This is a genomic window from Weissella sp. MSCH1 (genome assembly GCF_045799135.1).
Classification (GTDB): Bacteria; Bacillota; Bacilli; order Lactobacillales; family Lactobacillaceae; genus Weissella.
Map to the genome: position 1 here is coordinate 230,687 of NZ_JBJMBA010000046.1, position 49,545 is coordinate 280,231.

Sequence of the window (49,545 nt, forward strand, 5' to 3'; positions counted from 1 at the left end):
AGAAATAATCCCACCATCAACCAGACCAATCATCGCGATGAACAAACCAATTCCACCAGCAATCGCCGCCTTCAAATCTGCCGGAATGGCATTAATGATGGTTTCGCGAATTCGGAGTACCGTCAAAATCCAGAAAATAACACCAGCCACAAACACCCCAGCCAATGCTGTTTGCCATCTAACGCCCATTCCGATTACCACACTGTAAGCAAAGAAGGCGTTCACACCCAAACCAGGTGCAATGGCGAAAGGATAGCGCGCAACTGCGCCCATAAAGATCGTTGCAATCGCCGCAATCAATCCAGTTGCCGTGAAGACAGCCCCTTTATCCATCCCCGCTGCACCCAAAACAGATGGGTTAACGAACAAGATGTAGGCCATCGAGACAAATGTCGTTAGGCCGGCCACAAATTCCGTCCGTAACGATGTCCCTAACTCAGACAACTTGAAGTAGCGTTCAATCATGAAGCATAACTCCTTTTTTATATGCAATTTTTCCTAAAAAACAACTTAACTATTATCGCACGTTAAACGGTTCAATACAAAGGTTTCATTAACATTAATAAAAAAGAGGCCAAAAACGGCCTCTAAACACGAACATTATCTCGATTTTTCCGAACAATTAATTTTTAAATTGATCCGTTGGAATTAATGCAAAGATAAATCCAACAATATTAAAGATGATGGCCAAGATTGCCCAAACAACCAGATGCTTCACCCCAGTATCGCGAACTCGGCGCACAATCAATGCCAAATCCGGCAAGATAATTGCCAAACCGAATAGCACCACGATAATCCCGATTGGTGACGTCAGCCATTGATTGTTTTGGGCACCAACCCCAGCAATCGCGCTTAGCACACCAATAATAATGGCGTTAATAATCGTTGGAATCCAGTAATCTGATCGGGTTGAACGCCCTGAAAAATTAACGTAATTTTGCCAAAATGCCTTATATGATGTCATGATAAAATCCTCCTAATTATTTACCCTCAAACAATGTAACGTAATTGTAACATTACACGGCAGAAATCGGGTACTGAAAAGTCCTCATTAGCATATATTTGTATGTGGCATCTTGCTACAATGATATTAGAGGGTTATGACTATGTATAACGAAAATGGACAAAAACGTCCTTTAACAAGCTGGGAAACGGCCCGTTTTTTTATCGTCGGGTTACTATTTAATGCGGTCGGCAACGGCTTAACCGTGGCCACAAACATGGGGTCAGCGCCATGGACCGCCTCCGCAGCCAATCTATCAAACGCCACAGGTTGGTCAATCAGCTTATTTTTATTCTCTTATGGTTTTATCGCGGCTATTTTAAGTTGTCTACTCCTAAAATCCATCGATTGGCCTCGTGTGCTTGGTAACCTCACCTTTCTCTTGGCCTTTAGTGTCATTATTGGTCTGGTCTCATCATTCTTTACAGCGCACGGGGTTGGACAACTCCCAATGCTCTGGCGACTAATTATCGACATCATTGCCATTATTTTCGTTGGGTGTGGCGTTTCAATCACTCAGCGTTTGCAGTTTATTTTGCATCCCCTCGATGATCTAACAAACCTAACTCGGTTCATGTTCTTTAAAGGGAACGCAGGGGTTGCACAAATCGTAAACTTCGCCATTCCCATGGTAATTTCCTTTGCCATGTGGGCCATTACCGGTAGCATCGTTGCCGTCAACATCGGAACCTTGGTCTCGTTTTTCTTCCAAGGCCTTGTTATTTCTATTGCCGACCAGCGCGTCATCGGGCATCTCGATCACAAACTATCATTGGCTAACCAGTGATTCACTTACAAATAATCGTTGACACTATGGCATTTGGCCTTATGATTAGTATCAACAAATCAAACCGACGATTTGTTTGACGACAAATTGCCGGTTTTTCTGACCCATCAGCTATGGAGAAAAATCTATGACGCAACGATTTCGACTAAACACAAGCTTACAAGATTTCACATTAAACGTCTTAAACGGGAATAGCTTAGGTATTATTATCGCGCTCATTCCCGCTGCTTTAACCAGTCAATTACTGACTTTCTTCGGTCAACATCCCTGGGTGACAACCGTGACGATGATGACCAACGTTGCCCAAAGCATGTTGCCTATTATCGCGGCCTTCGCCGTTGGCGCCTTCTTACGACTCGGCACCCTGGAATCCGCCGCGATTGCGTTAGCCAGCATTGTTTCCGGTGGCGTGGTTCACAGCAACAGCAACGGTCTCTATACTCTAGCTGGTTCCGGCGCAATTCTAAACGTCATGTTGGTGACCTATCTATCAGCGGGCTTAGTCCTATTACTCCAAGATAAACTGGGCCAGTTAAAATTAATTTTTTTGCCCACCATCGTGCTTTTAGTTGGCGGAAGTATTGGCCTCGTCACCTTACCTTGGATGCTAACGATTCAAGGGTTTATCGGATCACTGGTTGCCAGTGCGACACATTTTTCACCCCTTCCCATGGGCATCATCTTAGGGATGGCTTTCGCTGCCTTAATCGTGTCGCCCCTATCATCGGTTGGCATTGCCACGGCGATCAATCTTGCAGGCGTCGGGGCTGGTGCCGCCAATGCAGGGATTGTTGCTGGTGCATTAACATTAGCTTGGATGAGCGCTACAGTTAATCCAATTGGTGGCACCATCGCCCATGTGATTGGCTCACCCAAAATCCAAATGGCCAATCTCTTAAAGAAGCCATTGCTATTCGTTCCGGTCATCCTAGCTGCTGGCATTACTGGTGGCGTCGCAACACTGGCGCACATCCAAGGCACGCCCTTCTCCGCTGGTTTCGGGGCTTCCGGTTTAATCGGACCACTAACCGCTTGGCAAGTTTCTGGCCATGATGGTTTAATTTGGCGCATTAGCTTAGCCTACTTGATAGCGCCCGTATTAACCGCCTGGCTAATGACTGTCATTTTTGTTAAAAAAACACACCTGATTACGCCAGCAACCGATTTAAAAATTCCGCTCTAACGCACCACAGTTAAAAACCGCAAATACGCTGATTCAAAGTCGCGTATTTGCGGTTTTTAAACGTGTTCCAAAAAGCTGCTCCCAATGATCACGTTGTTTACGCCAAAATCGGTTTGCGCCTTGGTGCCAAGGCCCATGGCAGATACATCACCACCCACAGCACACCCAATAACATGATAATCACGCTAATATACAACGCCCCATGACCAAACATATGCTGCAATGGTTCAAGTGGCGAACCCGGTGCTGCTGTATTTAAAAAGAAAAAATTCGTCTGCAGACGCGCATTGACCCACAAAACAAACGGCACCGCGCCACATAAGAAGACCACTGATCGCCACAAATCACGCCAATTTGGCACCATTTCACCACTCACCATCAACATTAACGGATACGTAATCAACAACGCGTGAATTACAAAACTTTGTAACGCCCATTGATTTAAGAGTGGATAATACGCCCAATCCGGGAAAATTTCTGCCGCTACGGCACCCCAAATTGTCAAACTGTACAAAATGGTCTGGGTTGTTTTATTTGGCCTGATAGCATCAATTGCAACCATCATCAACCCAAACCCACATAAATGAAATGGCAACAGATTAGGGTCCCATCGTCCGGTTGTGGCTAAATAAATATCCTTAAATAATTCCATCGTCCAAATCGCCAACGCAATCCCCCAACGTTGATGGCGCCGGCCGGCCAACGGCAAGCGTTGATAGCGATGCACCAAATAATAAATGCCAATCGCCAGTACGCCTAATACCGCGAGATGTGTTCCCGAAAATTGGCCAAATCCAATACCAGCTGGTACATCTGGCTGGTACGTCAAATAATAGTTAAACATCCATAATCCCCCATGAATAAGTATGAGAATTGAATAATACCGTTCCTGCTTAATTTACGCTATCATTAATAGATAACAATTGAGATTCGGGGAAGAAAACATGAAGACCTATGCAATCGTTGGCAATCAGTTCGAAGGCCTTTACACCAAGCCTTGGTCTGAGGTGCAACGCTATACACACACCAAACCAGCACCAAAGTATAAGGGATTTGCCACGCGTGCCGAGGCACAAGCGTGGTTTGATGATCAAACCGGGGCGTCGGGCAATACGGCGCGCCAATACGTAACCGCCTACGATGGTCAGTTCAACGCCGAGCCAAGCCGTTACTACATCTTTACCGATGGTGGCAGTCGAAATACCGGTAACGTAGCGGGTGGTCACGTCCGTCCAACCGACAAGGCAGCCTGGGCCATCGCAATTTATCGTGGTGATGATATGCAAACGCCGGTCTTTACTGATAGCGGTGCCTTTTTCGGGCGAACAAACAATGAGATGGAAATTCTTGGTTTGATTAACGCCTTGCTTCAAATGGCCAAGGTCAGCGAGCCAGTAACTATTGTGAGTGATTCAAAGTACGTTTTAGATACGGTAACCGACTGGATGTACAACTGGCAATCAAACGGTTGGCGTAAAGCTAGCGGTGAAATCGCAAACCTAACTGCTTGGCAACAAGTCTACGAATTGGTTCAGCAAGTGCAAGACCGCTTGGCATTTATTTGGGTTAAGGGGCACGCGACAAGTGCGGGAAATATCCGCGTTGATCAGTTGCTGAATGACGCCATGGATCAGCTGAAAAAGTAATCAAAAACAACCTGTCTGACTAAAAGCAGACAGGTTGTTTTTGATTTAAAACGCTGGAAACCCTTGCTATTACTGTTTTGTGATTTTATTCACTATCATCTTTAGAAAATCTAAACCTTTTGTAGTGAATGTTTTCACAATAAGAAATAACGCCCTCTAAAAGGTTGCTAACGTTCGCTGCGCAAGTTCGGTCTCATCCCCATATGCCATCACCAACACTGGTAACTGTAACGTCATTTTGAGATCTTCTGCCACCACATCCTGCTCGTTACCCAGCGATACGCCAACGCCAGTTAATGCGTACAATGCACCATATAGGCGGGCCATACGCTGCATTCGTAAGAGTAACGCATCCTTAGTTTCAGGCACCTCAAACACCCCATGTTCGCGGCAACCGCCGTCTTCATAAACCGCACAGATGACTGAATCTGGTGCCACATTAAACGTTAAAACTGCCATATATGCCCCCAATCTTAACTTTCATATGCGAACAAAATGTAAATCTTTCTAACATCATCTTAACATTTATGTATAACCAGTTTGTGAAGTTCACAAACTCAGCCTATGAAACTTATGGTACGAATTAACACTGTATACAAAAATACGTTTCAATATGCATATTCTTGCATATTGAAACGTATAGTCGCCTTATTGTTTTCTTAATATTTTATCGAGGGTCAACAAAACACCATCATTATTATTATCGTCTAGGGCTGCAGGGTAGCGCTCTAGCAATGAGTCATCACCATTTTTCATTGCATATGGGTGCGCTGCCAAAGCTAACATTTCCGCATCATTTAGTCCGTCACCAAACGCGACCAACGATTGATCAGCGGTCACGCCGTAATAATCTGCCAGCACTTTAATACCATTTGCTTTATTCACATCTGGTGCCACGATATCAACTGACCCATAACCAGACGTTGTCACGTGGGCGGCTGACCCCAATGCTTGTTGCGCAGCTTGAATAAAGTGATTCGTCTGATGCTCTGCATAGCCAATCGTTACTTTTAAAATCGGTTCATCAATTTCTGCTAGGCTATCAATCATCGTAACATGTGCAAACATCATCAACACTAGTGATTGATGGGCTAAATTTAACCGACCTTGATCACGCAACATATATACGCCGTGACGCCCGGTAAACAAGGCACCTTGCCGAGGATCGAAGGGCAGGTCGGTCACAACTTGCATCATGGTTGCGACCTCTGGCACTTCAAGCCCCGACACCTTCAACGTTTGACCATCCGCAGTCTTAACAATCGCACCGTTATCAGCCACTAAATCATAACGCCCCGCAAAGCGTTTAAAATGTTTATCAATTTGCTCTTCATCGCGACCACTAGCCACGATAAATCTCGCATCCTGTGCCGCTAATATTTGTAAAATGCGATCAAAATGGTCCTCATTAAAACGCTTCACGTCCGTTAAAAAAGTACCATCTAAATCAGTCGCGACCAAGCTAATTTCTGCCATTGTCATTTACTCCCCAATCCAGTTCACTGTTTTACCTTTAATTGTACTTAATTTGGGCCTAGTTTTCCGCAAATAACCCCTAAATTTAGACACGTAACATGTTAGAATATATCTAGTGTACTTTATATCACACATGTACTTATACAATTGAATACGAGGATTTTGTCATGAAATGGTTTAAGAAAATCCGATATTTGTATTTAGCAATTTGGGCAATTATTGCGGTCGTCGCAGTGCTCTTTTTGCCAAACATGTCGGATTTGGCGCAAACAAAGGGGCAAATCTCCTTACCTGCGTCATCACAGACTTCGAAGTCTGCTGACCTAAGTAACATCTACAACGGGGGAAGCGATCAAACTTACGATTTGACCGCAGTTTATACGTCATCAGATGGGAAGAAAATCAGCAAGGCAGAGAAAAAGGATCTTAAGGATACCCTTAAGAACTTGGAATTACGTGAGGAGCAATACGGCATCACTAATCTGACGTCATTTGCGACAAGCAAGTCCGTTGCTAACCGTCTGAACTCAAAGGATGGTATGACAACGCTGGTTCAAATCAGTGTCGACAAGTCACAAGGTAACGTCAAGGAAGTGGCCAACTCACTGACTGATGCGCTATCAACTGACGGGTTGAAGCTTCGTTTGACTGGTGAAGATTTGATCACGTATGACTTCGCAAGTACAACTCAGACTGGTGTGAAGCGTACTGAAATCATTGCCATTATCTTTATTTTGGTTGTGTTGATTTTGGTATTCCGCTCACCAATCGTGCCAATCGCCTCATTATTGACGGTCGGCATTAGCTACTTGGTCTCATTGAGCGTTGTCGGAAATTTGGTGCAAAGCTTCAATTTCCCATTTTCAACGTTCACCCAAGTCTTCTTGGTTGTGGTGCTATTTGGAATTGGAACCGACTACAATATCCTGATGTACTCACGTTTCCGTGAGCAATTGGGTATCGATGACGATCCAGTTACCGCCGCTTTAGCTGCTCGCAAGACAGCTGGCCGTACGATTTTCTACAGTGGTACAGCCGTATTGATTGGATTCGCCGCCCTTGGTTTGGCCAACTTCCAACTTTACAAGGCAACTAGCGCCGTCGCTCTTGGTGTGTTGGTCATGTTATTCGTGATGAGCACATTGAATCCAGCCATCATGTCGTTACTTGGTAAGACTTTGTTCTGGCCAAGTAAGAAGTTCAACGAACCTGAGACCAGCAAGCTTTGGACGAAGTTTTCATCGTTTGCGGTTGGAAAGCCAATTCTAACGATTTTGGCTGTCTTGTTGGTGACAGTGCCATTGGCAGTGACAAACAACAAGCCATTGAACTTTAACGACTTGTGGGAAGTTTCTGACGTGTATGACTCAAAGTCAGCCGTCCAAACGATTGAAGATCACTATCCAGCCGGCTACGCATCACCTGCAACGGTGTACATTCACTCAAAGAAGGCGATGAACAACAACGAAGCTTTGGCGATTATTGATAACCTAACTGGTCAAATCAATAACTTGAATGGGGTGGCCAGCGTTGCCGGACCAACCCGTCCAACGGCTGAAAAAATCACGTCACTTTACACGGCATCACAAAGTGCTACCTTGTCAGACAAGCTAGACGATGCCAAGACTGGGACGAAGACCATCAGCAAGTCTTTGACAGATGCTTCAAGTCAACTTAACAGCACTGATCAATTAGCATCAGCCGCTGCGCCATTGACTTCAAGTACCAACGATTTGGCGAATGGCGCTTCAGAATTGCAGGGGGCTTTGTCAACTTTGACAAGCGGTATGCAATCAGGTCAATCTAGCGCTGCGGAATTGTCATCTAACTTGTCAAACGCGGTTGCAGTTGTGAACGGCTTGGCAACGACGATTGATACATTAAATGCGTCAGTCCCAACTTTGACGGCTAACTTACGTCAAACAGCTGACACATTGGGCGCTGCGCAATCAGCTTTGGCCACTGCCAACCAAGGCTTCACGTCAATTCGTGACACCTTGAATGGTGATGCCTCTGTTAACCAAAACGGTAACGTGCAATCAGCCATTCAAACAGCTGGCTCAAACATTGATTCACTAACGGCTAGTTCACAATCATTGGCCAACGCCAGTGCGATGAACAACGATATGGTCACATCAGCTGAATCAATGAGCAGTAGCTTGTCACAAATTGCTGACAGCGTTCACCAATTGCAAGCTGCTTTGACTCAAATGCAAGCTGGTGCCGCCACACTAAGCTCAAGCTTGGACAGCGGTTCATCTGCTGCCGGTGAGGTATCAACCAAGTCAGGTGCTTTGACATCTGGTTTGTCATCATTGCAATCAGGTCAACAACAATTGAGCCAAGGCATTAGCGACTTGCAAAGCCAATCAAAGGAATTGCAAAGTGGTTTGTCTGAAGGTTCAGATGGTTTGAACAAAATCGGTAAGGGGTTGGGCACAGCCACAACTTACTTGTCTGATTTGAGTAACACCGGAACATCAGTCTTCTATGTACCAGCTGACGTCTTGAAGGGTAAGACGTTCAAGAGTGCTTTGACGAGTTACATGTCAGCTGATCACAAGACGTTGCAATTACAAGTGATTATGAATGAAAACCCATTCTCACGTAGTGCAATGCCAGTTTCAAAGAACATCCAAAAGGTAGCTACCAACGCGCTTCGCGGCACGAAGTTAGCTGGCTCAGAGGTTGCGATTGCTGGTACGGCTGCTCGTAACGATGATTTGAAGAAGATTTCTGAAGCTGACTTCATCCGTACTGCTGCCATCATGTTGGCCGGTATCTTGTTAGTGTTGATTATCATCACCCGTTCACTCATCAAGCCAATCTTGATTGTGCTTGGTCTATTACTTTCATACGGTGCCGCTTTGCACCTTGGTCAACTATTGATTGCCCAAGTAATGGACACGAATGAATTGTCATGGAATGTGCCATTCTTTAGCTTCATCATGTTAGTTGCCTTGGGCGTTGATTACTCAATCTTCCTCATGATGCGCTATCGTGAAGATGAAGGAAACGCTTCAACGCGAATGGTTACAGCGGCCGGTGTTATCGGTGCAGTGGTACTATCAGCCGCATTGATTTTGGCTGGTACGTTCGCAGCCTTGATTCCATCAGGGGTCTTGTCGTTAATCGAAGTTGCTACGGTCGTTATCATCGGCTTGGCATTCTTGAGTTTGATCGTCATGCCATTGTTCTTGCCTGCCGGGGTTGCCTTGGCAAACAAGCTATTGGTTAAGGCCGTTGAAAACGAGAGTTAATCAGGTTTAAACATAAAAAACGCATTCGCGCTAAGCGGATGCGTTTTTTTTTGCATATTAGTTTGTTATTGCTGCAAGGTATCTAGCGCAAGATATCAATTAAGTTCTTATTCGCTGCTTGCTTAGCTGGTAACAGGCCAAACACAATTCCCACGGCTGTGGAAACACCAAATGCTAACGAGACCGAAGCAGGGGTGACAATCGCTCTGAACGGCATCGCCATCGATGCAACAGCTGCCACACTAGTACCAATAACTAGGCCAATGACACCACCCGAAACCGTTAAAATAATCGCTTCTAACAGGAATTGCATCATGATATTTTTAGGCGTGGCCCCTAGCGCCAAGCGCACACCAATTTCTTGTGTTCGTTCAGAAACTGAAATGTACATCATATTCATCACGCCAATCCCAGCAATGAACAATGAAATACCCGCAATTGCGGCCACAAAATAGGTGATTCCTGAAATCGATTTGCTAATTCCCTTCAGCAACTTGCCCATATCGATATATTCATAGCGACCATCACGATGATGACTCCCTGATTTTTTCAGTTGATGCAAGGCCTGTTTAGCACCCAGACTTACCTGAGCACCAGGCTTAAAAGTTAGCTTAATACCATTACCTTGCTTCCCAGTACTCGAGTTAAGATACAGGGTCTTCGGCAACCGCGCATCAGCAGTTTTATTATGATAAACCCCAATAACCGTATACGTTGTTTGCTGGACCGTAACCGAAGTCCCAACGGCATTCGCTGCCGTCGTATACATCTTGGTTGCCAACTTATCCGACATCAACATGACCGGATTCTTCACTTCAAAATCATAAGTCGTCAAATTTTGACCCGCAACAATTGATTGTTTAACGGGCTTGTTCACCAAATCCGCCGTCATTGCTTGCTGACTGTCATTAATAATTGCAGTCATGCCAATTTTCTTCGTTTGTTGCAAAATTTCAACCTTCGCAACCCCCTTGAGATTAGCACCCGTCAACATAGTGACATCCCGATCATCAAAGCCCGGTTCATTTAAAAACATATCACGTGAATTATAGTAAATCTCCGCTGTTTGTTGCCCAGTTTGGGTCGTATCTAAATCCCGTAGCATCTGCTTTTTAACCCCCGCACCTAACGACATAATCGTGACGACTGACGCAATGCCTATGATAATTCCGATAGTGGTTAAAAAACTTCGCTTCGGATTAGCAATCAAAGCATGCCAGGATGCCTTCACTAACTCAGAAAATCTCATGATGACACCTCCGAATCTGAAATAATGCGACCATCTAGGATTTCAACCGTCCGCTTCGTTGCTGCGGCCACATTAGGATCGTGTGTTACTAAGATAATCGTTGTACCTTGGTCATTCAACTCTTTAAATAGTTGCATGATTTCAGCTGAGGTCCGACTATCTAAAGCACCCGTCGGCTCATCTGCAATCAGAAAACTTGGATTGGCAACCAGCGCACGTGCAATTGACACACGCTGTTGTTGCCCACCAGATAAAGCGGTGGGAAGCTTATCACCCGCGCCAGGCAGCCCAACCCGCGTTAATTGTTCATCAATCCGATCCTGCACTTGGCGTCGTTTTTCACCAGCATAAAGCAAGGGGAGGGCAATATTATCGCTCACCGACATCGTCCGAATCAGCTTAAAATTTTGAAAAATAAACCCCACGCTGGCATTACGGAAAGGCGTTAATTCAGCTCGTTTCAATGTTTGAATTTGTGTGTCATTAAATTGATACTCACCTTCAAATTGATCATCTAAAAAGCCAATAATGTTAATTAACGTCGACTTACCTGATCCTGATTGACCAATAATTGACACATATTCACCAGCATCAATCGACAAATTAATGTCATGCAAAACATGAAAGTGATTGTCACCTTGACGATACGACTTATTGATATTTTTTAAATTAATCACTAATCGTCACCTGTGCCGCATCTTTTAACTTATTATCCGGGTTCAGAATAATGCGTTCCTTAGCTTGTAGGCCGGCCGTGACAACTAAATAGCCATCTCGCTTTTCAGTTGTCACTGGCGTCTTACGGGCCTTACCCGCAACATAGCGATACACATGGCCGTGTTTAACGGCCGTCGTTGGCACCCGAATACCATCTTGCGGCACTGTGATCGTCAGTGATTGGCCATTCATAAATTGGGCCGCATCCAAGTTATCCGTTGTAAATGCATATCGCGCCATATTTTTACTGCTTTCTTTCGCCGGATTGGTCGACAAAAAATTAAGGGTAGTTTTCGCTTCTTGCTTTGTTGCTAAAGCCTTAATGGCGACATCGCGGTGATCTTTGACCTTGTCGTAGTCATACTCACTCACCAAACCAGTTGCTTGTAGACCCGAACCTGTAATGGCCAATTGTACTTTACCGCTCTGATCATAACTTACTGAAATCCGTCCATCGTAAGGGGCTGTCACCTGACCATACTGACTATTTTGCCCGCGTTGTAATGCTTGCTGACTCGTTTGCACATCCGCCTGTGCATCAGCTAAATTGCTTTTTGCATCACGCAATTGCGAGTCCAAATCCGCCCGTGACGGATCATCTGCAGGCAACTGTTGCAGTTGCTGCGTCAATTGATTAATTGTATTTTGCGCACTTGTCGCTACCCGATTGCCCTTATCAACTGTCGCTTCTTGCTCAGCCAAATCCATTGACTTATCCAAGAAAGTCGTTAGCAACACCTGACCAGCGGTGACGGTATCACCATTTGCAACGTTCAATTGTTGCACTTTCCCCTCAGGAATCGTCAATTGTTGCTGAGCAACTGGTGCCACCTTACCAGCCACCGTAAAGGTTGACTGTTTCACCGTTCCCACCTGATAGGTTGGTGTCCCGGCTTCTTTTGTTGCCTGATGATCAGTCACATACAAGACTGTTCCACCGATGACTGCGGCCCCTAATGGTACCAACACCATCCCTAATTTAACGCGCTTACGCATATCACATATCCCCCAAAAATATTTCTTATCACCTAAACACAATATCATACATCGTATAATATGCGAAGGTTTTCTGTCATATTTTTGAAACTTTTGTGTTCTTAATGTCAAAAACAATCACTTTAGATGTTATTTGTAACAAAAAACGTAGATACGATAGGGGGTTAAACTTTCGAAATACATTTAAAAACCGCCATGCAATTTTGCATAGCGGTTCATACGTAAATTTAACCGATGATAACTTCCTCGGTCGGATATTGAAAACTGGTTGGCTTTTCGCGAATATTCATCACAGAAAACATCACCGTATACAAGCCGACACGACCAATGAACATCACCATCATAATCACAATTTTCCCCAACGTGGTTAGATGGGGCGTTAATCCTAGTGAAAAACCAGTTGTTGAAAAGGCTGAAATAACCTCAAAAACAATATATTCTAAGCCTTCGCCCTTCGGAATCGTTTCGGTAATACTCAAGAAGAGCGACACGCCAATCACAAACACAATAGATATCACTGCCAGCATCATGGCCTTAATGACCACTTTTTGACTGAAACGCCGCCCACCAAAATTGACTTGTTCCTGGCCACGTAATGCTGCCATTGATTGCAACCATAAAATTCCCAGCGTCGTTGTTTTAATACCACCAGAAGTTGATCCTGGCGTTCCACCAACAAACATGAGCAACATGATAATCATCAGACCAGCTGCCGTCAAATCGCGTAATGGCACAACTTCCAGTCCCGCAGTTCTCGGTACAACAGCTAAGAACAAAGTGTCCATGATGCGATGCCAAAGTGACGTTGACCCAGCTAACGGCGTGAGCACTTTTTCCGTGAATAGGAAGAAAACAAACGCCAAACCGGTTAACCAGGCTGACACGTGCAAGGCCACACGAGTATGCAAACTCAAGCGACGTTGCTTGCGATAAAGTAATAAATCACGCCAAACCAAGAACCCAAGTGACCCAGCCGAAATCAGCAACATCCAAACAACCAGAATATACGGATCGTTCCGTAAAAAGAAGACCGGTTCGTCAAAGAACGTAAAACCCGCATTTCCAAATGCTGAAATTGACGACGCGATACTTAGGAAGATACCGTGGCTGGCGCCGAAGCGGGGAATGAAGTCCGGCATCATCAGAACCGCACCGATTAATTGAATAACCGCTGATAGTGAGAAGACATACGACAACACACTTTTCACATCGGCTAAACTGCCTAGGTTTAATGCTTGTTGGGCCATGAGTCGTGCTTTTAAATCCAGGCGTTGGCCTGTAATAGCAAACAACAGCACCGCAAACGTCATAAAGCCAAGGGCGCCAATTTCAATCATCACCAAAAGGACAATATGGCCAAACAATGACCACGTCGACGCTGTATCTAACACCGTCAAACCTGTAATCGCTGTTGCCGAAACGGCGGTGAACAAGGCGTCCATATAATGAACCGTTACCCCCGCTTTCTGCGATATTGGTAACATCAAAATGCCCGCGCCAGCGAAAATAATGACTAAAAATCCGAGGGTCAAAATTTGTGGCGGGGTCATTTTGCTAAGTAATTTTCTCATAAGTTAAGTATCCCCCAACTTTCTTTATTATACAGGAGTTGCGGCTTAGTTTTGCACAGAATTTTGTGGATAAAAATGGTAAAAATAAACTGTTTTACCCACATCCTGTGGAAAACTTGTGGATAAAAGCCTGATTTGTGCAACGAAACCCACTATCCACGGGGGAAAACTCAGTGTGGATAACTTGTGTGTAAATTCTTGCTACATGCAAAACGCCCATATAAGGGCATTTTCAACCGAACGTTAAGTTTAACCTTAATCAACAACGGGTTTTTATAGCTAACAGAACGTTATTTCTCGTTATCGTTCGCTTTTAGGCGGTTTATATCCCATTAAAAGGGGCCTTCATTCACAAAAATGCATTTAATCACGAATGTTACAAACTTACAGGTTATCAATTTTTGTATCTTTAGTTTTCAACCGATTCCGGGGTGTGCAAAACTTTTTTTAGTCCGTAGCGATCTGTGGATTTTTTGACATGTTTTTGTGACTAAATGCCGATATTGCAACGTTTTAACAGTTTTACACACTAAAATACCCATTCTGTGGATAAATGTGGATAACTTTCCCCAGAAATCGCTCTAAACTTTGATATAATAAGGTTTGTTAGATATCCACAACCTGTTTTTAACATGTGGATAAGCCAAAAGTTGCGATTTGTTTAAGCAGTTATCCACACCTGTTTAAAACTTCGAAGAAATCACTAATTTGATTAAGGAAAGGTAAAGACCATGAACGTAAAAATCATTGGCGTTGGCAAGCTAAAGGAAAAATATTTGAAAGATGGTATTGCAGAATACGCCAAGCGTTTGCAAAAGTTTGCAAAATTTGAAGTAATCGAGGTCCCTGATGAGAAGGCACCTGAACAACTTTCGCAAGCTCAAATGGATCAGGTAATGGCCAAGGAAGGAGAACGTATTCTTAGCAAGATTAAAGATAAGGAATATGTTTTTGCCCTCGCCATTAAGGGGCAGGAACGCAGTAGTGAAGAACTTGCTGCTGAAATTGATAAATTAGCACTGCGTGGCGATTCAGATTTAACCTTTGTCATCGGTGGTTCGCTTGGCCTAGCACCAGAAGTCATCGCTCGTGCTAATACACAAATTAGTTTTGGACGCTTTACTTTGCCACACCAATTGATGCGCTTGGTTCTGACTGAACAAATTTACCGTGCCTTCATGATCAATCAGGGATCGCCATATCACAAATAAAGCGTTTAATCGTTATTTGTATTGATATTATATTTTGATTCGGCGACTTATATCGTTTAACCAAAATAAATCTTACAAAATGACATTAAATTTTATGAAAGTTTCACGTGAAACATGATTTATTATGTATTGAAAACGCTTTCAAAAAGTATTTTAACTAAAGCGTGTGGGAAAACTACAATTCCCGCACGCTTTTTATTTTGTGACCCTGTTTCACAGGCAACCCAAAAACTGAAAAAAATATATTGGCCTTTTTCGTGCCATCTCGCCAGAAAAGACTAGAATGATGTTATAAGGTTTTTAACCAGAGAGGGGGCGTTACTATGCAGTACTTATTAATGGGTATTATCGCGGGTAGTCTAACACCGTTTCAAACGGCCGTTAATTCCAAGCTATGGCAATATGTCATTTCACCATTTCTATCATCATTAATTTCATTTCTCATCGGAACCATCTTCTTAACCATTGTCATTTTGGCTAGTGGTGGGCAACTACTCTTAACCAGTCACCAAGTTGCAACCATTCCTTGGTGGGCTTACCTCGGCGGGGTTTTGGGAATGATTGGTTTAACCACCAACATTCTGTTATTCCCCATCTTAGGCAGTGTTCAAACCGTCATTATGCCCATCATGGGACAAATCCTCATGAGTATGGTCATTGATAATTTTGGTCTCTTTGGCGCTGATCACCACGCCTTATCAGCCATGCGATTGGTCGGGGTGGTGCTCCTAATTATTGGTGTGTTAATCGTTGTGGTCTTACCCGGTTATCTGAGTCGCGATAAGCTGACAGACAACGAGCATGCACCCGTTAAGTTACGCTGGTTATGGCAATTAACCGGCGTCATCGTCGGTGCCATGCTGGCTGTACAAGCTGCCATTAACGGCCGGTTCGGTGGCATGTTAGCCTCACCATTACATGCTGCTTGGGTATCATTTGTCATCGGATCAATCCTGCTATTCATTGTTAGTTTAGCCCAACGGAGCTTGCCTAACGTAGCCAACTTGGCCCGCAATAAGACGCCTTGGTGGATTTGGTTGGGCGGTTTTCTAGGTGCCATCTATATTTTCTCAAACGCCTTCTTGGTCCCTAAGATTGGGACCGGTACGGTTGTGGTTTTGGCTCTATTAGGTCAGGTTATTGGTAGTCTGAGCATTGATCAATTCGGCCTACTTGGTGCCTTTAAAAACAAGATTACCCCAATCAAAATCATTGGCTTAGTCATTATGATTGCGGGGGTTGTCCTCATTGAAATGATGTAACTTGAATCGCTACTAGCTCAACCACAGCACATAGGTTTAGCTGGTAGCTTTTTTGATATAATTAACACACTATTAGAAAATAAGAGGATTATGACATGACCAACATCCAAACTGACCTGCTCATTATTGGCGGGAGTGACGCTGGTATCTCGGCAGCTTTACGTGCCCGTGAGCTCAACAAGGACATCCGAATTACGATGGTCCTTGCCGACGAATTCCCGAACCTTTCAATCTGTGGTATTCCATACGCGGTCAGCCAGGAAGTTTCTGCTTGGCAAAATTTGGCACATCGAACGGTCAAAGACTTAGAGGCGTACCAAATTGATTTTTACATGAACACTTGGGCAACTGCCATTAATCCAACCGCCCACACGGTCACTGCCACACGTGGTGAGGAAGCAGTCACTTTTGCTTACCAACACTTAATGGTAGGGACAGGCGCAGTCCCCAAAGAATTGCCACTTACTGGCGCAGGCGATGGTATCCACGTCCTACACACCATGGGCGATTTCTTTGACATCGAAGCCCAATTGGTGCAACACCAGCCAAAACGGGCAGCCATCATCGGTGCGGGGTACGTGGGCATCGAAATGGCGGAAGCTCTCACACACCGTGATGTCGCTGTTTCGTTATTTCAACGGGGGCCTGAAGTACTATCGACCATCGACGCTGATCTTGCAACACCCATTAATGACGCATTGACGCAAAACGGCGTGCAGGTTTTCACCAACGCTACCGTTACCGAAATTGCCCAAACACCAACTGGTTACCGTTTAATTGGTGGGGCTACCGACGAAACTTTTGATTTTGTCCTGGTTGTTGTCGGTGTGCGGCCAAACAGTACATTGCTTGAGGAAGCCGGTGCTGAAGTCACAACTAATCATGCCGTGATTGTGAACGACCGCATGCAAACTAACTTACCCGATATTTACGCGGCAGGTGATTTAGTCCAAACGAAACACCGCCTCCTTGGTGATACCTATTTGCCGCTTGGAACGACGGCCCACAAGCAAGGGCGCGTTGCCGGTGCGAATATCGTGGGACGTCAAACCCACTTTGCCGGGATTCTTGGATCACAAGTATTGCGCGCCTTCGATGTGATTGCTGCCCGAACTGGTTTGTTACCTACTGAAGCTACACAGGCCGGTTACACCCCAATCACAACAACTGCGGTGGTGGATGATCACAAGGGGTACTATCCCGGTGCTGAAAAAATTACAATTCGCATCACCGCTGATCGCCAAACACATCGCCAGTTAGGTGCGCAATTGGTTGGTAAATACGGTAGTGAAGTTGCCAAACGAGCCGACATTTTTGCGACTGCCATTTATAACGACATGACCGTGGAAACCTTCAGCGACCTCGATTTAACTTACTCACCAGTCGTTGGTGCACCATGGGACGCGGTCCAAGCTGCCGTCCAACAACTTGAAGCCCAATTAGATTCCTAATCACAATAAAACGCGTGAGATTAATGCCTATCTCACGCGTTTTATTGTTATGATGCCTTTTTCTGATGATTCTTATTATCAACATGACTACCAATTAACGCCGACGCGCCGGTCATGAAGCCTGCTAAAATAGCCAAAATAATGAAGCTAGGAATTGTTAACCCATTTTTAAATACCATGATTCCAATCAACCATGCCAAATAAATGATGCCGGTTAATAATCCGCGCTTAATTGGCAGTAAATATAAAAACGCCGCTAGTACGACGGCTACCATCCCCCACGGATAGTCAGCCCAAATCGGTCCGCCCGTCATCAGTGCCCACAGCACCGGCCACACAATCACAGCTCCCAGCAATATTAATAATTCTTGCGTCCCTGTCATTTTTCTACTCATCGTTATCGCCACCCTTCTAACAAAATTGTAGCAAATTGGTTCAGCCTTGCAAAAGTATCATTGTCAAACTGACGTTGCGTGACGTTATTTGTTAATGACGTATAAAAAGACGCTAAACCACAACTAAAGGTGGCTTAGCGTCCCAATTTTATTTTGTATTCATTTTATCTTCCAAGCGACTCATCCACCAACCTAACCATGTGCCAAGTGCCAATAGCACAACGGAAATCGTGATATGGATAATGGTGAAGTCCTTAAAGTCGGTTGGCACAATCATAACCGTCGACGCCAGGACAATTCCAAAAATTGCGTGGAATAATTTCGCATATGCAATCTTGAAAATATAGGCCATAAACTTTGACAGCAGGGCGATAATCAACACTAAGCCAATCAAAATGGGAACCAAGACACTCAAATCGCCATGTTTAATCCCGTCACTCATCCCCTTATATAAGCCCAGATAAATTAAGAAATTCGATGGGCTCAGGCCGGGTACAATTAGTCCCAGTCCAATCAAAGCACCCGCTAGGACCCACGCCCCGAAACTTGCTTCAATTTTTGAAAACAAAGGCGCACCAAACAACAAAAATGCCAACATCGCAGCAAAGGAAACAACCATAATCACCACATCAACCGGCGTTCGGCCTTCTTTGGCTGCATCACGCCACAATGACGGCAGGGTGCCGACAATCGCGCCGACGAAAAACCAGAGCGCCACACTTTCATGTTTCCCAAGTACGAAGCTAATTGCAAAGGACAACAAGAAAATGCCAAGCAAGGCACCAATGCCCACGGGCATGAAGTATAGCACATTCTCTTTGAATCGCTTAAACGGATTCGCTAAGAACGTAATGATGCGCTCATATAACCCAAACACTGCAGCCAGTGCGCCACCGCTAATGCCGGGCAAGATAAAGCCCGAGCCAATTAAGGCGCCTTTAACAGCACGGAAGATCCAATCTCCTGGTTGTTTTCGCATGGTTAATCCTCGTCTATTCTTCAGAAAAATTCGCTTTAATACTGCCATTTTACCGGAGTCACTAAAACAGGACAACAGCCTCTAAGGTTTCGACAACAAATAGTAATCATGTTGCGAACATGCTACCATTGAAGACACTACAGAGGATTGAGGTGAGCCATTATGATGACTTATACACGTAAAGCACGTCTATCTGATTTAGACGCAATACTAAAAATTACCGACCAAGCCGTGGCATTCTTGGCAAGTCAAGATTCACCGCAATGGCAAGGAAATGATGGACCAACTCGTGCAGAATTTGAAACAGCGATTAACGCTGGTGTCGCATATGTCTTAATCTATGACGAACAAGTTGCCGGTGTTGCCAAGTTAATTCCTGGACCGGAAGTAGCTTATGACAATATCGATGGTCAGTGGGACGGCAATGCCACTACCTATATGACCATCCACCGCGTAACTGTCGATGGCGAAATTCGCGGCCAAGGTTTGGCTCAGCAGCTGCTCCATGATTTAATTGTGATTGCTCGTGAACAAAATTTCACGGATATCCGCATTGATACCCATGAGGTGAACACAATTATGCAACACGTCATTACCAAACTAGGCTTCACCTATCAGGGAATGATTATGTTGCCAATTGCCAATGGTGACCGTAAAGCTTATCAACTGCTTCTCGACTAACCCTTTTCATACTGTATTCCTCGGAAGGTGTGCTATTATTTTTGCAAAGAAACCGAGGTGATTCATAATGAAAAATGTGTTGGTACTAGGCGCTACCGGAAACGTTGCGCAATATTTTATTGATAGTTTTGCTAATGTGGCGCCTGATGATATGCAATTAACATTGTGGGCCCGTAATTCACGCCGCTTGCCCCGTTCTCAGCATGAGGCTTATCAAGTCTATGAAGGGGACATGTACGATGCGACAACATTGGTACCAGCCATCGCTGATGCTGATATCATCGTTAGCTTCATCGGTTCATCACCAATGCCAACGTATGCCCAATCGCTAATCGATGCCATTAACATGAGTGGTCGTACAATCGACCGTGTCATTTGGCTCGGCGCCGGCGGCATGATGGGCGAAACGATTGGCGGTGAAGGTCGTATTGCCCGTTCGATGCCCGGCTACTTCAATCAACAACTGCGTGGTGGTGAAATGTTGATGGGGGCTGACTTTGACACAACCATTGTCAGTCCTGTGATGTTCCACGGTGGACCAGCCGGCAAGCCAATTATTTTTGATAGTCATGAAACGACACCTGCGCAAACTGTTTCACGTGAAACGATTGCGCTAGTCTACTTAGAAGCCTTGTTACAAGACAAGTGGCGTAATCAAATGATTACAGTTGGTGATCGTAAATAGAAAAACTCCCGTCAAACGAAGACGATATGCTTCGTTTGACGGGAGTTTATTTTTTAAATGTCTTGTTTATGCTTCGTCCAAAATGAGTAACCACCAACCATGACAATAAAGAAGATGATTGTCGCAATCACAGATACCTGCGTCGCCTTATCCAACACCAAGATAACCAACACGGCTAAGAAAAAGGCAATCGTTAAGTAACTGGTTGCTGGGAACCATGGCATCTTGTATGGATTTTCGATTGATGCCTCGGTTGCCTTGTACTTGATGTGTGCAACCATAATCAAAATCCAAACAAAGATAAAACTAATTGTTGCCACACCAGTAATTAGCGTAAAGATTTGTGATGGGAAGAAGTAGTTTAACAACACGACGGCCAAGAAAATCAATGACGATGCCAACATACCAGTGACTGGCACCATGTTCTTTGAAATCTTCGCCAACGACTTTGGCGCTTGCTTGTTCTTCGCCAATACATACAACGTGCGTGACGTTGAGAAAATCGCTGAGTTTGCGGCTGACAACGCTGAGGTTAGCACCACAAAGTTCACAATATCAGCGGCAAACTTAATGCCCATCCCTGCAAACACTTGCACGAAAGGTGATTGGGCCGTATTGATATCATTCCAAGGATAGATTGCCATAATAATCGCAACCGCACCAACGTAGAACAACCCGATTCGAACAGGTACTGAGTTAATGGCCTTTGGTAGATCACGCTCTGGGTCTTCCGTTTCACCAGCCGTTAGTCCCACCATTTCAATACCCGTGAAGGCAAAGATAACCATCGGAAAGGCCATTAAGAAGCCGCCAAAGCCGGTTGCGAAGAAACCACCGTGGTCCACCAAATTGGCGAATGAAGCTGTGTGCCCACCAGTATGGAACCCAGTCGCAATCAAGCCTAATCCAGCAACAATCAAAGCTAAGATGGCGATCACCTTAATGGATGCGAAGCCTGACTCCAATTCACCAAACCAGCGCACATTCACCAAATTCAACCCGACTAGTAGTAACACCACAATCAATGGTGTGACCCACTGCGGAATGAAGGGGAACCAATAGCGAAGATAAATACCGGTCGCTGTTAAATCAGCCATCGCCAAACTTGCCCAACTCAACCAGTAGGCCCAGCCGATGGCAAATTCCCACTTGTCACCTAAATATTCGCGGACAAAATCAATAAATGAGCGCATTTTCGTATTCGATAATAACAACTCACCAACCGCGCGCATCATGAGATAAGCAAAAATACCAGTTATGGCATATGCCAAAATAAGTGATGGCCCGGCTGCCTTGATGGCTGACCCAGAACCCAAGAACAATCCTGTTCCAATTGCACCACCGATGGCAATCATCTGAATGTGCCGCGACTTCAACCCACGTGATAACTCACGTTGCTCGTTTCCGTTTTCCATATTAAAAACCTCACTGCATGGGGTACAAAAAAAGTCCCCATGCCAAATTAAATTTGACATAGGGACGTTAAATAACGCGGTTCCACCCTAATTCTTGGTTAATCATCCTAACCAAGCAACTTAATTACGGGTAATTTTTGTTTCTCCAAAAGTTCCACGTTCGATAACAATGTACTTGTTTGCACCAACCACAAGCTCTCTAAAACATTGCATAATCGAACACCTCTTTCTTCACCGAGACGCCAATTAGTAACTTAACTATAAAGACTTCTAAAAAATTAGTCAAGCGTTGTGACCTACTTGGTCTTTTCAACCAGTGATTCAAAATGCTTCACATCAACACTCTCACCAACAACCGTTAGCACGTCCCCGATTTGAATCATTTCACTAGACTCTGGTGCCACATTAACCTGACCTCGCGACTTAATTGCAATCACGTTAAGGCCATAATTTTTGCGAATATTTAATTCTGAAATGGTTTTATTCGCAAATTTCAAATTCGCAATCTTAATTTCACCCAAGGAGTGCTTATCACCCAAATCAATATAATTAATCAAATTAGGCGTCATGATTTGTTCCGCTAATCGTTGGGCCATTTCATGTTCAGGCCGCACCACCTGATCCGCACCAACCTTTGCCAATACGCGGGCGTGCAAATTATTTTCGGCCTTAGCAACCACATGTCGTACACCCATATCCTTCAACAAAATCGTTGTCAAAATTGACGCTTGCTGATTGTGACCGATTGCCACAATGACGTGATCAAAGCTTGGTAAATCCAAATCTCGCAAAGCATCCTCATCTTGTGCATCGGCAATCACAGCGTGTGTCGCCTTATCCATGTAATTTTCAACCAAGGCAGGGTTACTATCGATAACCAATACATCCTGACCAGCCGCAATGAGCGATTCTAATAGCGAGCTACCAAACCGGCCCAAGCCAATCACGGCAAATGTTTGCTTCATTATGTTGTCTCCATTTTTTATTAATCTTTATATCATGCATTAGACACCCTAACCCAGGGCGTTTTGATCATCGTGCAGTCCTAAACTACCAACGTGACCTTTCGACTTTATTTTACCACTTCATCACAAACTACCTAAAAATCGGAAGTAAACTTGCATTAAGTCCGATTAAATGCCTACAATAGCATATGTTAAATTCTGCACTTTGTGTGAACTTATAAGAATGTAGAGAGAATTAGAGTTGGTAATTAAATTTGGGAGATTGTTACCACTCATGAGTACTATTTCGCGCGTTGCCGCGCTTTTTTCAACAGCTGCATTGGGTAGCATGCTGTTAACAACATCTGTTTCAAGCGTTACAACGATTGTCGCTGCCGCTGAAACAAATCAAACACAACAAACTAACGCTCTGACGTTAGCTGATGGCACCTATGATACGACCGTTGCCGTCTACAAGACTGGCACGCAAGAAGATTCAGCTATGATGTCATACGTCGAGAGCAAGGGATCAATGACCATCAAAAACGGATCAGTGACCCTTGATATTGCCATGAAGGGTCAGTCACAGATGGATATGATGACCGGCTTTACAGTTGCCGGCCACGCAGCCACAAAGTCTGGTACCCATTGGACCGTGACTTTACCCGTCAGCGAATGGGCAGCCCCATTTGCAACCAGCATGGTGATTGACGTGCCAGCTATTTCTTGGCATGAAGAGCCTTCTGCTGATTTAATGGTGACACCCATCGTCCCGGACAAGCCGGCTGATACGAATGATACCGATAGCGATGCCATTCTGTCAGCCGACGTACCAATGACCGCTAGCGATAACATGGATCGTTTTTTTAACCCCACTGCTGAGCTAGCTGTCAAAGGGGAGACAACTGACGTCACCCTGTCATTCAAGGATAGTGTTAGCAATATGCTTAACACGATTACTGACGTGACTTTTGATGGCGTTACACAGCCTCTAAATGGTAAAAAGGCCATCACATTCAACATTCCCACGAAGGACTTAAAGCCCGCCAACGGTAAGTCAGTCACATTAGCATCTTTCACTAGTGTACCAATGAGTCCGACGAAAGGATATAAATCAGATTTAACTTTTGATTTAACTAACGTACTACCAGCTAAAGACTTAACAACTGGGTCTTACAAATTAGCCGTTTCAGCTGACGGTGGGATGGATAAATGGTTTGATACAAATTTCCAGACTGACCTCGGCTGGTTGACATCAAAAGTGACCGTTGCCTACCAAGAGTCTAAGCAAGGGATGCTCAGCATGATTCCAACGGTGACATTTGATAACATCACCAAGCCGGTCAATGGCGAACGCTTCGTCACTTTTGAAATTCCAACCAAGGATTTGTCACCAGATGACACAAACGTTGCTAAAATTGCGTCGTTTACGAGCGTGCCAATGAGTCCAAGTAAGGGTTATCAATCAAACTTGTCATTTGATATGACACCGGCCCTTGGGTCCTCTTCTGAAACACAACCAGAGGCGCCTGCTCAACCGGAGCAACCAACGGATCCAGAGACACCATCCGTGCCAACTACGCCGGAAACACCAAGTAACCCTGCGACGCCACAACCCGGTCAACAACAATTAGCAAATGGTACCTATACCGTCCCATTCGCTAACTACAAGACCGGTACAAACAATGCGTCAGCAATGAATAACTACTTGAAGACGCCGGCCACCGTGACCGTTAACGGCAAATTAGCCCACATTGATATCGCAACCAGCAGCCAGGCTATCATGGATATGATGTCAGACTACAAGTTCAATGGGGAAGCTGCTAAGCGTCAAGGTACGCACTGGCTAGTTACGTTACCAACTGAGGCGTTGTACAAGACGATTACGACAAGTATGACGATTTCAATGAATGGTCAAGTGATTGAAAAGCCAACGGCCGACATGGTTTTTGACACTAGTAATGCTGCTGCAACTGGTGACAAGGGCGAAACTGATGAAAAAGGTGGCGCTGGTAAGCCAGATGCTAAACCAGAAAATGATACCGATGAATCAACATCAAATAAAACGGGAAAGCCCGCTAAAAATGCGGTCGTGCGTGCGTTGAAAATTTTACGTGCCGATAACGATGAAGCTTCAATTGCCACCCAATACTTTCACACGACCATTAAATTAGCTAAAAATGCTGACGGCTCATATTATGGTTATCTAACGACCCACACACCAAAGTTGATGGGTAAAAATCCAATCCGCTTTACTGATAAGAAGCATGATGTTTCCTTAGTAGAGACGAAATTGGTTAACAATTACTATGAATCAACTTACCGGATGAAGTTGCAAAAGTCTGAATTGACAAAGCCAATTGCCACAACGATTCACGTGCAATTTACAGAGCCAATTCCTTATAACGAAAACTATGAGATTCGTTTGGTCATCGGTAAAGTATTGAGTGATAAGGGAAGTGATTTGCCAACCGGCGCAGATAAAAACGGCACACCTAGTGGCACTGAATCGAACACGAACCAGTCAGATGTTTCACATGAAACAACGCTGACTGATGTAAATGATCGTACGAATGCTACGACACCTACAACAAGCATGGGGGTAACCGGTGTTGGGACAACAATGCCATCCCCAATTGCTAACGTGCCAGGTACAGCCGCTACGACAACACTGGCAACAACGCCAGCTACACAAACAACGGCCACACCAACCACTGCGACGTCATTGCCTGTCGCAGTGGCTGCCCAAACAGCTACGCAACCAGCTGCAACTACTGACAAGCCAGCTAAGTCGACCAACAAGGCTAAGCACGCCTCGAATTCAAGTCAATCTAAAACCGCTAAGGACACACCAGCTACCGAGCAAGCTAACACGCACGATGACAAACAACCGTCATCAATTAAGCGGGCGGCTTTGATTGGTGCGGGCGTTGCATTAACGGCAGCAATCGGCTTCATTGGGACAACCATGGCCGTCAATTTCTTCAAGATTCGGTAGGCGTAATATCATGACAATCAAATCATTTTTGCTAAGTCTAATTAGCGGTATTACCCTACTAACTGCTGCACCAACCGTGTTTGGTGAAACGTATAACGCACCCATGCAAGTCTTAGAAAACGGGACAAATAGTGCATCATACGCCTCAGCTTACTTTGCCAATTCAGCAACGGTAACGCCAAACGGTGATCAATATACTGTGACATCAACGGTCACAACTGACACATCACTTGGTGATTACCCTGTTCAAATGTTAAGCATTGACGGTAGCGGGGTAACGACCTCACGCAGTCAAAGTGGCAATAAACAAACGATTACGTATAGTTTTGTCACATCAGATTTGAAAGCACGGCACAACGCCAACATTAAGGTCGATGTTGATAGCATCAATTATCACCATAACTACACAGTTGGTTTGGTACTCGACACAGCCAACGTACCAGCTCCAGCACCGGCCGCATCAGCAACATCCGCTGATTCAACAGCAGCATCGACTTCGATTGCGGCTGTTACAAGCAGTCAAACGACCACAACCAGTCACGTTGCAGCGACATCAAGTAGCCATGAGACCCGTGAAGCAACTAGTTCTGCCGCACAAACAACAACGGCTGAATCTGTGACAACGAATTCAGCTGCCGAAACGTCAGCGTCAAGCACGTCAGTATCTACCAGTGCGACAAGCACGGCCGGTAAGACTGAGTCTGAGGCGCATGCGACGACTTCATCATCTGCGAAAACGCCAACTAAAGCTGCCAAAAAGAGCGCCCCTGCACAACAAAAATCAGCAGATCAAACCACTGATCAGGCTGCAACTTTACCGGTTGGCCTAATTATTGGAGCAGGGCTGGCAATTGGTATTTTAGGTGCCTTGGCTACCGTCTTTTTGAAGAGGCATTAAGCAATGCAGAAAAAACAACAAGCCTTACTTGGTATCTTATTAGTGATTTTAGTTGGGTTAACAGCCGGCTGGTATTGGCTATCAACCCAATCTGCTACCTCAACAACCCATCACACACAACAACGCGTGATTGTCACAACCAACGCGCAGGCTCAGATTTTTAATCAATTAGCCATCCCCTTAGTTGGGGTGCCAACACCTGGTGATAACCAAACCTTGCCAAAGCGTTATGCAAAATTACCCCAAGTCGGTAATCACGTTGCCCCTAATTTGGAACGCATTGCAAGTCTGAAACCAGATATGGTTTACTTGGACCAGGCCTTAGTGTCTGACTATGAACAAAAACTCAAAAGTGCCGATGTCCAAACAACGGCCTTGAATTTTTCAGATTTAGACGCCTTACGCGAGAGTATCAAAACCATTGGGAATAGTTTTAATCGTCAACAACAGGCTCGCCAACTAAATACCACCCTGAACTTAAAAGCTATCCATCCGAAACATCGGCCCAAAGTGGCTTTGTTAATGGGGATGCCAGGTGGCTCTTTCCTAACTGGGACGAAGCATAGTTATGTCGGCGATTTAATTAACCGCGCCGGTGGGACTGTTATCGGAGCTGGGGATGGTGCTTATACCACAATGAACGTTGAACAGATTGCCGCGGCACAGCCGGATGTCATCATCACGATGGCCCACGCCATGCCAAAACAAGTCTTTCAAAGTTTCGATGAACTGTTTGCTCAGCCGGCCTGGCAAGCCTTACCAGCAGTTAAACGGAACCAGGTTTATCAAGCATCCGAGCCCACGTTTGGGATGACAGCTAATTTAAATGCACCAGCGGCCTTTAAGCAATTAAAGACGTGGTTGCAAACGAATTAGAAAGTCGGTAAAAGACTATGAAACAGCTTTATAACTGGATTTTAGGTGGGGTACTACTAATCAGTATTGTCATTGCGATGCTCATCGGTAGCACAACCATTGCGATTCATGATCTATGGCAAGGTAATGCCCAAGCCTGGCATATGTTACTCACTTATCGACTGCCACGCATTATCATTGCAGTCGTCGGTGGTGCAATTCTTGGAGGCAGCGGCTTGCTCTTACAAATTGTTTTACGTAATAGACTGATTGATGCGTCAATTCTAGGGATAATGAACGGTACCCAATTCTTGACGATTGGTAGTTTAATTTTGTTGCCGGCTAGTTTAAATTGGCACGTCGGAGTAGGAGCTCTTGGTGGGATTTTAATTATGATTGGTTGGCGTCTATTTATCCCTCAAAATCGTCCCCGCTTGCAAATGGTGTTAATTGGCATTGCAACAGCGATGACATTTCAAGCCTTAACCAATATCGCCAGTGAAGGATTCGGGTTACCATTACCATCATTAAGCACCGTTACTTGGGCTGACGTGATGCAATTACTCATTATTGTCATGATTGGCCTGATGTTATTAATTCTAGCCTGGCCAAATCTAAAGTTTTACGCCTTATCGGCCCAACAAGTTCGTTTGTTAGGCTTTAACGAGCCGCGCACAATGTGGTTGATCCTCATTGCCGTCGGCGTTTGGACCGGGGCCTTAACCGCATTACTTGGTGTGGTCTTCTTTTTGGGGGCTATTTTGCCACAAATCGCGCGTTTAATGGCACCGCGTACAAAATCCCAGCAATTACTGCCAGCAACCATGTTGTGGGGCAGTTTGCTCTTAATCAATGCTGACACGGTTGCTAGAACCATCTTAGCGCCAAAAGAATTGGCAACAAGTGCCGTTCTACTGGCAATTAGTGGACCGTTATTTGCCGTTATGCTTTTGAAAGGAAGTCGCCATGCTACAACTTAAAGACGTTGACGTATACCGTGGTGAGCAACAAGTCCTCTCAAAAGTGACAGTTGATTTACGACCGCAACAGATTACTAGTCTCATCGGGCCAAATGGTTCTGGTAAGTCAACGCTACTCCAGCTGCTTACCAAAGCATTAGAACCTCGTCGCGGTATAATTACTGGTCGGCCCTTAAGTATCGCTTTATTAGCACAACGAAATGAGCTCCATGAGCCCTTGACCGTACGTGAATTATTAACGATGACCACAGACGTTATCGACGATACGGTTGTTGCATTGCTTCAACTAACGACTTTACTTGAAACGCCGATGCCTGAGCTTTCTGGTGGTCAACAGCAACTTGCTTGGCTAGGATTCGTCTTGCAGCAACAACCTGAACTGGTTATTTTAGACGAGCCAACAACCTACCTAGACTTGCAGTACCAGCACTTATTCTTAGAAACGCTACGGCAGTTGCAACAACAACGCCAATTTACTGTGATCATGGTGTTACACGATTTAACGCAAGCCTTTGCTTATAGTGATCAGATTTGGTTGCTAAACGACCGTGGCCAGCTAAAAAGTGGGGCCGTCGCTGATATGGCTGATGTCGATCAATTATCAACGACCTTCAAAACCCCCTTAACTGACGTTATCGTGAACCAACAGCATTTGATTGTGCACGCCTGACGACACAGGGATTAACATAAAACTAAAAAACCGCCTGACAATACGCTGTCAGGCGGTTTTTTTGGCGATGGGTTACTTCTCAAAATAAGTCTTCCATTGCGTATTAATATTAGCTCGCTTAGTTGATTCGCCCCAGAATGGCACCTTCACAACACCAAGCACCTTATCCTTGTTCACAAAGCCCCAGTAACGTGAGTCGTTTGAAACGGTACGGTGGTCTCCCAAAACGAAATACTCGCCCTTAGGCACCTTAACCGTCTTCTCACGTTGCCAACCCATGTGGTCACCAAGTTCCGTCAAACTTGACCAGTTACCAACATTGTTGACCGTATTAGTTGCTGTTTGCTCAGACTCTGGAATGAAATCTTGGTCAACAGCCTTGCCATTAACCTTAATCACCCCATTTTCAGCACTAACCGTATCACCAGGCATACCGATAACACGCTTTACGTAATCCTTGTGACCATCCACTTCTGGATCTTCACCATAAGCGTCAAACACAATGACACTACCACGGTGAATCTTTTCAGGCTTCAGAACGAAAACACGCTCGTTGTTGGTCAAATTTGGTTCCATAGATGTGCCGTCGACACGTACTAGTGTGAACCAATACGTCTTAATCAACAAGGCAATAATTAATCCGATCGCAATCGGAATTACCCAAGACATAATCTCGCGAAATGCTTTCATGGGTGGTCTCCTTACATCATTTTTATTATTCTCAGTTTAGCACACCTAAAATAAAAAAGCCCCGCAAATTGGCAGGGCTTTAGGAAACATTCAGATAATAGACTGCTTCACAACAAAAAAATCGCCATGTGGCGATTTTTTGATGATTAACGCTTGTGTGAACGCTTCGCCTTACGAATCGCGCGTTCACGATCACGCTCTGCTTGCTTCTTTGCTTCACGCTCGCGACGAATTTCAAATGGGTTTTGAATGGTCCACGTTTGCGCAACTTGGAAGGCGTTTGAAACCACCCAGTACAATGACAAGGCTGATGGTACATTAATCGCAAAAATGAAGATCATAATTGGCATAATGTACGTCATTGACGTTGTCATCCCGTTCTTTTCAGGTTGTCCCAACATGACCAAGTATGATGAGGCAAATGTAAACAACGCTGCTAAGATTGGCAAAATGAACAAATGGTCATGTTGACCTAATTGTGCCCACAAGAATGTCCCGGTTTCCAGTTGCTTCGTCGTACGAATAGCCGTATACAACGCAATCAAGATTGGCATTTGAACAATCAAGGGTAACAAGCTGGCAAATGGGTTAACACCCGCTTCCTTATAAAGGGCGCTTTGCTCTGCTTGCATCGCAGCCATTGATTCCGTATCACGATTTGGATACTTGGCTTGAATAGCCTTTAAGGCAGGGGCAACTTCTTGCATCTTACGCATTGAACGCGTTTGATAAACCATCAATGGCAAAATCAACAAACGAATCAACAACGTAAAGACAATAATTCCCAACCCATAGTTATTTCCAAACCAGGCTGAGACACCCAAAATTGAGCGTGAGAAGTTGGCGATGATGATTCCATGCCAGAATCCGGTACCGGCTACATGTCCCTTAAACATCACACCAGCAATGATCATGATAATTAAGGCAATGACAGCTGTAACGGTAGAGCGCGTTGAAAATACTTTCTTAGCTGACTGCATCGTTTTTCTCCATATAATAGGTTGTTTTTAGTTTTCGTCCTGGTCGACAAACAAATTTGCCAACTTGAAGACGTGTTCCAAGTTCTTTTTAATGATCGCCATGTCTTGGTCATGAGCTGATGGGCGGGCAATCACCAGAATGTCGACATCTTGACGCAGATTTGGCTTAAATTCCAAAACACTTTGTCGAATGCGACGCTTCACCCATACACGCTCGTGGCCACGCAGCCCAACTTTCTTTGAAACCGAAATTCCCAAGCGGAAGTGGGTTGGTTGTTCACGCTCCATCGTGTAAACAATAAACATTTTGTTTGCGACCGAGTGATGTTGCTCGAATACCAATTGGAAATCGGCTTCTTTCTTAACACGGTAACTCTTACGCATATGTTTGCTCCAGACTTTTTTGAAGACAATAGAAAACGCGTGATTCAGCCAAAATGGCCGAACCACGCGCGATCGTTATCAGTAATCCTAATAGAAGGCCTGACCTAATTAGGCTGACAATACCTTGCGGCCCTTTTGGCGGCGACGTGCAAGCACCTTGCGACCGTTGCTAGTGCTCATGCGCTTACGGAAGCCGTGTACACGCTCGCGGTGACGCTTCTTAGGTTGGTATGTACGCTTCATGTGAATACACCTCCCATTCGTAGTTAGATTTGGCCTGCGGTTGGCAAGGCCAAACCACAATTCGTATTTCAGTGTATCACGTAAGGTTCCGGTTGGCAACCTTTCTAAAGCACTTAATTCTTTTTTAACAAAAATTAAGTGTAACTGAACTTACTAATAGTATAGCACAACGCGAAATCGTCATGTTCAATTCTTAAGGCCTTAACTTTTTCTTTAAAAAAATTAAACAATCATCACCTACGAGTTATCCAGAAAGTAACGGAGCGTTATGTTTATAAAATTCAGGCATGTAACAGAGTGTTAGTTTAGTTTTCCCCAATATCCACATTTTTTCCACAATCTACACAGGGGCTAGTAACTTTTCCGAGCTACCCCTGTGCATATGTGGATAACCGCTCAAATAGTTGATGTATCAACTTTAGCTTATTAACAAAGACTTGTAAATATCTAGTTTTACCCCTAACTTATCCACAGATATCCACAAACAACGTAAAAATCGAATTCACATCAAGTTGATAACTAAATTTTGGATATTAACAGGCTGTGGATATCACATAACGTTATTCAAATTCGCGAAAACCCTTGATATATCAGCGATATTCGCTGTGGAAAACTTATCCACACCCTGCTACAATGGAATCTGTTGAATTGCGCTTCTTAAGAAATTTAAGATTAGCGAACGTATTGTGGATAACTTCCACCCAAAGATTCAGATACTTCTACTTTTTAAGGAGGTCGTCCCGATGGATCCTGTCCAGCTTTGGAACGCCATTAAAGAAGAGCTACGCGAGTCCATCTCAACTGGCTTCTCCTTTGCTAATTACGTCGATACGTTGACGCCTTTACAAGTTTTAGAGAACAAAAACAATACGGTCACCTTACATTTATCGACCAACCACGAACAAGTGGCTGACGAATGGCTAAACCCAAGTAGTTCTTACTATCTCGCTTTCATGCAAGCAGCTATGACAGCAACGATGAAGCTGTATGGTCAACCAACGTTTATCGTGCCCTCGGTGACTTATATCTCACCACAACCAACTTCATTATTTGAGGTACCGGCCACTGATGCCGCTCCTGAACAAACAAACGCTACTGGCACTTCACCAGTAGCGGCTGATTTTGTTACGCAATCAATTTTGAATCCCGAATTCCGTTTCGAAACTTTTGTGTCTTCTGATGAGAACCGCGAAGCATATGCTGTTGCGCAAGCGGTTGCTGATAACCCTGGTACCCAATGGAATCCACTATTAATCTATGGTGGCGTGGGACTTGGTAAGACGCACTTGATGCAGGCAATTGGGAATAAAGTTTTAGAAAACAATCCCAACGCCAAAGTTAAGTTCATTACGACTGAAGATTTCATCAACGACTTCACGGAAGCTTTGCGTCGTGGTCAAAAAGAGACTGAAGCATTTAAGCGCGAATATCGCTCGACAGATCTCTTGCTAGTTGACGACGTCCAATTCTTGGCTGGTAAAGAAAAGATTCAAGAAGAATTCTTTAATACCTTCAATGCCATTACGCGAGAAAATCACCAAATCGTCCTGACATCAGATAAGTTGCCAAAAGAAATTCCTGGTCTAGAAATGCGTTTGGTCACGCGTTTCGGGCAAGGTTATTCAGCAAACATTACAAAGCCTGACTTACCAACACGTGTAGCCATCCTACGTAATAAGTCAGATCAAGAAAACCTCAATATTCCGAATGATGTGATTGACGAAATCGCCGCGGCTGTTGATACAAACGTCCGTGATTTGGAAGGGGTTTTCAATCAAGTTGCTGGTAAGCTACGATTCGCATCGCAACCGGTCACAGTTGATACTGCTCGCGACATTCTTGAGACAATGAACTTCAAGCGTCAACGCGCCATCACGATTCCTATTATCCAAGATACGGTTGCAAAGTTCTTCGACGTAACCGTGCAAGACCTTAATGGTAAGAAGCGTAATAAGGAGATCGTGGTACCACGCCAAATCGCCATGTATTTGGCGCGTGAACTCACCCAAGACTCTTTGCCGCAGATTGGCCGGGCCTTTGGTGGTAAAGATCACACAACAGTGATGCATTCAACTGAAAAAATCGATAACGCAATTGAAAATGATGCGCTATTAGCTGATCAAGTTCAGAAAATTCGTGAAGAGTTGAGCAATTAGTTTGAATGACCATTGTGAATTATTCACGAAGTTACCAAAAGTTTTCCACAGGGTTGTATACATATACCAATCCTTGATGTAATGGTATAGCTGAGGGTTTTACACATTGTGCACACCCCTTATTACTATTATTATTTTTTTATTAATAAATAAATCAGTCAGTAAGCGATGCATGCGCAGCATGCCGAGCAAAAAAGGTTGAGGAGATAATCATGCAATTTACAATTAATCGAGCTGTTTTCATCAAAGCCATGAATAATGTCAGCCGTGCAATTTCATCACGTACATCAATGCCAATTTTGACAGGTGTTAAATTGGTCCTTGATAACAATGGCCTAACATTGACCGGTTCAGATACAGATATCTCAATCGAAACAGTTATTCCAGTAACCGATGATCAAGCAACCTTGCAAGTATCTGAACCAGGTGCCTTGGTTTTGCCAGCCGCCTTCTTCTCAAATATTGTTAAGCGTTTGCCGGGCGAAACATTCACCCTATCAAACACAACTGGTTTCCAAGCTAAAATCACTTCTGAAAATTCAGAATTTGATATTAATGGTCAAGATGCTAATAACTACCCACACTTACCAGAAATTGAAGTTCGCAACAATTTGACGTTGCCAGCTGAAACATTGACTGAAGTGATCGGTCAAACCGTCATTGCTGTTTCAAAGCAACTTAGTCAACCAATCTTGACTGGTGTGCACTTTATTTTGGCGGGTGGTAATTTGACAGCGGTCGCAACTGACCGTCACCGTTTAGCCCAGCGAACAGTTGCGTTTGGTGATTCAGATGTTAGCGCCGACATCATCGTGCCAGGTCCTTCATTGAACCAATTGCAAGCAATGTTGGACGAAGTCGAAACAGTGGATGTTCGTGTGGCTGAAAACCAAGTTATTTTCCAACTCGGCGCTAACACAACGTTCTACTCACGTTTGTTGGAAGGAAACTACCCTGATGCTTCACGGTTGATTCCAACTGAAAAGCGAACGACTTTGACGATTAATGCTCGTGACTTGCTTCAAACAATTGAGCGTGCCGCCTTGCTTAGTCACGAAGGACGTTCAAACGTTATTCAATTTACGGTTAGCGACGAAAAGTCATTGATTTCATCAAATTCACCTGAAGTTGGACGCGTTGAAGAACAAATCTTTGCGGCTGAGACAGCTGGTGATGAATTGACGATTTCATTTAACCCTGATTACATGCGTGAAGCATTGAAGTCCTTTGGAGATGAGCAAATCCAAATTGGATTTAAGACTGCGTTGGATCCATTTACTTTGGTACCAACCAACAATGAAACAAACTTTATTCAATTGATTACACCAGTGCGTACTTACTAATTACCGCAGTGCGTAATTTATAGGCTAAAAAGCCGAAAATTGCTGTTTAAGGAAAAAACAGTAATTTTCGGCTTTTTTGTTTCACATGTCGCCAAAAGCCTCAGAAAGGCTCTGACGCCTTGATTACATTGAATAAAGCAAAAAAATAGCGTATAATAAGACTACTTATGGAAACATTTCTCAGTTGGGATTAACCCCCGACAGAAAGGATATTGAAGTGGCTAACGAAGTGCACATTCAAACGCCCTACATTACGCTAGGACAATTATTGAAGGAAAAAAGTATCATTTCTACTGGTGGCCAAGCGAAGTGGTACCTACGCGAAAATACGGTTTTGGTTAACCAAGAACCCGATGATCGCCGTGGACGCAAGCTTTACCCAGGTGACGTGGTCGCAGTGCCATCTGGTGAGCGATTTGTCATTAACGGGATGGGTGCTGAAGCAGACTAATGGAACTGCTTGAGCTAAAACTAAATAACTTTCGGAATTATCAAGATTTAGCGGTGACCTTTTCACCAGGCGTCAATGTCTTTTTGGGACCGAACGCACAGGGTAAGACGAACTTACTCGAGGCAATCTATGTTTTAGCTTTAGCGCGCTCACATCGAACAACTTCTGATAAAGAGTTGATTGGTTGGGAAGGCAAAGAAGCCATGGTCTCGGGCGTGGTGCGCCGCCAATACGGGAAAGTGCCGTTGTCACTTGCTTTTACGAGTAAAGGTAAGAAGGCACGAATGAACCATTTGGATCAGGCGAAATTAGGCACATACATTGGACAATTAAATGTTATTTTATTCGCACCTGAGGATTTAGCCTTGGTAAAAGGTGCGCCGACGATTCGACGGAATTTCATTGATCGCGAATTTAGTCAGATGAGTCCAAAGTATCTTTATATTGCTAACCAATATAAGGGCGTCTTGAAACAGCGTAATCAATATCTGAAGCAACTGCAGTCGAAGCAGGCGAAAGATATGCTGTATCTGGAAGTTTTGACGGATCAGCTAACGAGTTTCGCCAGTGAACTAATTGTGCGACGGATACAGTTAATTAAGAAGCTCGGCGATGCTGCAGCGCCGATTCATGCTGATATTACACAAGGAGGCGAAACATTACGGATTGCGTATGTTTCGCAACTTAATGAAGAAGAATTAGGGGATGAACAGGTCATTAAAGAAGCGATGACGAAGCGTTTTGAACGTTTACAATCGCGGGAAGTAATGATGGGCACCACCCTGTTAGGTCCGCATCGTGATGACTTACGTTTTGATGTTAATGGGCATGACGTGGCGACATTTGGGTCGCAAGGACAGCAACGGACAACCGCATTGGCTGTAAAGTTAGCTGAAATTGATTTGATGAAGCAAGAGACTGGCGAATATCCAATTTTATTGCTAGACGATGTTTTGTCAGAACTAGATACCAATCGCCAAACGCACTTGCTAACGGCGATGCAAAATAAGGTACAGACCTTTATTACGACGCCGTCACTAAGTGATGTGGCCCGTCAATTAATTAATGAACCAAAAGTCTTTAACGTTCGAGCAGGGCAACTTGTCGAAACGGACGATTTGGACAGTGCTAGTGAAGAAAACTAGCGATAGTTAAGGAGGAACTCATGGCTGAAGAAGATGTAACACAAATGCATACACAAGCTGATGATTACGATGCCAGTCAAATCCAAGTTTTGGAAGGATTGGAGGCCGTTCGTAAGCGACCTGGTATGTATATTGGAACCACGACGAGTCAAGGACTGCACCACTTGGTGTGGGAAATTGTCGATAACGGAATTGATGAAGCGTTGGCAGGGTTCGCTGACCACATCACGGTGACAATTGAAAAGGACAACTCAATCACAGTTACTGACAACGGCCGTGGGATTCCAGTTGATATTCAAGAAAAGACTGGTAAGCCAGCTTTGGAAACAGTCTTTACGGTGTTGCACGCCGGTGGAAAGTTCGGCGGTGGCGGTTATAAGGTTTCTGGTGGATTGCACGGAGTTGGTGCATCAGTTGTTAACGCGCTATCAACCGAGCTTGATGCTGTTGTTGTTCGTGACGGTAAGGGTTACGCAATGGACTTCGAGCGTGGTCACGTGAAGACGTCAATGCACAACGTGGCAGTTGATGATGCACCTGTTTCACGTGGAACAATCGTGCACTTCCTACCAGATCCAGATATTTTCCGTGAAACGACGGTTTATGATTATAAGATTTTGATGAACCGTGTGCGTGAATTGGCTTTCTTGAACAAAGGTTTGCGAATTTCAATTGCAGATAATCGTCCAGACGAGCCGATTTCTGAATCATTCCACTACGAAGGTGGAATTAAGGAATATGTTGATTTCTTGAACACAAACAAGGATGTCATTTTTGACGAGCCGATTTATGTTGAAGGCATGGATAACGGCATTGAAGTGGAAGTGTCATTGCAATACACGGATGACTATCACAGTAATATGCTGTCATTTACCAACAACATTCACACCTATGAAGGTGGAACCCACGAAACGGGATTCAAGTCTGCATTGACGCGTGTTATCAACGACTATGCGCGTAAGAATAACTTGTTGAAGGAAAGTGACGATGCATTGTCTGGGGATGATGTGCGTGAGGGATTGACGGCCATCGTGTCAGTTAAGCACCCAGATCCACAATTTGAAGGACAAACGAAGACCAAGTTAGGTAACTCAGATGCCCGTACGGCTGTTGACCGTATGTTCTCAGAAACATTTAGTCGTTTCATGTTGGAAAACCCAACCGTTGCGAAGCAAATTGTTGAAAAGGGAATCTTGGCCGGTAAGGCTCGTCTTGCTGCCAAGCGTGCGCGTGAGGCGACACGTAAGAAGTCTGGTTTGGAAATCGCTAACTTGCCAGGTAAGTTGGCTGATAACACATCAAAGGATCCTGAAATTTCTGAATTGTTTATCGTTGAGGGTGATTCAGCCGGTGGTTCAGCTAAGCAAGGACGTGAACGTTTGACGCAAGCTATTTTGCCAATTCGTGGAAAGATTTTGAACGTTGAAAAGGCTTCGTTGGACAAGATTTTGGCTAATGAAGAAATTCGTTCGCTCTTTACAGCGATGGGAACTGGCTTTGGTAACGAATTTGACGTCACAAAGGCGAAGTACCACAAGTTGATCATTATGACCGATGCCGATGTCGACGGTGCGCACATTCGTACATTGTTGTTGACGTTGATTTATCGTTACATGCGTCCATTGTTGGAAGCAGGCTACATTTACATTGCCCAGCCACCGCTATATCAAGTGCGTCAGGGTAAGTTTGTGCAGTACTTGGACTCTGATGAAGAATTAGAAGCTTTGTTGCCAACGTTGCCTGCCTCACCAAAGCCAGTTATCCAACGATACAAGGGACTTGGTGAAATGGACGCGGAGCAATTGTGGGAGACCACGATGGATCCGTCAGTTCGTCGTTTGTTACGTGTTGAAATGGATGACGCCGTGGATGCCGACATGGTCTTCTCAATGTTGATGGGAGACAAGGTTGAGCCACGTCGTGAATTTATTGAAGAAAACGCGCAATACGCGGAGTTGGACGTCTAGTTTTAATTTGAACTAGATAGAAAGAAAGGAATAGTAATGGCTGAAGAAGAACAAAATAACAGCCGCATTAAACCTGCCAAGCTTGGCGAGCAAATGCGAACATCTTTCTTGGACTATGCGATGTCAGTTATCGTGGCACGTGCGTTGCCCGATGTACGTGATGGCTTGAAGCCGGTGCACCGTCGTATTTTGTACGGTATGAATGAATTAGGTGTGACGCCAGATAAGCAACACAAGAAGTCTGCCCGTATCGTCGGTGACGTTATGGGTAAGTATCACCCCCACGGTGACTCTGCCATCTACGAATCAATGGTGCGTATGGCGCAGGACTTTAGTTATCGTTACATGTTGGTTGATGGACACGGAAACTTTGGTTCTATTGATGGTGACCCAGCTGCCGCTATGCGTTATACCGAAGCCCGTTTGAGCAAGATTGCAACGGAAATGTTGCGTGATATCAACAAGGACACGATTGATTTTGCGGATAACTATGACGGTACTGATCGTGAGCCAGTTGTTTTGCCGGCCCGTTTCCCTAACTTGTTAGTTAACGGCGCCAATGGAATTGCCGTTGGTATGGCAACCAATATTCCACCACACAATTTGGGTGAAGTTATTTCAGCCATTCACATGTTGATGAAAAACCCGGATGTTACAACGACTGAGTTGATGGAAGCGGTCCCTGGACCTGATTTCCCAACAGGTGCGATTGTGATGGGTAAGTCTGGAATTCGTAAGGCTTATGAAACCGGTAAGGGTGTTGTAACGGTCCGGGCGAAGGTTGAAATTGAGACGGAGAAGTCTGGTAAGGAACGCATCATTGTGACTGAGTTGCCATACATGGTCAACAAGGCTAAATTGATTGAACGTATTGCTGAACTTGGCCGTGAAAAGCGAATCGAAGGTATTACGGCGGTTAACGATGAATCTGACCAAACAGGTTACCGAATCGCTATTGATATTCGTCGTGATGTTTCAGCATCAGTTGTGTTGAATAACTTGTACAAGAATACGTTAATGCAAACTGGCTTTAGCTTTAACATGTTGGCCGTGCAAGATGGTCGACCAAAGTTGCTAGGTTTGAAGGCCATGCTGGTTGCTTACCTTGAGCACCAACAAATTGTCGTGCGTCGTCGTACGGAATTTGAATTGCGTAAGGCTGAAGCACGTGCACATATCTTGGAAGGTTTGCGTATTGCTTTGGATCACATTGATGCCATCATTAGCATCATTCGTGGTTCAGAAACGTCAGAAATTGCCAAGAATCGTTTGATGACGGATTATGCTTTGTCAGATAAGCAAGCGCAAGCCATTTTGGACATGCGTTTGGTTCGTTTGACCGGTTTGGAACGTGGCAAGATTGAAGATGAATATCAAGGTTTGATGACCGCAATCGCTGATTACAAGGATATCTTGGCTAAGCCAGAACGTATTGATGAAATCATCTATACTGAATTGCTTGAAATTCAAGAAAAGTACGGCGACGACCGTCGGACGGAATTGCAAATCGGGGATGTCACGAGCATTGAAGACGAGGATTTGATTGAGGAAGAAGACATTATTGTGTCATTGACGAGCGCTGGCTACATCAAGCGAATGGCGCAAACTGAATTCCGAGCACAAAACCGTGGTGGACGTGGTGTGCAAGGAATGGGCGTTAATGATGATGACTTTATCGATCAATTGATTGGTACTTCAACACACGATACGTTATTGTTCTTTACCAACGCTGGTAAGGTTTACAAGATGAAGGGATACGAAATTCCTGAATATGGGCGCTCTGCTAAGGGAATCCCAGTTGTTAACTTGTTGGGAATCGAAGCGGGCGAGAGTGTGCAAACCGTGATTAACGTACGTGGTGAAGCTTCTGAAAGTGAAGACTTCCTCTTCTTTACAACCCGTTACGGTAAGGTGAAGAAGACGCCTGTTTCAGACTTTAGTAACATCCGAACTCACGGTTTGAAGGCTATTACGTTGAATGATGACGATGAGTTGATTAACGTTATGATTACTGATGGGACTGAGAACTTGTTGATTGGTACTCATGGTGGTTACGCGGTATCATTTAATGCCGATGCGGTTCGCTCAATGGGACGTTCAGCAGCGGGTGTGCGTGGTATTACGCTGCGTGATGATGACTTTGTTATCGGCGCTGAAATCTTAAAGGATGACGCATCTGTACTGGTTATCACTGAAAAGGGATACGGTAAGCAAACCCCAGTTGATCAATACCCGATTAAGGGTCGTGGTGGTAAGGGAATTAAGACGGCCCAAATCACCGAGAAGAACGGACCACTAGCCGGTTTGGCAGTCGTTGATGGTTCAGAAGACATTATGTTGACAACCAACAAGGGTGTAATGATTCGCTTTACGGTTGATTCAGTTTCAGAAACTGGTCGTGCGACACAAGGTGTTCGTGTTATCCGCCTAGATGATGATGCAATTGTTGCAACGTTTGCAAAGGTTGAACATGAAGAGGATACACCGGAGTTAGCAGAAGACGCTGCCGAGACAGCTGATGCTGCAACACCGGTCGTAAACGATACAGAATTACCAGCAGCGCCAGTTGATGGTGAGCAACCAGCTGAAGTAGCTGAATTGCTTGCTCGGGCTGAAGATGATTCAGAAGAATAATAAGCAATAAAAGGACAACATCGTGAGGTGTTGTCCTTTTGTATTGATAATACATATATATTGATACGTTATGCATAAACGGTCGGCATGTTTTCAAAATAAACCAGCGTTAAATTTATGTATTTGCAATTTATTTTAATTGTAAAGATATATGTATAGATAATAAAAATATTGTTTTGCTTTAAATTAGGAGCTGTGTAAGTGATTTGTATCAATAGCGGGACAGTATTTTCTGTATAAATCCCCAATAAATACATGGTAGGGAGTATAATCTAGAAAGGTTATATGAGAAAAGTTAATTATAAGTAAGAGGTTATCATGGGTAAAAATCGAGTGCCTGTTGAGGCAATTCGCGAAGCGATGATTTATTTCATCAAGGAACGCAACATTTCAGTACCAGTCGTTTTGAAGACGGTTGATATTTCACGTTCACGACTTTACGACTATTTACAAGGCAACGGTAAGGTGTCAGCGACAACTTTGGTTAATTTGTTGGTGACGATTGGCGTATCATTTGATGAGTTGATGTTGCATGTCTACATGAACCACCCTGAATTGCTGGATCCAGCAATCAAGGAATTGGGCTTGGATGCACACTCACACACGATGACGCCAACGGAAGACACAGTTTACCGGACGTTGTCAATGTATGACGAGACGCGCGATGTGCGTTTGTTGGTTAACTTGGTGCGTGCAATTAACTCACAAGTGGCCGACGAAGTTGAAAAGTATCGTTTGATTGAAATGGTACGACCAACAATTATCAAGTTGTTGGCCGCTCGTGAATTCTACACGGCCAATGACTTGTTGATGTTTGCGAATATTATTCGTCATGAGCCATACAACGCCGCCAAGATGGTCGTTAAGCAGATGTCTGATCAAGCACAACGCATGGCGAAGCTTGAAGGCTATGGCTTGATGGAATTAGATAATTTTTCATCGGCTGAGGTTCGTAATGTGGCTTTGTTGCACTTCCAATTGTTGATTATGGCATTGGAAAACAAGGATGGCGAAACCGTTAAGAAGACGTTGATGTTCTTGCGTGATTATCGTTTGCCAGCTTTGAGCACGTACTTTAGTTTCGTTAAGAAGATGGCTGAAGTTGTCGAACTTTCATTGGATGAAAAGAATGAGGAAGCAGAACAATTGTGGCACCGCGCACTGGATGCGGCGCAATTCATGATTGATGAACGCTTCTGGCCAATTTATTCATTTATTGCCCGTCGTTCGTTTGAGGAGTTCCTGGTACCAGTAAACTCATACAAGCGCCACATGACAGAGCAAAATCAATAACCGATAAAATAAAGCTCCCAGCATTGCATATTGCAACGTTGGGAGCTTTTTCAGTTACGTCAGTTTAATTTAGGGTTAGCACCATATTACGGTGTTCAATGCCTGCATCCATGAAAACGTCACCTTCAGCCTTAAAACCAAGCTTCTCGTAGAAACCTAAGGCAGAGACTTGGGCGCCTAAATCGATTGTGTGGACACCAGCTTCTTTGGCATCCTCAATGATTGTCTGCATAATTTTAGCAGCGTAACCATGGCCACGCGCATCTGACAATGTGGCCACGCGTTGGATGTGCCAATTTTCACCATGAGCATTGACTAAGACGCGGGCAGTAGTCACGGCCTTGCTAGCTGTGAAGCCGACGTAGTGTGTCGTTCGGTCATCAAGATCATCAATCTCTAGTGCAAGGGGCACACCTTGTTCGCTGACAAACACGGTTTGACGAATTGCCAGAGCTTCGCGGCTAAGTTCGCCAGCGCCGTATTCTTTGCTGACGATGAGTTCGTTTGTTGACATGCGCGTTTACCTCATTCTTTTATCAATGGTCTTATTTTAACTTAAATTGGTAAAACGCCAAGGCCCTAAGGTATGAATTTTAAAATTACGCTATAATAGACCGGATACATAAATTAGCCGCGATCAACGCTGGCGTAAGCACCAGTCATAATAATGACCGGAAACACATTAAAATACGTAAGAAAAGGGTGATTAAACTATGAGGCATTATGGCCGATTTAGCTGGATTAACACACGCTTAGGGTTTGTATTGCTCTTGGTCGTGTTAATCTGGGCAAAAACGTTACTGGCGGATTTCGTGGACTTTAACTTGTTCTCGGGAGCGACACCAGTACAATACGTGACGCTGTTTATTAATCCATTGACGGTGTCATCCTTATTGATTGGATTGGCGTTCTACTTCCGATCGGCAAAGCTTTTCTACCCAATTGCAACGATTATGTACATCGTTAACATTGTACTGTTGCAATTAAACGTGACCTATTATCGTGAATTTACAGATTTTATGTCTGTTGCGACGATGTTGGGTTATGACAAAGTTAACCAAGGATTGAGCGCATCTGGGTTTGCGTTAACCAATTTACACGATATTTTGTTCTGGATTGATATTCCAATTTTTATTGGGTTGTTCATCTTTAAAAAAATTAGGATACAACGTGAAGGCACAACGAAATTCATGAGCTTTGCGATGACGACGTTCTCAGTCTTTGCCTTCATGGCGACGTTGGTTTTGGGTGAGGCGGATCGACCACAGCTTATTACACGCCAATTTGATAGTAATTTATTGGTGAAATATTTGGGGATGGACGCTTATACGGTGTTCGATGGTTTGAAGCAACATGGCGTATCTGAGCTGCGCAAGTCGGCAAAGAAGACAGATATCCAAAAAGTATTGAGTTATGTTGATAAACATTATACGGATGCGGATGCTAAATATGCTGGTATCGCCAAGGGTAAGAATGTGTTTGTCATTCACTTGGAGTCGTTCCAACAATTTTCAATGAACATGAAAATCAATGGGCAAGAAGTGACGCCAAATCTGAACCAAATATATAATTCTGATTCAACGATTGCATTTGATAATTTCTTTAACCAAGTTGGTCAAGGTAAGACATCCGATGCTGAAAATATGCTAGAAACATCAACGTTTGGTTTGCCACAAGGTTCATTGTTTGCCACGCAGGGAAGTGACCAGACATTCCAAGCAATGCCGGCCATTTTGAAGCAAACTGAGGGGTACTCGTCAGCTGTCTTCCACGGTAACAATGCTAGTTTCTGGAACCGTAGTAACGTGTACAAGAATATGGGCTACCAATACTTCTTTGACGCCAGCTACTATGACACGTCTGGTGATAAGGCGATGGGGTATGGGTTGAAGGATAAGTTGTTGTTTAATGATTCCATTCAATATCTGGAACGGATGCAACAACCGTTCTATGCCAAGTACATTACTGTAACGAACCACTTCCCATATAGTTTGGATGATCAGGACAAGGATCCAAACTTTACCACGACGAATACGGATTCAGATATTGTGAACGGCTACTTTGAAACGAACCACTACTTGGATCAATCAATTGGTGAGTTCTTCGATTATCTGAAGAAGTCAGGCTTGTACAACAAATCAATTATTGTGTTATATGGTGATCACTACGGTATTTCAAATTCAGAAAACAAGTATTTAGCCTCAGTACTGGGTAAGAATGCCGATGACTGGAATGATAACGATAATGCGCAACTACAACGCGTACCATTTATGATTAATATTCCAGGATGGCACGGCGGTGGTGTTAATCATACGTATGGTGGTGAGATTGATGTCATGCCAACCTTGCTACACTTGTTAGGTATTGATTCAAAGAAGTACGTGATGATGGGACAAGATCTGCTGAGTGGTAAGAGCAATCAGGTTGTGGCCTTCCGTGATAAGAACTTTGTGACACCGAAGTATAGTTATATCAACGAAACGATTTATGATAATAAAACTGATCAGGCGATTACTAATCCAACTAAATCGGTTTTGAAAGAGATTGATGCAGCTAAGCAGCAGGTTAAGGAACAGTTGGCGATTTCAGATGATATTAATCAAAAGGACTTGCTTCGTTTCTATACGCCAAGTGGCTTTAAGTCAGTTGATGCCTCAAAGTATAACTACTCAAACGGGTTGGCAAAGCTGGAAAACCTTGAGAACCAAGCGGGTGTTGAATCGAAGAGTCTGTGGTCTGAGAATGGTGGTAAGACTACGCAGTCATTGTATAGCACTAACGCACCAGAAAAGGACGAACCGCGTTCTGATACCTCGCGTATTAAGCAGGTTAATCCGGATGGTGGCGATACGACTGATGGTGGCGATGACACACCAAATCCATAACAAGTAAAAATGTCCTTGATGTACGGATGCAATTGTCCGCCACCAAGGACATTTTCTTTTTTGACGAACTACCTTGACATTTATGTTAAATAACCTGACAATAATAGTCTATTAAACGTACAAGGAGAGGCACCATGTCATTTGTTCCAAAACACCATTTTCATAAAAATGCGTTGAAGTCAGAAGTTTTTCAGTTCCGCATTGGTGAGTTAGCCACAATGACGGGTGTGTCAACGCGCCAATTACGTTACTGGGAAAGCAAAGGCATCATTTCATCATTAAGTCGTGAAGGTGAGCAGGATGCCCGGGTGTATAACTATAAAACTTATGTCGCAGTTGCAGCCATTAAGGGCTTTTTGGATGATGGCTATACCTTAAAAGCGGCGGTTGAAAAGACCCATGAGCTTGAACAATCGTGGCGGGTGTTGCATGAAGTTATGAGTCAGGCTGTTAAGGGTGTCATCGAACTTGACGGTAAGAATGTTGTTGATTTAGGTTATTTTGATGATGAGCAACAGCAACGTTTATTTGCAACGATTGATGATGACAATAAGGTGCATTATATCGTGCGTCAAACAGACGAAAATTAAAGGAAAACGGTTTTGGTGGCTAGCCAAGACCGTTTTTGTCTTTTCTCAGGTTGAATAACTGGTAAACTATAAGAGGCAAAGCGGTATTGTGTACCGTAATAAACGGAAAAGGAAGTTGTAGAACATGGCGAATTGGCAGGGATTCTACAAGTTGTCGTGGCAAGAACGTTTGCAACGGACGATTGAAAATAAAAATTTAACGGCTGATCAGGCGGCATTAATCACGCAGCACTATGACATGGTTGGCGAACAACAGGTTGAAAATTACCTCTATAATTTCGGCGTGCCCACAGGGTTGCTACTGGAATTGCCAGTTGATGGCCGTTTAGTGACGGTACCGATGAGCACGGAAGAACCAAGTGTTATTGCGGCTGCTAATAATGGTGCACGGATGATGCGGGCTGGCGCTGGTGTGCAGACAGTTATTGAAAGTCGGCTTGTTCGTGGCCAAATCATTTTGGATAATGTTGCCGATGTTGCGGCCTTGCAAACTTATGTTGAGACACATTTAACGCAATTGTTGCAGGTGGCCAATGATGCGCACCCCTCGATGGCAAAACGTGGTGGCGGCGCGAAAGCTTTAACGGTCGAAGTGCTTGATGCACAGACAGCGATTGTTAATGTCTTAGTTGATCCGAAAGCGGCGATGGGGGCTAATGTTGTTAATACTATGTCGGAAGCGATTGCTAGCGTATTACGACAAGCAGGGTATGAGGTGTTAATGGCAATTCTTTCCAACTTTGCGACTGAGTCACTAGTTAAGGCGAAGGTTGCTGTACCGGTAACGGCGTTGGCAACTAAGCAGGGAATGTCAGGTGCCGATGTTGCGGCTAAAATTGCGGCTGCTAGTCGGATTGAAACATTGTCACCATACCGAGCAGTCACGTCTAACAAGGGGATGTTGAACGGAATTGAGGCGGCAGTTCTAGCCAGTGGTAACGATACACGCGCGGTTAATGCAGCCTTGCATGCATACGCCGCGCAAGGTGGTCAGTATCATGGTTTGACACGTTGGACTGTTCGAGGCGAAGAGTTGCTTGGTGAGACAACCTTGCCACTAATTCTTGGCGTTGTTGGTGGTTCAATTGGGATTGTGCCAGCTGTTAAGTTGAACCATGCGTTGATGGATAATCCAACGGTTAATGAGTTGACCAGTACAATTGCCGCTGTCGGGTTAGCCCAAAACCTGGCTGCCATTCGTGCGTTGGTGTCGACTGGTATTCAAGCCGGCCACATGGCGTTGCAGGCCAAGTCCTTGGCGCTCCAAGTGGGTGCGACGCCATCAGAAGTGCCAGCGTTGACGGCCGCGTTACAACAAGCGGGTAAGTTTAATGAAGCTACGGCCCGTGAATTATTAGCAAAATTACGATAAATAGACGGAAAAGAGAACAGATATGCAATTTTCAACAGATACAGTACAACTAGTCGACCAAGTTAACCGTGTTTACCCCGGTTCAGTTGTTTTGCGTGGTAGCGGAGAGGCAACAGGTGTCTTGACGCACGATCAAGTGACGACGGATATGTTGGGTACGCGCTTGATGGTTGAAGTAACGGATGCTACGGCACCAGATTATTCAGCAACAAAAGAATTGTTGATGATGATGCTAACGTTGAGTGGTTACCCACAAATTTACTTCCAATTGAAGTCAGACAATGTTGAGTTGACGGACCAACTAATGGTTATGGCGACGTACCTGTACCAACCAGCCATGCGCACAATCATTTATAAGGAACAAGCCAAGCATGGCTTGTTGACTGATGATGTTGTGGCAGCCTTTGCAAAGGGTGTAATGACAACACTAACGAAGGAAGCCGACGGGGACCGTTCTGAAGCCGCCTTGCGTGTGTTGACATTGTTGGATGCGCAAGTCTTTATGAATGCAGTTACTGGTGAGACGGCGGCGTACACGGATACGTTTGCCGAAGCTTTCCCAGAAGCATGGGCAGCTGCTCAAAAGATTGTTGTCGCTATGAAGATTGATGGTATTAAGGATCCATTCACCGTTCATCGGGCGGTTGTGGCGGCCTTCAAGCATTTTGATGAACAAATGGCAGCGTGGGATTTGCCAGAATTGCATGCTAACGAATTTGCGACGTTGACGCCCGTTTTGTCTGAGCGTCAGTTGCGATTACCTTTGGCGCAAGTATACGATATTAAGCACACTGACATGATTGATCGTAATACAGAGAAAACCGCTTACGTTGGATTGAATAAGACGGATGAGCAGAACAGTTTTGTTATTTCTGCCCCAGAAGAGAATCAACCAACGTTCTTCAAGGAACTTTATAAGACGTCTGTTCGTGAAGTGCTTGAACAAATTGGTCAACCGTTCGTCGTGCGTCAAGCAGACTAAGGAGGCAGATAATAATGTTACTATCAGCAGAACAGCAACGATTGTTTGATGATGCCCAGAAAATTGTGTTTTTAACAGGTGCTGGCGTTTCAACGGCGTCGGGGATTCCCGACTATCGTTCTAAAGGCGGTATTTATGATGATAGTGGCGTTGTTGAACGGCCAGAATATTTGTTGAGTACTGACGCGTTAAACCGTGAGCCTGAGAAGATGTATCAGTTTATGAAGGAAAACATGTATTTTCCGGATGCCAAGCCAAACATCATTCACCAAAAGATGGCGGCACTAACACACCAAGGTCGGGCACGCATCATTACGCAAAATGTGGACAGCGTACATAACCAAGCCGGTGCGGAGAATGTTATCGAGTTCCATGGTTCGTTGTATAACATTTATGCAGTGACTGATGGTGCCCCTGCAACGCTTGAGGCGTATATGCAAGATATGCGGCGGGAAGACGGTGCATTACTTCGGCCAGGGGTTACATTATATGGGGAAATCCCCTTTCACGTGACAGAAGCCGCGCAATGGGTGCATGAGGCTGACCTGATCGTCATCGTCGGAACGAGTTTTGTGGTGTATCCATTCGCTGGTTTATTGCAGTATGCACAAGCTCAAGTGCCAATTATTGCGGTAAATTTGGAGTCTATTCCAGCGCCAGCTAACGTTGTGCAGGTGATTGGGGATGCGCAAATTTACTTTGATGAATTACGGGTATAAATTATTGAAAAAGCTTTCGTTATTGGTGGATAACGAAAGCTTTTTTGTTACCCGAAATTTTGTGTGAATTAATTTTGAAGAAAGTGTTGACGAATTGTGCTTCTATCTGTAATATAGGTTAAGTTGTTTCGCAGGAAACAGCGACAAGTAAAAAGATATCGCATGAGACGTTAATAAATTGATTTAAACAAGTTGTTGACATCGTTTGAGATTCTTGTTATGATATAAAAGTTGTCGGGTGAGACAACGACGTAGGTCATTGAAAACTGAATATCGTTTCGATGAAACAAATGTGTAGGGTCATCAAGCAAGTTCTTGATGCAAAAACATTTGCGAAGTCAATTCGCTAGTAAATTCGTTTAACTTCTGTTAAACAACAAAAATTGAGTTATACTCAAA

At 44.3% G+C, this 49,545-nt stretch carries 44 protein-coding genes (1 of these 44 running past the window's edge); 26 read left to right on the plus strand and 18 right to left on the minus strand.

The genetic code is table 11. The features are described 5' to 3' along the window. Both ACJ28U_RS11610 and ACJ28U_RS11615 read right to left on the minus strand, forming a co-directional pair. Positions 1–465, minus strand: partial view of an NCS2 family permease gene (locus ACJ28U_RS11610; protein ID WP_010371156.1) — the start only. The gene continues 843 nt to the left of window position 1, outside the view; only the first 465 of its 1,308 coding nucleotides appear in the window; it begins with the start codon at positions 463–465; its stop codon lies beyond the left edge, outside the window. A gap of 157 nt (positions 466–622) precedes the next feature. Further along, complete coding sequence (locus ACJ28U_RS11615; RefSeq protein WP_407619373.1) at positions 623–964, minus strand: DUF805 domain-containing protein; 342 nt, start codon at positions 962–964, stop codon at positions 623–625. Positions 965–1,106: 142 nt separating this feature from the next. On the opposite strand from ACJ28U_RS11615, the gene ACJ28U_RS11620 reads away from it, so the two are divergent. Further along, a complete protein-coding gene (locus ACJ28U_RS11620) occupies positions 1,107–1,790 on the plus strand; it encodes a hypothetical protein (RefSeq protein WP_099087606.1) in 684 nt (227 codons plus the stop codon). Positions 1,791–1,917: 127 nt separating this feature from the next. Beyond that, entirely contained in the window at positions 1,918–2,973 is a 1,056-nt protein-coding gene (locus tag ACJ28U_RS11625) for a PTS sugar transporter subunit IIC (protein WP_407619374.1), read from the plus strand. A 97-nt stretch (positions 2,974–3,070) separates the two neighbouring features. Here the strand turns inward: ACJ28U_RS11625 and ACJ28U_RS11630 are convergent, their stop codons facing one another. After that, complete coding sequence (locus ACJ28U_RS11630; protein ID WP_407619375.1) at positions 3,071–3,817, minus strand: TIGR02206 family membrane protein; 747 nt, start codon at positions 3,815–3,817, stop codon at positions 3,071–3,073. Positions 3,818–3,917: 100 nt separating this feature from the next. Here ACJ28U_RS11630 and ACJ28U_RS11635 point away from each other — a divergent pair, with 100 nt between their 5' ends. Beyond that, complete coding sequence (locus ACJ28U_RS11635; protein ID WP_010371170.1) at positions 3,918–4,619, plus strand: ribonuclease H family protein; 702 nt, start codon at positions 3,918–3,920, stop codon at positions 4,617–4,619. 156 nt (positions 4,620–4,775) lie between these two features. On the opposite strand, the gene ACJ28U_RS11640 is transcribed toward ACJ28U_RS11635, so the two are convergent. Continuing rightward, the gene (locus ACJ28U_RS11640) at positions 4,776–5,078 is read right to left on the minus strand and encodes a hypothetical protein (RefSeq protein WP_407619376.1); all 303 of its coding nucleotides are present in this window, start codon (positions 5,076–5,078) and stop codon (positions 4,776–4,778) included. A gap of 189 nt (positions 5,079–5,267) precedes the next feature. Next, positions 5,268–6,095, minus strand: a complete 828-nt coding sequence (locus tag ACJ28U_RS11645) for an HAD hydrolase family protein (RefSeq protein WP_407619377.1) — start codon at positions 6,093–6,095, stop codon at positions 5,268–5,270. Between the two features lie 167 nt (positions 6,096–6,262). On the opposite strand from ACJ28U_RS11645, the gene ACJ28U_RS11650 reads away from it, so the two are divergent. Beyond that, complete coding sequence (locus ACJ28U_RS11650; protein WP_407619378.1) at positions 6,263–9,355, plus strand: MMPL family transporter; 3,093 nt, start codon at positions 6,263–6,265, stop codon at positions 9,353–9,355. A gap of 82 nt (positions 9,356–9,437) precedes the next feature. On the opposite strand, the gene ACJ28U_RS11655 is transcribed toward ACJ28U_RS11650, so the two are convergent. From ACJ28U_RS11655 to ACJ28U_RS11670, 4 genes are all read right to left on the minus strand, one after another. Then, positions 9,438–10,604, minus strand: a complete 1,167-nt coding sequence (locus tag ACJ28U_RS11655) for an ABC transporter permease (protein WP_407619379.1) — start codon at positions 10,602–10,604, stop codon at positions 9,438–9,440. Then, on the minus strand, positions 10,601–11,281 hold the full coding sequence (locus ACJ28U_RS11660) for an ABC transporter ATP-binding protein (protein WP_407619380.1): 681 nt from the start codon (positions 11,279–11,281) through the stop codon (positions 10,601–10,603). The genes ACJ28U_RS11655 and ACJ28U_RS11660 overlap by 4 nt, the downstream gene beginning before the upstream one ends. Then, complete coding sequence (locus tag ACJ28U_RS11665; protein ID WP_407619381.1) at positions 11,274–12,317, minus strand: efflux RND transporter periplasmic adaptor subunit; 1,044 nt, start codon at positions 12,315–12,317, stop codon at positions 11,274–11,276. Before ACJ28U_RS11665 ends, ACJ28U_RS11660 begins: the two co-directional genes overlap by 8 nt. A 227-nt stretch (positions 12,318–12,544) precedes the next feature. Further along, positions 12,545–13,888, minus strand: a complete 1,344-nt coding sequence (locus ACJ28U_RS11670; RefSeq protein ID WP_099087596.1) for a TrkH family potassium uptake protein — start codon at positions 13,886–13,888, stop codon at positions 12,545–12,547. A 731-nt stretch (positions 13,889–14,619) separates the two neighbouring features. Between ACJ28U_RS11670 and rlmH the strand changes: the two genes are divergently transcribed. The 3 genes from rlmH to ACJ28U_RS11685 all read left to right on the plus strand — a co-directional run bounded on the left by rlmH (position 14,620) and on the right by ACJ28U_RS11685 (position 17,812). Continuing rightward, entirely contained in the window at positions 14,620–15,099 is a 480-nt protein-coding gene (gene rlmH, locus ACJ28U_RS11675; RefSeq protein ID WP_407619382.1) for a 23S rRNA (pseudouridine(1915)-N(3))-methyltransferase RlmH, read from the plus strand. A gap of 323 nt (positions 15,100–15,422) precedes the next feature. Then, entirely contained in the window at positions 15,423–16,361 is a 939-nt protein-coding gene (locus ACJ28U_RS11680) for a DMT family transporter (RefSeq protein ID WP_407619383.1), read from the plus strand. 95 nt (positions 16,362–16,456) lie between these two features. Further along, a complete protein-coding gene (locus ACJ28U_RS11685; RefSeq protein WP_407619384.1) occupies positions 16,457–17,812 on the plus strand; it encodes an FAD-dependent oxidoreductase in 1,356 nt (451 codons plus the stop codon). Between the two features lie 47 nt (positions 17,813–17,859). Here the strand turns inward: ACJ28U_RS11685 and ACJ28U_RS11690 are convergent, their stop codons facing one another. Continuing rightward, a complete protein-coding gene (locus ACJ28U_RS11690; protein ID WP_407619385.1) occupies positions 17,860–18,207 on the minus strand; it encodes a hypothetical protein in 348 nt (115 codons plus the stop codon). 148 nt (positions 18,208–18,355) lie between these two features. Beyond that, positions 18,356–19,186 carry a DUF368 domain-containing protein gene (locus ACJ28U_RS11695; protein WP_407619386.1) on the minus strand — a complete coding sequence of 277 codons (831 nt, stop codon included), beginning with the start codon at positions 19,184–19,186 and terminating at the stop codon, positions 18,356–18,358. Positions 19,187–19,348: 162 nt separating this feature from the next. On the opposite strand from ACJ28U_RS11695, the gene ACJ28U_RS11700 reads away from it, so the two are divergent. Further along, entirely contained in the window at positions 19,349–19,867 is a 519-nt protein-coding gene (locus ACJ28U_RS11700) for a GNAT family N-acetyltransferase (RefSeq protein WP_407619387.1), read from the plus strand. Between the two features lie 67 nt (positions 19,868–19,934). Next, complete coding sequence (locus ACJ28U_RS11705) at positions 19,935–20,552, plus strand: NAD(P)-dependent oxidoreductase (protein WP_407619388.1); 618 nt, start codon at positions 19,935–19,937, stop codon at positions 20,550–20,552. Between the two features lie 53 nt (positions 20,553–20,605). Here the strand turns inward: ACJ28U_RS11705 and ACJ28U_RS11710 are convergent, their stop codons facing one another. Then, positions 20,606–21,967, minus strand: a complete 1,362-nt coding sequence (locus ACJ28U_RS11710; RefSeq protein ID WP_099087589.1) for an amino acid permease — start codon at positions 21,965–21,967, stop codon at positions 20,606–20,608. A gap of 296 nt (positions 21,968–22,263) precedes the next feature. After that, positions 22,264–22,932: a potassium channel family protein gene (locus ACJ28U_RS11715; protein ID WP_407619389.1), complete on the minus strand. Its 669-nt coding sequence runs from the start codon at positions 22,930–22,932 to the stop codon at positions 22,264–22,266. A gap of 274 nt (positions 22,933–23,206) precedes the next feature. Between ACJ28U_RS11715 and ACJ28U_RS11720 the strand changes: the two genes are divergently transcribed. The 5 genes from ACJ28U_RS11720 to ACJ28U_RS11740 are packed head-to-tail and all read left to right on the plus strand — an operon-like array spanning position 23,207 to position 29,312. Beyond that, positions 23,207–25,909, plus strand: coding sequence for an NEAT domain-containing protein (locus tag ACJ28U_RS11720; RefSeq protein WP_407619390.1), 2,703 nt, complete (start codon positions 23,207–23,209; stop codon positions 25,907–25,909). Positions 25,910–25,919: 10 nt separating this feature from the next. Next, positions 25,920–26,807 (plus strand): NEAT domain-containing protein, encoded by an 888-nt coding sequence (locus ACJ28U_RS11725; RefSeq protein WP_407619391.1) that lies wholly within the window; start codon positions 25,920–25,922, stop codon positions 26,805–26,807. A gap of 3 nt (positions 26,808–26,810) precedes the next feature. After that, a complete protein-coding gene (locus ACJ28U_RS11730; protein WP_407619392.1) occupies positions 26,811–27,683 on the plus strand; it encodes an ABC transporter substrate-binding protein in 873 nt (290 codons plus the stop codon). A gap of 17 nt (positions 27,684–27,700) precedes the next feature. After that, positions 27,701–28,642 carry a FecCD family ABC transporter permease gene (locus ACJ28U_RS11735; protein ID WP_407619393.1) on the plus strand — a complete coding sequence of 314 codons (942 nt, stop codon included), beginning with the start codon at positions 27,701–27,703 and terminating at the stop codon, positions 28,640–28,642. Continuing rightward, entirely contained in the window at positions 28,629–29,312 is a 684-nt protein-coding gene (locus tag ACJ28U_RS11740) for an ABC transporter ATP-binding protein (protein WP_407619394.1), read from the plus strand. Before ACJ28U_RS11735 ends, ACJ28U_RS11740 begins: the two co-directional genes overlap by 14 nt. Before the next feature lie 72 nt (positions 29,313–29,384). Here ACJ28U_RS11740 and lepB read toward each other — a convergent pair whose 3' ends face one another. The 4 genes from lepB to rpmH form a co-directional block, all read right to left on the minus strand. Beyond that, the gene (gene lepB / locus ACJ28U_RS11745; protein ID WP_099087582.1) at positions 29,385–30,002 is read right to left on the minus strand and encodes a signal peptidase I; all 618 of its coding nucleotides are present in this window, start codon (positions 30,000–30,002) and stop codon (positions 29,385–29,387) included. 146 nt (positions 30,003–30,148) lie between these two features. Continuing rightward, complete coding sequence (locus ACJ28U_RS11750) at positions 30,149–30,982, minus strand: YidC/Oxa1 family membrane protein insertase (protein WP_010372586.1); 834 nt, start codon at positions 30,980–30,982, stop codon at positions 30,149–30,151. Between the two features lie 27 nt (positions 30,983–31,009). After that, on the minus strand, positions 31,010–31,366 hold the full coding sequence (gene rnpA / locus ACJ28U_RS11755; protein WP_043709390.1) for a ribonuclease P protein component: 357 nt from the start codon (positions 31,364–31,366) through the stop codon (positions 31,010–31,012). A 108-nt stretch (positions 31,367–31,474) separates the two neighbouring features. Then, complete coding sequence (gene rpmH / locus ACJ28U_RS11760) at positions 31,475–31,609, minus strand: 50S ribosomal protein L34 (protein WP_002828338.1); 135 nt, start codon at positions 31,607–31,609, stop codon at positions 31,475–31,477. Between the two features lie 743 nt (positions 31,610–32,352). Here rpmH and dnaA point away from each other — a divergent pair. The 7 genes from dnaA (at position 32,353) to ACJ28U_RS11795 (ending at position 42,598) form a co-directional block, all read left to right on the plus strand. Continuing rightward, positions 32,353–33,765 carry a chromosomal replication initiator protein DnaA gene (dnaA, locus tag ACJ28U_RS11765; RefSeq protein ID WP_099087581.1) on the plus strand — a complete coding sequence of 471 codons (1,413 nt, stop codon included), beginning with the start codon at positions 32,353–32,355 and terminating at the stop codon, positions 33,763–33,765. A gap of 212 nt (positions 33,766–33,977) precedes the next feature. Continuing rightward, the gene (gene dnaN / locus ACJ28U_RS11770) at positions 33,978–35,108 is read left to right on the plus strand and encodes a DNA polymerase III subunit beta (protein WP_010372570.1); all 1,131 of its coding nucleotides are present in this window, start codon (positions 33,978–33,980) and stop codon (positions 35,106–35,108) included. 217 nt (positions 35,109–35,325) lie between these two features. Next, positions 35,326–35,559, plus strand: coding sequence for a S4 domain-containing protein YaaA (yaaA, locus tag ACJ28U_RS11775; RefSeq protein ID WP_010372567.1), 234 nt, complete (start codon positions 35,326–35,328; stop codon positions 35,557–35,559). Then, a complete protein-coding gene (recF, locus tag ACJ28U_RS11780) occupies positions 35,559–36,704 on the plus strand; it encodes a DNA replication/repair protein RecF (protein ID WP_407619395.1) in 1,146 nt (381 codons plus the stop codon). Before yaaA ends, recF begins: the two co-directional genes overlap by 1 nt. Before the next feature lie 20 nt (positions 36,705–36,724). Continuing rightward, the gene (gyrB, locus tag ACJ28U_RS11785; protein WP_407619396.1) at positions 36,725–38,671 is read left to right on the plus strand and encodes a DNA topoisomerase (ATP-hydrolyzing) subunit B; all 1,947 of its coding nucleotides are present in this window, start codon (positions 36,725–36,727) and stop codon (positions 38,669–38,671) included. Positions 38,672–38,707: 36 nt separating this feature from the next. Further along, positions 38,708–41,305 (plus strand): DNA gyrase subunit A, encoded by a 2,598-nt coding sequence (gene gyrA / locus ACJ28U_RS11790; RefSeq protein WP_407619397.1) that lies wholly within the window; start codon positions 38,708–38,710, stop codon positions 41,303–41,305. Positions 41,306–41,623: 318 nt separating this feature from the next. After that, on the plus strand, positions 41,624–42,598 hold the full coding sequence (locus ACJ28U_RS11795; protein ID WP_099087577.1) for a helix-turn-helix transcriptional regulator: 975 nt from the start codon (positions 41,624–41,626) through the stop codon (positions 42,596–42,598). A 64-nt stretch (positions 42,599–42,662) separates the two neighbouring features. Here the strand turns inward: ACJ28U_RS11795 and ACJ28U_RS11800 are convergent, their stop codons facing one another. Continuing rightward, on the minus strand, positions 42,663–43,112 hold the full coding sequence (locus ACJ28U_RS11800; RefSeq protein ID WP_099087576.1) for a GNAT family N-acetyltransferase: 450 nt from the start codon (positions 43,110–43,112) through the stop codon (positions 42,663–42,665). Positions 43,113–43,311: 199 nt separating this feature from the next. Here ACJ28U_RS11800 and ACJ28U_RS11805 point away from each other — a divergent pair, with 199 nt between their 5' ends. From ACJ28U_RS11805 to ACJ28U_RS11825, 5 genes are all read left to right on the plus strand, one after another. Further along, entirely contained in the window at positions 43,312–45,483 is a 2,172-nt protein-coding gene (locus ACJ28U_RS11805; RefSeq protein ID WP_407619398.1) for an LTA synthase family protein, read from the plus strand. A gap of 134 nt (positions 45,484–45,617) precedes the next feature. Next, positions 45,618–46,073, plus strand: coding sequence for a MerR family transcriptional regulator (locus tag ACJ28U_RS11810; RefSeq protein ID WP_085636942.1), 456 nt, complete (start codon positions 45,618–45,620; stop codon positions 46,071–46,073). A gap of 124 nt (positions 46,074–46,197) precedes the next feature. Continuing rightward, positions 46,198–47,445 (plus strand): hydroxymethylglutaryl-CoA reductase, degradative, encoded by a 1,248-nt coding sequence (locus tag ACJ28U_RS11815; protein ID WP_099087573.1) that lies wholly within the window; start codon positions 46,198–46,200, stop codon positions 47,443–47,445. Between the two features lie 22 nt (positions 47,446–47,467). After that, on the plus strand, positions 47,468–48,427 hold the full coding sequence (locus ACJ28U_RS11820; protein ID WP_099087572.1) for an IpaB/EvcA family protein: 960 nt from the start codon (positions 47,468–47,470) through the stop codon (positions 48,425–48,427). 14 nt (positions 48,428–48,441) lie between these two features. Continuing rightward, complete coding sequence (locus tag ACJ28U_RS11825; protein ID WP_407619399.1) at positions 48,442–49,146, plus strand: NAD-dependent protein deacylase; 705 nt, start codon at positions 48,442–48,444, stop codon at positions 49,144–49,146. Positions 49,147–49,545: the final 399 nt, after the last annotated feature.

Coding starts and splice junctions, on each gene's coding strand:
- ACJ28U_RS11685 (WP_407619384.1), top strand. CDS start 16,457: ATGACCAACATCCAAACTGACCTGCTCATTATTGGCGGGAGTGACGCT.
- ACJ28U_RS11825 (WP_407619399.1), top strand. CDS start 48,442: ATGTTACTATCAGCAGAACAGCAACGATTGTTTGATGATGCCCAGAAA.
- dnaN (WP_010372570.1), top strand. CDS start 33,978: ATGCAATTTACAATTAATCGAGCTGTTTTCATCAAAGCCATGAATAAT.
- rpmH (WP_002828338.1), bottom strand. CDS start 31,609: ATGAAGCGTACATACCAACCTAAGAAGCGTCACCGCGAGCGTGTACAC.
- ACJ28U_RS11730 (WP_407619392.1), top strand. CDS start 26,811: ATGCAGAAAAAACAACAAGCCTTACTTGGTATCTTATTAGTGATTTTA.
- ACJ28U_RS11810 (WP_085636942.1), top strand. CDS start 45,618: ATGTCATTTGTTCCAAAACACCATTTTCATAAAAATGCGTTGAAGTCA.
- ACJ28U_RS11640 (WP_407619376.1), bottom strand. CDS start 5,078: ATGGCAGTTTTAACGTTTAATGTGGCACCAGATTCAGTCATCTGTGCG.
- ACJ28U_RS11720 (WP_407619390.1), top strand. CDS start 23,207: ATGAGTACTATTTCGCGCGTTGCCGCGCTTTTTTCAACAGCTGCATTG.
- ACJ28U_RS11630 (WP_407619375.1), bottom strand. CDS start 3,817: ATGTTTAACTATTATTTGACGTACCAGCCAGATGTACCAGCTGGTATT.
- ACJ28U_RS11715 (WP_407619389.1), bottom strand. CDS start 22,932: ATGAAGCAAACATTTGCCGTGATTGGCTTGGGCCGGTTTGGTAGCTCG.
- ACJ28U_RS11725 (WP_407619391.1), top strand. CDS start 25,920: ATGACAATCAAATCATTTTTGCTAAGTCTAATTAGCGGTATTACCCTA.
- ACJ28U_RS11695 (WP_407619386.1), bottom strand. CDS start 19,186: ATGCGAAAACAACCAGGAGATTGGATCTTCCGTGCTGTTAAAGGCGCC.
- recF (WP_407619395.1), top strand. CDS start 35,559: ATGGAACTGCTTGAGCTAAAACTAAATAACTTTCGGAATTATCAAGAT.
- ACJ28U_RS11665 (WP_407619381.1), bottom strand. CDS start 12,317: ATGCGTAAGCGCGTTAAATTAGGGATGGTGTTGGTACCATTAGGGGCC.
- ACJ28U_RS11645 (WP_407619377.1), bottom strand. CDS start 6,095: ATGGCAGAAATTAGCTTGGTCGCGACTGATTTAGATGGTACTTTTTTA.
- ACJ28U_RS11635 (WP_010371170.1), top strand. CDS start 3,918: ATGAAGACCTATGCAATCGTTGGCAATCAGTTCGAAGGCCTTTACACC.
- ACJ28U_RS11700 (WP_407619387.1), top strand. CDS start 19,349: ATGATGACTTATACACGTAAAGCACGTCTATCTGATTTAGACGCAATA.
- rlmH (WP_407619382.1), top strand. CDS start 14,620: ATGAACGTAAAAATCATTGGCGTTGGCAAGCTAAAGGAAAAATATTTG.
- lepB (WP_099087582.1), bottom strand. CDS start 30,002: ATGAAAGCATTTCGCGAGATTATGTCTTGGGTAATTCCGATTGCGATC.
- ACJ28U_RS11655 (WP_407619379.1), bottom strand. CDS start 10,604: ATGAGATTTTCTGAGTTAGTGAAGGCATCCTGGCATGCTTTGATTGCT.
- ACJ28U_RS11735 (WP_407619393.1), top strand. CDS start 27,701: ATGAAACAGCTTTATAACTGGATTTTAGGTGGGGTACTACTAATCAGT.
- ACJ28U_RS11650 (WP_407619378.1), top strand. CDS start 6,263: ATGAAATGGTTTAAGAAAATCCGATATTTGTATTTAGCAATTTGGGCA.
- ACJ28U_RS11795 (WP_099087577.1), top strand. CDS start 41,624: ATGGGTAAAAATCGAGTGCCTGTTGAGGCAATTCGCGAAGCGATGATT.
- dnaA (WP_099087581.1), top strand. CDS start 32,353: ATGGATCCTGTCCAGCTTTGGAACGCCATTAAAGAAGAGCTACGCGAG.
- ACJ28U_RS11740 (WP_407619394.1), top strand. CDS start 28,629: ATGCTACAACTTAAAGACGTTGACGTATACCGTGGTGAGCAACAAGTC.
- ACJ28U_RS11620 (WP_099087606.1), top strand. CDS start 1,107: ATGTATAACGAAAATGGACAAAAACGTCCTTTAACAAGCTGGGAAACG.
- gyrA (WP_407619397.1), top strand. CDS start 38,708: ATGGCTGAAGAAGAACAAAATAACAGCCGCATTAAACCTGCCAAGCTT.
- rnpA (WP_043709390.1), bottom strand. CDS start 31,366: ATGCGTAAGAGTTACCGTGTTAAGAAAGAAGCCGATTTCCAATTGGTA.
- gyrB (WP_407619396.1), top strand. CDS start 36,725: ATGGCTGAAGAAGATGTAACACAAATGCATACACAAGCTGATGATTAC.
- ACJ28U_RS11625 (WP_407619374.1), top strand. CDS start 1,918: ATGACGCAACGATTTCGACTAAACACAAGCTTACAAGATTTCACATTA.
- ACJ28U_RS11690 (WP_407619385.1), bottom strand. CDS start 18,207: ATGAGTAGAAAAATGACAGGGACGCAAGAATTATTAATATTGCTGGGA.
- ACJ28U_RS11680 (WP_407619383.1), top strand. CDS start 15,423: ATGCAGTACTTATTAATGGGTATTATCGCGGGTAGTCTAACACCGTTT.
- ACJ28U_RS11805 (WP_407619398.1), top strand. CDS start 43,312: ATGAGGCATTATGGCCGATTTAGCTGGATTAACACACGCTTAGGGTTT.
- ACJ28U_RS11670 (WP_099087596.1), bottom strand. CDS start 13,888: ATGAGAAAATTACTTAGCAAAATGACCCCGCCACAAATTTTGACCCTC.
- ACJ28U_RS11705 (WP_407619388.1), top strand. CDS start 19,935: ATGAAAAATGTGTTGGTACTAGGCGCTACCGGAAACGTTGCGCAATAT.
- ACJ28U_RS11815 (WP_099087573.1), top strand. CDS start 46,198: ATGGCGAATTGGCAGGGATTCTACAAGTTGTCGTGGCAAGAACGTTTG.
- ACJ28U_RS11710 (WP_099087589.1), bottom strand. CDS start 21,967: ATGGAAAACGGAAACGAGCAACGTGAGTTATCACGTGGGTTGAAGTCG.
- ACJ28U_RS11820 (WP_099087572.1), top strand. CDS start 47,468: ATGCAATTTTCAACAGATACAGTACAACTAGTCGACCAAGTTAACCGT.
- ACJ28U_RS11750 (WP_010372586.1), bottom strand. CDS start 30,982: ATGCAGTCAGCTAAGAAAGTATTTTCAACGCGCTCTACCGTTACAGCT.
- ACJ28U_RS11615 (WP_407619373.1), bottom strand. CDS start 964: ATGACATCATATAAGGCATTTTGGCAAAATTACGTTAATTTTTCAGGG.
- ACJ28U_RS11800 (WP_099087576.1), bottom strand. CDS start 43,112: ATGTCAACAAACGAACTCATCGTCAGCAAAGAATACGGCGCTGGCGAA.